Origin of the sequence: Ruegeria arenilitoris (assembly GCF_013032445.1) — a bacterium.
Taxonomy (GTDB): domain Bacteria; phylum Pseudomonadota; class Alphaproteobacteria; order Rhodobacterales; family Rhodobacteraceae; genus Ruegeria; species Ruegeria arenilitoris_F.
In genome coordinates this window covers 226556-282224 of record NZ_WQCA01000008.1, presented here as the reverse complement: position 1 = coordinate 282224, position 55669 = coordinate 226556, and the positions used below count along the sequence as shown (strand labels likewise).

At 60.2% G+C, this 55669-nt stretch carries 56 protein-coding genes (2 of these 56 cut by a window edge); 25 read left to right on the top strand and 31 right to left on the bottom strand.

Features of this window, described 5'->3' with window-relative positions:
* Nucleotides 1–264, top strand: partial view of a Crp/Fnr family transcriptional regulator gene (locus GOW98_RS14025; RefSeq protein ID WP_170333043.1) — the 3' end only. Its footprint begins 402 nt before the window's first position; only the last 264 of its 666 coding nucleotides appear in the window; its start codon lies beyond the left edge, outside the window; the stop codon is at nucleotides 262–264.
* On the opposite strand, the gene rpe is transcribed toward GOW98_RS14025, so the two are convergent.
* Entirely contained in the window at nucleotides 261–947 is a 687-nt protein-coding gene (rpe, locus tag GOW98_RS14020) for a ribulose-phosphate 3-epimerase (protein WP_170333041.1), read from the bottom strand. The two genes, GOW98_RS14025 and rpe, sit on opposite strands and share 4 nt — an antisense overlap.
* Before the next feature lie 163 nt (nucleotides 948–1110).
* Here rpe and phnC point away from each other — a divergent pair, with 163 nt between their 5' ends.
* The 5 genes from phnC (at nucleotide 1111) to GOW98_RS13995 (ending at nucleotide 5840) form a co-directional block, all read left to right on the top strand.
* A complete protein-coding gene (gene phnC / locus GOW98_RS14015) occupies nucleotides 1111–1932 on the top strand; it encodes a phosphonate ABC transporter ATP-binding protein (RefSeq protein WP_170333039.1) in 822 nt (273 codons plus the stop codon).
* Nucleotides 1933–1996: 64 nt separating this feature from the next.
* Complete coding sequence (phnD, locus tag GOW98_RS14010) at nucleotides 1997–2899, top strand: phosphonate ABC transporter substrate-binding protein (protein ID WP_170333037.1); 903 nt, start codon at nucleotides 1997–1999, stop codon at nucleotides 2897–2899.
* Between the two features lie 67 nt (nucleotides 2900–2966).
* Nucleotides 2967–3848 carry a phosphonate ABC transporter, permease protein PhnE gene (phnE, locus tag GOW98_RS14005; protein ID WP_170333035.1) on the top strand — a complete coding sequence of 294 codons (882 nt, stop codon included), beginning with the start codon at nucleotides 2967–2969 and terminating at the stop codon, nucleotides 3846–3848.
* Nucleotides 3845–5206, top strand: coding sequence for a phosphonate ABC transporter, permease protein PhnE (phnE, locus tag GOW98_RS14000; protein WP_170333033.1), 1362 nt, complete (start codon nucleotides 3845–3847; stop codon nucleotides 5204–5206). The genes phnE (GOW98_RS14005) and phnE (GOW98_RS14000) overlap by 4 nt, the downstream gene beginning before the upstream one ends.
* Nucleotides 5207–5225: 19 nt before the next feature.
* Complete coding sequence (locus GOW98_RS13995; RefSeq protein ID WP_170333032.1) at nucleotides 5226–5840, top strand: chloramphenicol acetyltransferase; 615 nt, start codon at nucleotides 5226–5228, stop codon at nucleotides 5838–5840.
* Nucleotides 5841–5953: 113 nt separating this feature from the next.
* On the opposite strand, the gene phnF is transcribed toward GOW98_RS13995, so the two are convergent.
* Nucleotides 5954–6664: a phosphonate metabolism transcriptional regulator PhnF gene (phnF, locus tag GOW98_RS13990; RefSeq protein ID WP_170333030.1), complete on the bottom strand. Its 711-nt coding sequence runs from the start codon at nucleotides 6662–6664 to the stop codon at nucleotides 5954–5956.
* 103 nt (nucleotides 6665–6767) lie between these two features.
* On the opposite strand from phnF, the gene phnG reads away from it, so the two are divergent.
* The 7 genes from phnG to phnN all read left to right on the top strand — a co-directional run bounded on the left by phnG (nucleotide 6768) and on the right by phnN (nucleotide 12017).
* Complete coding sequence (phnG, locus tag GOW98_RS13985; protein ID WP_170333027.1) at nucleotides 6768–7226, top strand: phosphonate C-P lyase system protein PhnG; 459 nt, start codon at nucleotides 6768–6770, stop codon at nucleotides 7224–7226.
* Entirely contained in the window at nucleotides 7226–7801 is a 576-nt protein-coding gene (gene phnH / locus GOW98_RS13980; protein WP_170333025.1) for a phosphonate C-P lyase system protein PhnH, read from the top strand. The genes phnG and phnH overlap by 1 nt, the downstream gene beginning before the upstream one ends.
* A 3-nt stretch (nucleotides 7802–7804) precedes the next feature.
* The gene (locus tag GOW98_RS13975) at nucleotides 7805–8896 is read left to right on the top strand and encodes a carbon-phosphorus lyase complex subunit PhnI (RefSeq protein WP_170333023.1); all 1092 of its coding nucleotides are present in this window, start codon (nucleotides 7805–7807) and stop codon (nucleotides 8894–8896) included.
* A 253-nt stretch (nucleotides 8897–9149) separates the two neighbouring features.
* On the top strand, nucleotides 9150–10010 hold the full coding sequence (locus tag GOW98_RS13970; RefSeq protein WP_170333021.1) for an alpha-D-ribose 1-methylphosphonate 5-phosphate C-P-lyase PhnJ: 861 nt from the start codon (nucleotides 9150–9152) through the stop codon (nucleotides 10008–10010).
* Nucleotides 10007–10777, top strand: coding sequence for a phosphonate C-P lyase system protein PhnK (phnK, locus tag GOW98_RS13965; protein ID WP_170333019.1), 771 nt, complete (start codon nucleotides 10007–10009; stop codon nucleotides 10775–10777). The genes GOW98_RS13970 and phnK overlap by 4 nt, the downstream gene beginning before the upstream one ends.
* 11 nt (nucleotides 10778–10788) lie before the next feature.
* A complete protein-coding gene (phnL, locus tag GOW98_RS13960; protein ID WP_170333017.1) occupies nucleotides 10789–11472 on the top strand; it encodes a phosphonate C-P lyase system protein PhnL in 684 nt (227 codons plus the stop codon).
* Nucleotides 11469–12017 (top strand): phosphonate metabolism protein/1,5-bisphosphokinase (PRPP-forming) PhnN, encoded by a 549-nt coding sequence (gene phnN, locus GOW98_RS13955; protein WP_170333015.1) that lies wholly within the window; start codon nucleotides 11469–11471, stop codon nucleotides 12015–12017. The genes phnL and phnN overlap by 4 nt, the downstream gene beginning before the upstream one ends.
* On the opposite strand, the gene GOW98_RS13950 is transcribed toward phnN, so the two are convergent.
* Entirely contained in the window at nucleotides 11999–12682 is a 684-nt protein-coding gene (locus GOW98_RS13950) for a DUF1045 domain-containing protein (RefSeq protein ID WP_170333013.1), read from the bottom strand. The two genes, phnN and GOW98_RS13950, sit on opposite strands and share 19 nt — an antisense overlap.
* Before the next feature lie 52 nt (nucleotides 12683–12734).
* Here GOW98_RS13950 and GOW98_RS13945 point away from each other — a divergent pair, with 52 nt between their 5' ends.
* Nucleotides 12735–13874: an alpha-D-ribose 1-methylphosphonate 5-triphosphate diphosphatase gene (locus tag GOW98_RS13945; RefSeq protein WP_170333011.1), complete on the top strand. Its 1140-nt coding sequence runs from the start codon at nucleotides 12735–12737 to the stop codon at nucleotides 13872–13874.
* On the opposite strand, the gene GOW98_RS13940 is transcribed toward GOW98_RS13945, so the two are convergent.
* The 7 genes from GOW98_RS13940 to GOW98_RS13910 are packed head-to-tail and all read right to left on the bottom strand — an operon-like array spanning nucleotide 13875 to nucleotide 20369.
* Nucleotides 13875–14351 (bottom strand): class I SAM-dependent methyltransferase, encoded by a 477-nt coding sequence (locus GOW98_RS13940; protein ID WP_170333009.1) that lies wholly within the window; start codon nucleotides 14349–14351, stop codon nucleotides 13875–13877.
* On the bottom strand, nucleotides 14348–15121 hold the full coding sequence (locus tag GOW98_RS13935) for a polysaccharide deacetylase family protein (protein WP_170333007.1): 774 nt from the start codon (nucleotides 15119–15121) through the stop codon (nucleotides 14348–14350). The genes GOW98_RS13940 and GOW98_RS13935 overlap by 4 nt, the downstream gene beginning before the upstream one ends.
* Nucleotides 15118–16257: a glycosyltransferase family protein gene (locus GOW98_RS13930; protein ID WP_170333005.1), complete on the bottom strand. Its 1140-nt coding sequence runs from the start codon at nucleotides 16255–16257 to the stop codon at nucleotides 15118–15120. The genes GOW98_RS13935 and GOW98_RS13930 overlap by 4 nt, the downstream gene beginning before the upstream one ends.
* Entirely contained in the window at nucleotides 16254–16838 is a 585-nt protein-coding gene (locus GOW98_RS13925; RefSeq protein WP_170333003.1) for a histidine phosphatase family protein, read from the bottom strand. Before GOW98_RS13925 ends, GOW98_RS13930 begins: the two co-directional genes overlap by 4 nt.
* Nucleotides 16835–17911 carry a glycosyltransferase family 4 protein gene (locus GOW98_RS13920; protein ID WP_170333001.1) on the bottom strand — a complete coding sequence of 359 codons (1077 nt, stop codon included), beginning with the start codon at nucleotides 17909–17911 and terminating at the stop codon, nucleotides 16835–16837. The genes GOW98_RS13925 and GOW98_RS13920 overlap by 4 nt, the downstream gene beginning before the upstream one ends.
* On the bottom strand, nucleotides 17911–19158 hold the full coding sequence (locus GOW98_RS13915) for a glycosyltransferase family 4 protein (RefSeq protein WP_170332999.1): 1248 nt from the start codon (nucleotides 19156–19158) through the stop codon (nucleotides 17911–17913). Before GOW98_RS13915 ends, GOW98_RS13920 begins: the two co-directional genes overlap by 1 nt.
* The gene (locus tag GOW98_RS13910; RefSeq protein ID WP_170332997.1) at nucleotides 19155–20369 is read right to left on the bottom strand and encodes a glycosyltransferase family protein; all 1215 of its coding nucleotides are present in this window, start codon (nucleotides 20367–20369) and stop codon (nucleotides 19155–19157) included. The genes GOW98_RS13915 and GOW98_RS13910 overlap by 4 nt, the downstream gene beginning before the upstream one ends.
* A 370-nt stretch (nucleotides 20370–20739) precedes the next feature.
* Here GOW98_RS13910 and GOW98_RS13905 point away from each other — a divergent pair, with 370 nt between their 5' ends.
* Entirely contained in the window at nucleotides 20740–23100 is a 2361-nt protein-coding gene (locus tag GOW98_RS13905; protein ID WP_170332995.1) for a mechanosensitive ion channel family protein, read from the top strand.
* A gap of 88 nt (nucleotides 23101–23188) precedes the next feature.
* Here the strand turns inward: GOW98_RS13905 and GOW98_RS13900 are convergent, their stop codons facing one another.
* The 5 genes from GOW98_RS13900 to GOW98_RS13880 are packed head-to-tail and all read right to left on the bottom strand — an operon-like array spanning nucleotide 23189 to nucleotide 30410.
* Nucleotides 23189–24544, bottom strand: a complete 1356-nt coding sequence (locus GOW98_RS13900) for a CoA transferase (RefSeq protein ID WP_170332993.1) — start codon at nucleotides 24542–24544, stop codon at nucleotides 23189–23191.
* Entirely contained in the window at nucleotides 24541–25695 is a 1155-nt protein-coding gene (locus GOW98_RS13895) for an ABC transporter permease (protein WP_170332990.1), read from the bottom strand. The genes GOW98_RS13900 and GOW98_RS13895 overlap by 4 nt, the downstream gene beginning before the upstream one ends.
* Nucleotides 25692–26720 carry an ABC transporter permease gene (locus GOW98_RS13890; protein ID WP_170332988.1) on the bottom strand — a complete coding sequence of 343 codons (1029 nt, stop codon included), beginning with the start codon at nucleotides 26718–26720 and terminating at the stop codon, nucleotides 25692–25694. Before GOW98_RS13890 ends, GOW98_RS13895 begins: the two co-directional genes overlap by 4 nt.
* A 14-nt stretch (nucleotides 26721–26734) precedes the next feature.
* Nucleotides 26735–28645: an ABC transporter substrate-binding protein gene (locus GOW98_RS13885; RefSeq protein ID WP_170332986.1), complete on the bottom strand. Its 1911-nt coding sequence runs from the start codon at nucleotides 28643–28645 to the stop codon at nucleotides 26735–26737.
* On the bottom strand, nucleotides 28638–30410 hold the full coding sequence (locus GOW98_RS13880; RefSeq protein ID WP_170332984.1) for an ABC transporter ATP-binding protein: 1773 nt from the start codon (nucleotides 30408–30410) through the stop codon (nucleotides 28638–28640). The genes GOW98_RS13885 and GOW98_RS13880 overlap by 8 nt, the downstream gene beginning before the upstream one ends.
* A gap of 233 nt (nucleotides 30411–30643) precedes the next feature.
* Here GOW98_RS13880 and GOW98_RS13875 point away from each other — a divergent pair, with 233 nt between their 5' ends.
* The 6 genes from GOW98_RS13875 to GOW98_RS13850 all read left to right on the top strand — a co-directional run bounded on the left by GOW98_RS13875 (nucleotide 30644) and on the right by GOW98_RS13850 (nucleotide 37824).
* Complete coding sequence (locus GOW98_RS13875; protein ID WP_367646847.1) at nucleotides 30644–31141, top strand: class I SAM-dependent methyltransferase; 498 nt, start codon at nucleotides 30644–30646, stop codon at nucleotides 31139–31141.
* Between the two features lie 10 nt (nucleotides 31142–31151).
* Entirely contained in the window at nucleotides 31152–31781 is a 630-nt protein-coding gene (locus tag GOW98_RS13870; RefSeq protein WP_170332982.1) for a glutathione S-transferase family protein, read from the top strand.
* Between the two features lie 111 nt (nucleotides 31782–31892).
* Nucleotides 31893–34295: a GcvT family protein gene (locus GOW98_RS13865; protein ID WP_170332980.1), complete on the top strand. Its 2403-nt coding sequence runs from the start codon at nucleotides 31893–31895 to the stop codon at nucleotides 34293–34295.
* A 2-nt stretch (nucleotides 34296–34297) separates the two neighbouring features.
* On the top strand, nucleotides 34298–35848 hold the full coding sequence (locus GOW98_RS13860) for a trimethylamine methyltransferase family protein (protein WP_170332978.1): 1551 nt from the start codon (nucleotides 34298–34300) through the stop codon (nucleotides 35846–35848).
* Nucleotides 35849–36523, top strand: coding sequence for a TetR/AcrR family transcriptional regulator (locus GOW98_RS13855; RefSeq protein WP_170332976.1), 675 nt, complete (start codon nucleotides 35849–35851; stop codon nucleotides 36521–36523).
* Nucleotides 36520–37824, top strand: coding sequence for an NAD(P)/FAD-dependent oxidoreductase (locus tag GOW98_RS13850; RefSeq protein ID WP_170332974.1), 1305 nt, complete (start codon nucleotides 36520–36522; stop codon nucleotides 37822–37824). Before GOW98_RS13855 ends, GOW98_RS13850 begins: the two co-directional genes overlap by 4 nt.
* 34 nt (nucleotides 37825–37858) lie before the next feature.
* On the opposite strand, the gene GOW98_RS13845 is transcribed toward GOW98_RS13850, so the two are convergent.
* Nucleotides 37859–38218, bottom strand: coding sequence for a DUF3307 domain-containing protein (locus tag GOW98_RS13845; RefSeq protein ID WP_437436860.1), 360 nt, complete (start codon nucleotides 38216–38218; stop codon nucleotides 37859–37861).
* A gap of 242 nt (nucleotides 38219–38460) precedes the next feature.
* On the opposite strand from GOW98_RS13845, the gene GOW98_RS13840 reads away from it, so the two are divergent.
* Nucleotides 38461–41457, top strand: coding sequence for a cyclic nucleotide-binding domain-containing protein (locus GOW98_RS13840; RefSeq protein WP_367646849.1), 2997 nt, complete (start codon nucleotides 38461–38463; stop codon nucleotides 41455–41457).
* On the opposite strand, the gene GOW98_RS13835 is transcribed toward GOW98_RS13840, so the two are convergent.
* The 9 genes from GOW98_RS13835 to GOW98_RS13795 all read right to left on the bottom strand — a co-directional run bounded on the left by GOW98_RS13835 (nucleotide 41454) and on the right by GOW98_RS13795 (nucleotide 49606).
* Nucleotides 41454–41741: an ArsR/SmtB family transcription factor gene (locus GOW98_RS13835; RefSeq protein ID WP_170333071.1), complete on the bottom strand. Its 288-nt coding sequence runs from the start codon at nucleotides 41739–41741 to the stop codon at nucleotides 41454–41456. The genes GOW98_RS13840 and GOW98_RS13835 overlap by 4 nt on opposite strands.
* Before the next feature lie 112 nt (nucleotides 41742–41853).
* Nucleotides 41854–43086 carry a mandelate racemase/muconate lactonizing enzyme family protein gene (locus tag GOW98_RS13830; RefSeq protein WP_170332970.1) on the bottom strand — a complete coding sequence of 411 codons (1233 nt, stop codon included), beginning with the start codon at nucleotides 43084–43086 and terminating at the stop codon, nucleotides 41854–41856.
* Nucleotides 43087–43092: 6 nt separating this feature from the next.
* Nucleotides 43093–44187: a Zn-dependent alcohol dehydrogenase gene (locus GOW98_RS13825; RefSeq protein WP_170332968.1), complete on the bottom strand. Its 1095-nt coding sequence runs from the start codon at nucleotides 44185–44187 to the stop codon at nucleotides 43093–43095.
* Between the two features lie 82 nt (nucleotides 44188–44269).
* Entirely contained in the window at nucleotides 44270–45469 is a 1200-nt protein-coding gene (locus tag GOW98_RS13820) for a TCR/Tet family MFS transporter (protein ID WP_170332966.1), read from the bottom strand.
* 71 nt (nucleotides 45470–45540) lie between these two features.
* Entirely contained in the window at nucleotides 45541–46263 is a 723-nt protein-coding gene (locus GOW98_RS13815; RefSeq protein WP_170332965.1) for an alpha/beta fold hydrolase, read from the bottom strand.
* Between the two features lie 2 nt (nucleotides 46264–46265).
* Nucleotides 46266–47063 carry a 3-oxoadipate enol-lactonase gene (pcaD, locus tag GOW98_RS13810; RefSeq protein ID WP_170332962.1) on the bottom strand — a complete coding sequence of 266 codons (798 nt, stop codon included), beginning with the start codon at nucleotides 47061–47063 and terminating at the stop codon, nucleotides 46266–46268.
* 58 nt (nucleotides 47064–47121) lie between these two features.
* A complete protein-coding gene (locus GOW98_RS13805) occupies nucleotides 47122–48096 on the bottom strand; it encodes a threonine ammonia-lyase (protein WP_170332960.1) in 975 nt (324 codons plus the stop codon).
* Nucleotides 48093–48920 carry an alpha/beta fold hydrolase gene (locus GOW98_RS13800; protein WP_170332958.1) on the bottom strand — a complete coding sequence of 276 codons (828 nt, stop codon included), beginning with the start codon at nucleotides 48918–48920 and terminating at the stop codon, nucleotides 48093–48095. The genes GOW98_RS13805 and GOW98_RS13800 overlap by 4 nt, the downstream gene beginning before the upstream one ends.
* On the bottom strand, nucleotides 48920–49606 hold the full coding sequence (locus GOW98_RS13795; protein WP_170332956.1) for a haloacid dehalogenase type II: 687 nt from the start codon (nucleotides 49604–49606) through the stop codon (nucleotides 48920–48922). The genes GOW98_RS13800 and GOW98_RS13795 overlap by 1 nt, the downstream gene beginning before the upstream one ends.
* A 127-nt stretch (nucleotides 49607–49733) precedes the next feature.
* Here GOW98_RS13795 and GOW98_RS13790 point away from each other — a divergent pair, with 127 nt between their 5' ends.
* Complete coding sequence (locus GOW98_RS13790) at nucleotides 49734–50162, top strand: FKBP-type peptidyl-prolyl cis-trans isomerase (RefSeq protein WP_170332954.1); 429 nt, start codon at nucleotides 49734–49736, stop codon at nucleotides 50160–50162.
* A 23-nt stretch (nucleotides 50163–50185) separates the two neighbouring features.
* On the opposite strand, the gene GOW98_RS13785 is transcribed toward GOW98_RS13790, so the two are convergent.
* The 4 genes from GOW98_RS13785 to fabA are packed head-to-tail and all read right to left on the bottom strand — an operon-like array spanning nucleotide 50186 to nucleotide 52998.
* Nucleotides 50186–50371: a hypothetical protein gene (locus GOW98_RS13785; RefSeq protein WP_170332952.1), complete on the bottom strand. Its 186-nt coding sequence runs from the start codon at nucleotides 50369–50371 to the stop codon at nucleotides 50186–50188.
* Nucleotides 50372–50430: 59 nt separating this feature from the next.
* Nucleotides 50431–51222 (bottom strand): enoyl-ACP reductase FabI, encoded by a 792-nt coding sequence (locus GOW98_RS13780; RefSeq protein ID WP_170332950.1) that lies wholly within the window; start codon nucleotides 51220–51222, stop codon nucleotides 50431–50433.
* 5 nt (nucleotides 51223–51227) lie between these two features.
* Nucleotides 51228–52457 carry a beta-ketoacyl-ACP synthase I gene (fabB, locus tag GOW98_RS13775; RefSeq protein ID WP_170332948.1) on the bottom strand — a complete coding sequence of 410 codons (1230 nt, stop codon included), beginning with the start codon at nucleotides 52455–52457 and terminating at the stop codon, nucleotides 51228–51230.
* A gap of 31 nt (nucleotides 52458–52488) precedes the next feature.
* Nucleotides 52489–52998 carry a bifunctional 3-hydroxydecanoyl-ACP dehydratase/trans-2-decenoyl-ACP isomerase gene (gene fabA, locus GOW98_RS13770; protein WP_170326986.1) on the bottom strand — a complete coding sequence of 170 codons (510 nt, stop codon included), beginning with the start codon at nucleotides 52996–52998 and terminating at the stop codon, nucleotides 52489–52491.
* Between the two features lie 188 nt (nucleotides 52999–53186).
* Here fabA and irrA point away from each other — a divergent pair, with 188 nt between their 5' ends.
* The gene (irrA, locus tag GOW98_RS13765) at nucleotides 53187–53603 is read left to right on the top strand and encodes an iron response transcriptional regulator IrrA (protein WP_170332946.1); all 417 of its coding nucleotides are present in this window, start codon (nucleotides 53187–53189) and stop codon (nucleotides 53601–53603) included.
* A gap of 2 nt (nucleotides 53604–53605) precedes the next feature.
* On the opposite strand, the gene GOW98_RS13760 is transcribed toward irrA, so the two are convergent.
* Entirely contained in the window at nucleotides 53606–54496 is an 891-nt protein-coding gene (locus GOW98_RS13760; protein ID WP_170332944.1) for a LysR family transcriptional regulator, read from the bottom strand.
* 87 nt (nucleotides 54497–54583) lie between these two features.
* Between GOW98_RS13760 and GOW98_RS13755 the strand changes: the two genes are divergently transcribed.
* Nucleotides 54584–55381: a phytanoyl-CoA dioxygenase family protein gene (locus GOW98_RS13755; protein ID WP_170332942.1), complete on the top strand. Its 798-nt coding sequence runs from the start codon at nucleotides 54584–54586 to the stop codon at nucleotides 55379–55381.
* A gap of 2 nt (nucleotides 55382–55383) precedes the next feature.
* Here GOW98_RS13755 and GOW98_RS13750 read toward each other — a convergent pair whose 3' ends face one another.
* Nucleotides 55384–55669 carry the 3' portion of a hypothetical protein gene (locus GOW98_RS13750; protein ID WP_170332939.1) on the bottom strand. Its footprint extends 578 nt past the window's final position, so only the last 286 of its 864 coding nucleotides appear in the window; the start codon falls outside the window, past its right edge; the stop codon is at nucleotides 55384–55386.

The window sequence follows — 55669 nt, the reverse complement described above, 5'->3', positions numbered from 1 at the left end:
GTCGGCGTCGAAATGAATGGCAATCGCGTGGATACGCTGGGCGAGGGGCGTTTCCTCGGCGGCACGGCTTTTCTGAGCAAAGATCAGGATTTTAAGGCGCCGGTGACCGTGACGGCGCTTGGGCCGTCACGTATCATAGACTGGGAGATGCCCGAGCTGAGCGCTGAACTTCGGAAACAACCAGATCTGGCGATTTCCATTGAAGCCAGCCTCGGGCTTGAAATCTCGCGATTTCTGCAAGCAGCACGCGTGCAGATGGTTTAGATTGCGCTTTCTGCCGCAGCGCGAACCGCGCGGATGTTTTCGCCGTAGACTTCGGGATTGGACACCGACCCGCCTTTGAAAACCGCGGACCCTGCGACCAGAACGTCGGCACCGGCCGCAGCAACCAACGGCGCGGTCGTGGGATCAACGCCGCCGTCGATCTCGATATGCACCGGGCGGTCGCCGATCATTTGGCGCAGCTTGCGGACCTTGCCTGTCATGTCGATGAACTTCTGACCGCCGAAACCGGGGTTGACGGTCATGACACAGATCAGATCGGTCAGGTCCAGCAGGTGCTCAATTGCTTCGGCCGGGGTGCCGGGGTTCAGCGCGACACCGGCTTTCATGCCAGCGGCGCGGATGGCTTGCAGGGTGCGGTGTGTGTGCGGCCCGGCCTCGACATGCGCGGTCAGGATATCGGCGCCTGCATCGGCATAGGCCTGAATGTAGGGATCGACAGGCGTGATCATCAGATGCACGTCCATCACCGTTTTCACATGCGGGCGGAACGCTTTGACGGCGGGCGGGCCGAAGGTCAGGTTCGGGACGAAATGGCCGTCCATTACATCGACATGGACCCAATCGGCGCCCTGGGCCTCGATGGCCTGAATCTCTTGCCCGAAATTGGCGAAATCGGCGGACAGGATCGACGGGGCGATCTTGATGGTGCGGTCAAAGCTCATGGCGGCCTCGTGTCAGCTGAAGAGTCGGCCCGCGTATACCTGCGGTCAGCTGCAAAGTGTAGCCCCTGCGAAACTGGCGGGCGTTACAAAACTTTCACTCCACTGACACAATGCCGTTGAGCAGCATCTGTACCTGACCGCCAACACGAATTGGGGGTGGCACGTGCTGCGGATTGAGAAACTGACCAAACGCTTCGGCGACAATGTGGCCGTGGACGCGGCGACGCTGGATGTGGACAAGCCTTGCATGATTGGCATCATCGGCCGGTCGGGTGCGGGTAAATCCACCCTGTTGCGGATGATCAACCGCCTGACGGATTCAAGCGACGGCCAAATCTTGTTCGAAGGCCGTGACGTGACTCAGTTGAAGGGCCGCGACAAGCGCGCCTGGCAGGCCGAGTGCGCGATGATTTTCCAGCAGTTCAATCTGGTGCCGCGTCTGGATGTGGTCTCGAACGTGCTGCACGGCACATTGAACCGCCACTCGACTCTGGCGACCATGTTCAACCTGTTCCCGATGGACGAGATTCACCGCGCCATCGACATTCTGGACCGTCTGGGCATTGCCGAGCATGCCCCCAAGCGGGCCGAAGCCCTGTCGGGCGGTCAGCAGCAGCGGGTCGCCATCGCGCGCGCCCTGATGCAGGACCCCAGAATCATTCTGGCGGACGAACCCATCGCCTCGCTGGACCCGATGAACGCGCAGGTGGTGATGCAGGCGCTGCGCCGCATCCATGAAGAGGATGGCCGCACCGTCATCGCCAACCTGCACACACTGGACACCGCGCGCCGTTATTGTGACCGCGTTGTTGGTATGCGCGACGGGCGCATCGTTTTTGACGGGTTGCCCGAACAACTGACCGCCGGCGTTGCCCGCGAAATCTATGGTGCCGATGCCAGCTTCTCGGAAGAGGCGACCTCGACCGAGATCGAAACGCTGGACGCCACACAGAAAGCCCTGATGGAAGCAGAAGCCACCATCTGAGCCGACCACCCCTTTCATCGACCGGCCCGATGAAAGGCCGGCACATCAACCTGGAGAAAGACAGATGAAAAACCTGATTGCTGCGCTGGCGGCGACCACTGCACTGGCCGCACCTGCCATGGCCCAAGAAATCAGCGAATTCCGCATCGGCATTCTGGGCGGTGAGAACGCTCAGGACCGTTTGAACAACAACGAATGTCTGCGTGTTTACACCGAAGAACTGCTGGGCGTTGAAACCAAACTGTTCGCACCTGCCGACTATAACGGTGTGATCCAAGGCCTGCTGGGCGGCACCATCGACGTGGCCTGGCTGGGTGCGTCGGGTTACGCGAAAACCTATCTGTCTGACCCCGAAGCCGTTGAACCGGTTCTGGTCAAGGTGAACACCGACGGCGGCTACGGCTATTACTCGGTTGGTTTTGCCCGCAAGGACAGCGGCATCACCTCGCTGGAAGACATGAAGGGCAAGACCTTTGGTTTCGGTGACCCGAACTCGACCTCGGGTTACCTGATCCCTTCGATCGAAATCCCTGCCGCTACCGGCTCGACCATGGAATCGGGCGACTACTTCGGTGAAGTGAAGTTCACCGGCGGTCACGAGCAGACCATCGTTGCAGTCAACAACGGCGACGTTGACGGTGGCGTGACCTGGGCCGACGGTCTGGGTGAATGGGAAGACGGCTACCAGTCGGGTGCCCTGCGCCGCGCCGTGGATGCCGGTCTGGTCGACATGAACGACATGGTCGAAATCTGGAAATCCAAACCGATCCCTGAAGGCCCGGTTGTGGTCCGAAAGGCACTGCCTGACGACGTAAAGGCCAAAGTGACCAAGCTGTGGGACACTCTGAGCGAGAAAGACCAGGATTGCTTCTACGGCGTGGCCGCGGGCGAAGCCAAGAGCTTTGATCCGATCACCCATGACGCCTACGAAGTCATCATCGAAGCACGCAAGCTGAAGTCCAACTAAGCCTGCATATCCAATGATCGGGGTCCGGTGAAAAACCGGGCCCCGTTTTTCCACTCAGGAGCATTCCATGACAGACCTGACTGCTGGGTCCCCGACCGTCGATCAGATCCGCGACGAATACACCGCGATGGCGCGACGCAAACGGGTCTATGGTGGTATCCTCCTGATCCTGTTCGTGGCCTTGATGGCTGCGGGTTTTCGTACGGCTGACGATCGCAACGCGGGCAGCTTCATCGACGGCTGGCACCGGATTCTGGACTATCCGGCCGAGGTTCTTTCGGAGGCTTGGGAAAAGATCGCCGAGATGCCCGCCAATCTGGTCGAGTTCTTCCCGGCGCTGGTCGAGACGTTGAACATCGCTGCGGCATCGACCCTGATTGGCACCATCGTGGGCACGTTTCTGGCGCTTATGGCGACGCGGGGCATGGCCTATTGGCCGTCGCTGATCCCGCTGTTCCGGCGAATCTCGGACATCTTCCGGGCCATCCCCGAGATTGTAATCGCGCTGGTTTTGATCTTTGTTCTGGGCGGCGGCCCGGTGCCCGCGATGATCGCCATCGCCGTTCACACGGCGGGCGCGCTGGGTAAACTGTTCTCCGAAGTGAACGAAAACGCCTCGCTCAAACCGGTCGAGGGGCTGCAATCGGTCGGCGCCAATTGGTCACAGCGCATGTATCTGGGCGTGATCCCGCAGGTTGGGCCGAATTACGTCAGCTATGCCCTCCTGCGGTTCGAGATCAACATCCGCGCCTCGGCCATCCTGGGTTTCGTCGGCGCAGGTGGTCTGGGGTACGAGCTGCGAAACGCGATGTCCTGGGGGCAGGGGCGCTATGATGAGGCGGCGGCCATTTTCATCCTTCTTTTCGTCACAATCGTCGTAGTGGATCAAATTTCCGGATATCTGCGCGACCGTCTGGCCCACGGGGCAGAAAAAGGAGCCACGGCATGAGCACCTTTGCAACCAACCTGACCGTTGATGAGCTCAAGGCCGAGGCGGATCGCATTTTCAGTCGCAAAAGGCTGGTGAATTTCGGCCTGCCTGCGCTGGTTCTGGCCTATCTGGTCTATGTGTTCATTGCTTTCGACGTGTCGGGGCTGGCCGCGCAGGCGAACTGGCAAAACGGCAAGACGCTGGTGGCGGACAGCTACAGCTACAAAACCCATATCGAGAGAGACAACCGCTCGGGCGAAGTGTCTGCCGCTATCGAGGGCGAGCGCAAGGGTACCTACCCCGAAGGTCAGGCCCCGGACTGGGTGACGTTGGGCGAGACCACGGTGATTGATCTGGAAGACGGCCATGTCGTGCGCTTTGGTCCCGAAACGGTGGAATATGACATTCCCGGCTATGGCATCGTCCGGGCAACGCCGACCCGTTCTGCCGGGGTGCAAGCGGAATTGCCTGCAGGCGACGTGCCAGAGTGGATCAGCGTGTCCAAGAACCGCTTGACGGTTACCACGGATGCGGGCCGCTTGACTGTTACCCGCAACCGGTCTGAGGTTTTCAGGTATTTTACCGGCTGGGAACTGTTCTGGTTCACGCTCGACAGCCCGTACTACGGCAAGTCTTTCCCTGAGTTAGCTGGGCGGGCCATGAACGGTGAGGCTGGTGCGATCCTGAACGATTTCTGGGCCAACAAGATGTGGCGGCATCAGGACGTGGCCTGGGCGATCTTTGAAACCATCCTGATGGCGTTTCTGGGCACTTTGGGAGCCGCCATGTTCGCCCTGCCGCTGGCCTTTCTGGCGACGCGCAACTTTAACCCTGTGAAAACCGTGCGCTTTGCCACTCGCCGCGTGTTCGATTTCGTTCGTGGCGTGGATGCGTTGATCTGGACTGTGGTTCTGGCCCGTGCCTTTGGGCCCGGACCGCTGACCGGTGCGCTGGCCATTCTGGTGACTGACACCGGAACCTTCGGCAAGATCTTCTCGGAAGCGCTGGAGAACGTGGACAACAAGCAGATCGAGGGCGTGCAGTCCACCGGGGCTAATGCTCCGCAACGCTATCGGTTTGGTGTGATCCCGCAGGTGACGCCGGTGCTGCTGAGCCAGTTGCTCTATTTCCTCGAATCAAACACTCGCAGCGCCACTGTTATCGGTGCGATCACTGGCGGCGGTATCGGATTGCTGCTGACGCAGGCGATTATCACCCAGAAGGATTGGGAAGAGGTGGCCTATTACATCGTCCTGATCATCCTGATGGTCATGCTGATGGACTGGTTCTCGGGCTGGCTGCGGCGGCGTCTGATCCAAGGTGAGACGGACAAAAAGCGCAAGCCGCGCGTCGCGAAAGCACAACCGCAGCCGTAAAGACCAAGGACGAAAGACAATGCCACGCCTGCGCCCATACGAACCGTTCATTCATCCCGATTGCCAGATCACGAACAGCAGTTTTGGGGAATATGTCGAAATCGGCGCGGGTAGTCGCGTCGCGAACTCGGTCTGGGGGGATTACTCCTATTGCGACCGGACCTGCGATATCGCCAATGCCGAGATCGGTAAATTCGCCAATATCGCCAGCTTCACGCGGATCGGAGCAACGGACCACCCGATGGAAAAGGCGTCTCAGCACCATTTCCTGTACCGGTCTGCTGACTACTGGGACGATGCCGAAGATGATCAGGACTGGTTCGCCTATCGTGCCAGTCGCAAAGCCGTGATCGGCCATGACACATGGATCGGCCACGCGGCGATCATCAAGCCGGAGGTGACGATTGGTCATGGTGCGGTGGTTGCCTCGGGCGCTGTGGTAACAAAGGATGTCGATCCTTACACTATTGTCGGCGGTGTGAAAGCCAAACCAATCCGCCGCCGGTTTCCCGAAGATATTACTGAGCGGATGTTGGCTTTGGCCTGGTGGGACTGGGACAACACACGCCTGCGCGCCGCATTGTCGGACTTCCGATCGCTTGGCGCCGAAGCCTTTCTCGAAAAACACGAATAAGTCTGCCGAACCAGCGAATGGAAATGCTCCCGCACCCGCAGGAGCATCGGCTGCGCCCAACGGGATGAAGCCTCCGCAAGGAGGTCGAAGATGGGCGGGAGGTCCTTGCCGCCTTAGTCGTCGTTCAATGTCAGCGTCACCCGCTCCCCGGCAAAAACGGTGCGCCCGTACTCGACCGGCGCACCAGACAGGTCAGCGTTCACCCCGGCTGAAAACAGCACCGGCGCACCTTCGGGCAATTGCAGGTGCAGAGCCTGGGTTGCAGTTGCAGCCCGCGCAGTCAGGCGGGTGGAAACGCGGGTGTAATCCGCGACGCCGCAGCGTTGCAGCGCTTTGGTCACGGATTGCGTGTCTTGCAGAGCTGCCAGAATGTCAGGCAGGCGGTCTGCCGGAAAGACGCTCTGAAACAGACCGATGGGTTGACCATCGGCCAGTGACAACCCGTCATAGACATGCACCTTGTCGCCCCGGGCCAGGTCCAGCGCCTCGGCCTCGGCATCGTCCGCCACACGTGTTGTCAGCGAGAGGATCGTCTTACCCGGTATCTTGCCGCTGGCCGAGATGCTTTTGTGGTATCTGACCCGTTTTCCAATCGGATAATCGGTCGGGCGTGCGGCCACAAACACACCCGCGCCGCGTCTTGGATGCACCAACCCTTGTTCTGCCATATCTGCCAGCGCGCGCCGTACTGTGTGCCGGTTAACCCCGTGTTGTGCGGCTAGTTGCGCCTCGGTCGGCAGGCGGTCTCCGGTGTTATAACGCACCTCGGCGATGTCCGAGGTCAGGCTAAGCGCGATGCTTTTCCAGACCGGTGTTTTGCTCATGTCACCAAACTTTCACAGTGTTGCGGATTGCGGGACTCACTTCCGGGGTGTAATATTTGTCTAGTTGTATAGTTCACATAGACAACCCGGCCAAGAGGTTTCGATGGCGGATCAACAGAACATAGCTATCGCCGAGCGCAAGGAATGGATGGGCCTGCTGGCCCGTGCCCCGAAGGGGGCGTTGATGGAGTTGTGGGGCGAAGTTGGCGCCCCCCCGAGCTTTGACTGGCTCCGTAGCCCTGAGGTTGGCGGCGTCATGGTGCGCGGGCGGACAGGCGGTACCGGCGCGCCGTTCAATCTTGGTGAAATGACCGTCACGCGGTGTTCGCTGGTGCTGACGGACGGAACGGTCGGGCATGGCTATGTGCAGGGCCGGTCAAAGCGCAAGGCTGAGGCCGCAGCGCTGATCGACGCGATGATGCAGACCGACGCAGCCGGGGACATTCGCGCCCGGGTGATCTTACCGCTCAGCCAGCAGATGCAGGCCGCCAGTACAGACCGGGCCGCGAAAGCGGCGGCAACGAAGGTCGAGTTCTTTACGCTGGTACGGGGAGAGGATTGATGAACGCGCAAACTCAGTTCTCGGGCGGGTTCAAAAACGCGCCGATCGATGCAGCCTATGCCTTCCGTGCTGCAATGACAGTCATGGCGCGGCCGGGTGTCATCCGCTTGATCTCGGGCACCCAGCCACCTGCGCCCTTGTCTGTCGCAGCGGGCACTTTGCTGCTGACTTTGTGTGATCCGGATACGCGCGTGCATCTGGCGGGCGGTTTGAACACGGATGCCGTGCGCCAGTGGCTGACCTTCCACACGGGCGCGCCGATTGCGGTGGCGTCGGAGGCGGACTTTGCCGTTGGAACATGGCAGGCCCTTGGGACGCTGACCCAATATCGCATCGGAACACCAGAGTATCCTGACCGCTCGGCCACTCTGATTGTCGAATGCGACGACCTGCAGCAAGCGGGAGCGGCACTAACTGGCCCGGGAATTAAAGACACGGCGCATCTTTCCCTGCCGGACGTGCCTGCGCTTCAGGCGAACGCGGCGCTTTACCCTCTGGGCTGCGATTTTTTCTTCACATGCGATGACAGGCTTGCGGCCCTGCCGCGCAGCACGCTGATCAATGCGGAGGGTTAGACAATGTACGTAGCCGTCAAAGGTGGTGAAAGGGCCATCGAAAACGCTCATGCCTGGTTGGCTGAGGAACGCCGCGGGTCGCCTGACATTGCCGAGTTGAGCATCGACCAAATCCGCGAACAGCTGTCGCTTGCGGTGAACCGGGTGATGGCAGAGGGCTCGTTATACGACCCGGACTTGGCAGCGCTGGCGATCAAACAGGCGCGTGGTGATCTGATCGAGGCGATCTTTCTGATGCGCGCCTACCGTACGACTTTGCCCCGGTTTGGCTATTCCAACCCGGTGGAAACCGGAGAGATGACCTGTGACCGCCGCATCTCAGCCACGTTCAAGGATGCGCCGGGCGGGCAGGTGCTGGGGCCGACATTCGACTACACACACCGCCTGCTGGACTTCAAACTGGCCGCCGAGGGCGAGGTTCCGGCAGCCCCCGAAGCACAGCCGCGCATGGAGCCAACGCCGCATATCACCGAGTTCCTCAAGGGCGAGGACATCATTCAGGACGAACCTTTCAGCGATGCCACCCCCGGCGACCTGACCCGCGAACCGATGGAATTCCCGGCCAATCGCCCCCTGCGTCTGCAATCGCTGACCCGGGGAGATGAGGGGTTCGTGCTGGGCATGGCCTATTCGACCCAGCGCGGTTATGCCCGCAACCACGCCTTTGTCGGCGAATTGCGCATCGGCAAGGTCGCGGTCGAGATGGAAATCCCCGAACTGGGCTTTGCCATCGAGATCGGCGAGGTTGAAGTGACCGAATGCGAGACGGTCAACCAGTTCAAGGGCTCAAAGACTGAACCGCCTCAGTTCACGCGAGGCTATGGGCTGGTCTTTGGTCAATCGGAACGCAAATCCATCGCCATGGCCTTGGTCGACCGCGCATTGCGTTGGGAGGAACTGGGCGAGGACAATCTGGGCGCCCCCGCGCAGGACGAAGAATTTGTCCTGAGCCATGCAGACAACATTCAGGCCACCGGGTTCCTCGAACATATCAAGCTACCGCATTACGTCGATTTCCAGTCCGAATTGGAACTGGTCCGCAAGCTGCGCCGCGAAGCGGAGGAACGGACCGCATTGAAAGAGGCTGCAGAATGACGCTAATGCGCCCCTTTGTTTCTGTAGGCGGAATTTTGCCCACTCGGCTCTTGGATTGGCCTTTCTCGGGAAACAAAATTGTCTTGCGAAGGCTCAATCGCACTCCAATGGCCTGTTGTATCGCGACGCATGGCGCTCTGTCGCCGTCGCGAGTGAACCCGTCGCCACACGATATAGATCATAAGAGATATTACGAAAAAACAACTCAGGAATATGCCCACACCAACACCAGTAAAAACAAAGTGATACCAAAATGAATGAATATAATTTCGCATATTTGGATGAGCAAACCAAGCGAATGATCCGCAGGGCCATCCTGAAGGGGTTGGCCGTACCCGGGTATCAGGTACCGTTCGCCAGTCGCGAAATGCCGATGCCCTATGGGTGGGGCACTGGTGGTGTGCAGGTCTCGGCCGCGACTTTGACGCCGGACGACACTCTCAAAGTGATCGATCAGGGCGCAGATGACACCACCAACGCCGTTTCAATTCGTAAGTTTTTTGAGAACACCGCAGGCGTTGAAACAACCGAGGAAACCGAAAACGCCACAGTCATCCAGACCCGCCACCGCATCCCCGAAGCGAAGCTGACCGAGGATCAGATCCTTGTTTATCAGGTGCCGATCCCCGAACCTTTGCGGTTTCTGGAACCACGCGAGACCGAGACGCGCAAGATGCACAGCCTTGAGGAATACGGCCTGATGCATGTGAAGCTGTACGAAGACATCAGCCAGCACGGCGCGATTTCGACCTCATATGCCTATCCGGTGAAAGTGTCCGGGCGGTACGTGATGGATCCGTCTCCGATCCCGAAATTCGACAACCCCAAGCTTGAGATGGACGCGATCCAGTTGTTCGGGGCCGGGCGGGAACAGCGTATTTACGCGGTGCCGCCGCATACTCAGGTCGTCAGCCTCGATTTCGAAGATTACCCGTTCGAAGCCACCAAGGCCGACCACCCCTGCGACCTGTGCGGTGCCGAGGACAGCTATCTGGACGAGGTGATCATGGATGACGCGGGCAACCGGATGTTTGTCTGTTCGGACACCGATTTCTGCCGGTCTCGCCGCGCGCAGGGCCACGAAGGACGCTTGAGCAAGGAGGGCGCAATATGACTCCGTTGTTGCAGGTCAATGGCATCGAAAAGCGATATGGTGCGCGGATTGGTTGTACCGATGTCAGCTTTGATCTCTACCCCGGCGAGGTGATGGGCATCGTCGGCGAAAGTGGTTCCGGCAAATCGACCTTGCTGAACTGTCTTGCCGGGCATCTGGAGCCCGACGCGGGGCAGGTGGTCTTTGACACCCGTACCGGCGGCCCGGTGGATACGGTGACGATGTCAGAACCGGAACGGCGGATGCTGGGTCGCACTGACTGGGCCTTTGTCCATCAGCACGCCCGCGACGGGTTGCGCATGTCGGTGAGTGCCGGCGGTAATATCGGTGAGCGGTTGATGGCCGTTGGTGATCGTCACTATGGCCAGATCCGCGACCGGGCAATTGACTGGCTGGGCCGGGTCGAGATAGACGGCGCCCGCGTGGACGACCGCCCGACCGCGTTTTCAGGCGGGATGCAACAACGCCTGCAGATCGCGCGTAATCTGGTCACGGGGCCTCGGCTGGTGTTCATGGACGAACCGACAGGCGGGCTGGACGTCTCGGTTCAGGCGCGGCTGTTGGATTTGCTGCGCGGGCTTGTGCGTGAGATGGGGCTGAGCGCCATCATCGTCACGCATGATCTGGCCGTGGTGCGGCTGTTGGCGGACCGGTTGATGGTGATGAAGGACGGTCACGTGGTCGAATCCGGGTTGACCGATCAAGTGCTGGACGATCCGCAACACGCCTATACGCAGTTGCTTGTGTCCAGCGTACTGCAGGTTTGAGAGTGAAGGCGATGATTGAGCTTAAGGATGTCAGCAAGAGCTTTACTCTGCACAATCAAGGCAGCGCGGTGATCCCGGTGATGCAGGGAGCCTCGCTGACGGTTGCGCCGGGCGAATGTGTCGCGCTGACCGGGGCATCGGGGGCGGGCAAATCGACCTTGATGCGGGTGATCTACGGCAACTATCTGGCGGCATCCGGGCAGGTTCTGGTCGGTGGCTTGGATGTGGTGCAGGCCGAACCGCGCGAGATTCTGGCGCTGCGCCGCGAGACGCTGGGTTACGTCAGCCAGTTCCTGCGCGTGGTGCCCCGGGTGCCGACGCTGGATGTGGTGGCGGAGCCTCTGTTGGCCATCGGATGTGATCGGCAGGTGGCGCTGGACAAGGCAGCGGCTTTGTTGGCGCGGCTGAATATACCTGAACGTCTGTGGTCGCTAAGCCCAACGACCTTTTCGGGCGGTGAGCAACAGCGGGTCAACATAGCCCGAGGCTTTGCGCATGACTATCCGGCGATGTTGCTGGATGAACCGACAGCCTCGCTGGATGTGCAAAACCGGGAAACGGTGCTGTCACTGATCGAAGAGGCCAAAGTGCGCGGCGCTGCTATCGTTGGTATTTTCCATGACGTCGGCGCTCGCGACCAGGTTTGCGACCGCGAGATCAACGTCTCAGACTTCACCCCCGGTGTAGCCGCATGAGCCTTGCGCCGGTCATAGCGGTCGTTGGACCCTCGGGCGTTGGTAAGGACAGCGTGATGGAGGCGCTGGAGGCCCGCGCGCCGGGCATTGTCAGGGCCCGTCGGGTGATCACCCGCCCGGAAGGCGAAGAGGGCGAGGATTTCGACCGTGTGTCGGCTGAGGGTTTTCAGCAGATGGTGGCCGAAGGTGCCTTTGCGCTGCACTGGCCCGCGCATGGCTTGTATTACGGGGTGCCCAAGGGAATTGAAGACCTGCGGCACCAGTCGGAGGCGGTTCTGGTGAACCTGTCCCGCTCGGTCCTTCTGCAGGCTCAAGAGGTGTTTGGCGATTTGGTCATAATCTCTCTGACCGCCCACCCGGACGTTCTGACGCAGCGCCTTTCCGCCCGGGCCCGCGAGTGCGGGCAGGAACAGGCGCGGCGGCTGGCGCGGGCAACGAAACCTTTGCCAGAGGGGTTGGCGCGGGTCATCAAGATTGACAATTCAGGGCCGTTGGAGGCGACAATTGCCGCCATCCTGTCACAGCTTCAACCGGAAAGGGCGTAGCGATGGATCAGGTGAAAACGCCCGTCTTCTGCCTCGCCCACAAGGACCAGATCGGTGATTTCGAACGGGGAGGGCAGCAGGGGCCCAAGCCTCGTTTGCAGGGCGTCCTGAACTGTCGCCAGCGTCGGTTTGCTCAGCCTACCGCTGAGCGTGATGTGAAAGCGGAAGGCCTCCATCACGTAGGGGTAACCCCATTGCACCAGGTTGACGTCCTGCTCGGGCGACAGACCAGCACGGCGGCGGCGCTCAAGTTCAGCCTCGGACGCGGGCGCCCGGAAACTGTCCAGATCACGCACGCAGGCGGCGGCAAGCGTATTCAGCGCGGCTTCATCGCCCAAAGGGCGCAGGGCCAGAAATCGGCCGAGGCGGGCAATCTCCAACCCGTCCAGCGTGACCGGAGGCTGCATCTGTGCGAGCCGCGCACAGGCATCAACCAACGCCTCCACCGACTGATCGTCGCGCAGGCGAAAGGGCGGTTTCATCGTCGCGTGCAGCCCGTATTTGCGTGGCACTTGCGTGACTGCCGCCACGTCCACGCCATCGACTACCGGATGCGCGACATCATTGCCTGTTTCCACATCCCAGCCCAGCCAACTGGTGGCGAATTTCGCCCATTCAGCCCTGGCCGGTGGCGCAAAGTAGATCGCGTATCGCGTGAATGTCACATTGGCCTCCTATGCGTGGCCTTCCCAATAGCTCAGACCGTGTGAAGTTCAGATGACAGAAGAAATGATCCTTGCCAATGCCACGCTTGTCCTGCCGGATGAGACCGTTACGGGCAGCGTGCGGATTGTGGGTGAATCCATTGCCGAAATCGCCACGGGCGCAGCAGTTCCGGCAGGCGCGGTGGATTGCGGCGGCGACTACGTCAGCCCCGGTCTGGTTGAACTGCACACAGACAATCTTGAGCGTCATATTCAGCCGCGCCCCAAGGTCGATTGGCCCCACGCGGCGGCGATTCTGGCCCATGACGCCGAACTGGCCAGCACCGGGATCACGACGGTTTTCGATGCGATGCGCATTGGCTCGATCCCCAGCGGCAACCGATACAAAAAATACGCCCGCGATCTGTCGCGTGAGCTATGGGAGCTGCGTGAACAGGATGCGCTGAAGATCAGCCACTTCCTGCATTTGCGGGCCGAGGTCTGTTCGGAAACTCTGGTCGCTGAATTGGATGAGTTCGGCCCCGAAGACCGAGTGGGGCTGGTATCATTGATGGACCATACGCCCGGACAGAGGCAGTTCCGAGACATGTCGCAGCTTGAGGCCTACATGAAGGGCAAGCACGGTATGACCGATGACGATTTTCTGCAGCATGTCGCGCAACTCAAGGCGCTGCGTGACCGGTATGGCGACCAGCATGAGGTTGAAACGGTCAAGGCCGCCCAACGTTTCGGTGCGATGCTGGCCAGCCATGATGATACCACGCAGGAACAGGTGGCGGTGTCCGCTGGTCACGGCATTCGGTTGGCTGAATTTCCCACCACTGTTGAAGCTGCCCGTGCCTGTCACGACCACGGCATCAAGGTGATGATGGGTGCGCCCAACGTGATCCGCGGCGGGTCGCATTCCGGCAACGTCGCCGCGCAGGAGCTGGCCGATCTGGGACACCTCGACATTCTGTCATCGGACTACGTCCCAGCGGCGCTGCTGCTCTCGGCGGCGCGTTTGGGTGAAAGTTGGGGGGATATGGCGCGCGGTTTGAGGACAGTGACCCAGACTCCGGCGCGCGTTGTTGGGCTGGAAGATCGCGGAGAATTGCGCCAAGGCGCGCGCGCGGACGTCATCCGCTTCCGCTTGCGCGAAGGCGCGCCCGCGTTGAACGGCGTCTGGTCGCGCGGCCGGCGCGTGGCCTGATCAGGCGCGGTAGAACAGATAACGATCCGGCGCGATGGTGTCCGGGCCGCTAATTTGTTCGAATCCCACCAGAGGTTGACCGGAGATCAACAACCCACCGGGTCGCATCACCTGCGCGATCATGAGACTGAGGCGTGCGGCTTCGGTCACGTCTTCCGCTTTAATACCCCGGCCAAAATCATAATGCGCCAGCACGATCCTAGCCCCGCCTGCGGCCAGCTTCTCAAGCATAGGTTCTGCTTCGCCCTGCAAAAAATCCTCTGCCGGGGGCGTGCTGGACGGGTGGCATTGCAGCACCCTGTCCATCACCCAAATGCGCCGCTCAGGCAGGATCTCACGCAGGTGATCATAGGTGCGGCCATTACCCAGCCCCATGTCCAGCACGTCACCCTCCATCTCGCTGATCTGAGCGACCGCCCAGTTCAGCCCGTCGCGTTGCGCAGTCAAACGGCGCAGCATGGAATCCAGTCGGCTCATTCGGGGTCTCCGGTTGATGTGTTGGCTGGTAAGGCCCAGGCAATACCGGGGCCGCTCAGAAGCCTGCGCAGCAGGGCTTCGGTAAAAGTCCAGATGTCGGCATCGTGGACCAGGTGATGGGTCAATACGCCGAAGGGCTCGGTATTATCCGTCCGCCCTTCGCGGCGATCCCGCAAGAGACCCGCCGTTTGGGTGACCAGATTATCCGGGCTAACCAGCCCCCGTGTTCCGCGCCAATCAATGGGGTCAAGATGGGTGTTGATCTGCTCTAGCCCGGGCGTAGGCATTCGCGTCTTGCGTGGCGTAGCTGTTGAGACAGCGCGGTAACCCAGTTCTGGCAGTTCACGCACCACCTCGGGCGCAACGCGGTTCCAAGGCGGTACGAAGATCGGGCACAGCTTGTCCCCGAACAGCGCGTGCAATCGTTCGAACCCTGCGCGCGCGTCGTCTAGAATATTCGGTATTGGCCTGTGCAACCGGAATTCGGACTTCTTTTCCTCTGGCGGGGCGTGGTTTTGATGCGCCCAACCGTGCACAACCGGGATCAGCATCGCGAGTTCCGCGACATATTCCACCAATCCGGAATCTGCATGGCGAGGGATGATCGCAAGGTGGACGGGCAGGTCGAGAGACTGGGAAAGCTCTGACAACGTCCCAAGCTGCGGTGTTACCGATACCGCGTCATCGTCCCGCCACCACAGGGGCAGTGTCAGACCCCGCGCCTGCCAGATGTCCAGTTCGGTTTCCAAAGGGCGCCAGTCGAAGATCATGCCTGCCCCCTCAAGGAACATGCGATTTCAACCGATTTGACGGCGCCATCAAAGCCGTCGGTGGAAACCGGGCGGGGGCCTTCTGACATAACAGTGGAGATGGCCTGCGCCAAAGCCGCTCCGTCAAGTTTCTTGGTGGGCAAAACCTCGATGGCAAGAAGTTCCGAGAGACTCTCGCCCCGCAGGCTCTGCTCAACCTCCTTACCATCGTCGAACGGCACAAACACGGCGGGTGTTCCCGATTGCAGAACGTCCAGAGCGGTATTGTAACCGCACATGCTGACTGAGGCGGCGGCAAGAGGCAGCATCTGCCGGAAATCGGGGCGTACGGGTTCAAGAGTAACCGGGGCATAACCGACCAGATTTTGCAATTGTTCTATGCGTGCGTGTGCGTCCTGTCCCCCCACCAACAGGCGCCAGCGCCTGTTGGGCATCTTTTGGGCGGCCTCGATGGCCGCGCGAAAGATTGGCTGGCCCACCGACCCACCGCCTGCGCTGACCAGAATTTCGTCTTTCCCTAACGCGTCGGGGTGCGGTGCAGGGGCTTCGGGGGCGACAAAGCCGGTATAGAATATCCGCTCACGCAGGCGGTCGGTTACGGGCCAGCTGACGTCCAGCGGAACAACGGTGGGATTGGAATGCACAAGGATGCCGTCGTAAAAATCGCACACGATCTCTTCTGCGCGTTCCGCTTTTGCCGGTTTCGAAGGCGGCGCGAGGATGTCCCTGATCGACCCCAGAACAATCGGACGACGTGGCAGAGCGTGAACCGCTTCCAGCGCTGCAATAAACTCGGATGCCAATGATCGGCGACCAAAGGGGAACAGCTCGGTGATCAGAACGTCTGGTTCGAAACTCTGGACGGCCTCAACCAGTGCGGTTTCGCGGACCGCCAGATAGGTTGCGTCTGCCACGTCACCCTTTTGGGTCAAAAGTCGGGTGAAATCGGTGCCATCAGAACGGAGCGGCGGCAGCCCCAGCAGAGTCATGCCCGTGCTATCCAGTTGTGGCGCTGGCATCCCACCCGTGACGACAAAGGTCTCGTGTCCGGCGCGCAAAAAGGCCCGGCCCAATGTCAGGGCGCGGCTCAGATGCCCGGTGCCCAACAGGTGCGTGACAACGACCATGACCTTCATGAGGAGGCCTCGGGTCTTATCAGGCGGATCGGTTCGGGCAGGGGCGTCATATTTGACATATCAACGATATACAGGCGGTTGCGCTTGATTTTAAAGGGGGCGGGGCCGTTGAAATCCCACCCCCAGGCACGGGCGAGGATGACCCGCATGATGCCGATATGGCAGACAGCGACTGTGTCGCTCGACAGGTTTGCCAGCCACGGCTGAAGTCGGACCCAAACCTCGGCTGGGGTCTCTCCGTTTGGGGGGCGGTATTCCCAGCCCCAGTCCTCGATATGGCGGTACCCGCTGACGGGATCTGCGATCAGATCGACCCCACACAAACCTTCCCAATCGCCCCAATTCATCTCAGTCAGCGCGTCCGAGGTATGCGGCTCGCGCCCGGCCACCAGACGGGCGGTTTCACTGGCCCGCTTCAACGGACTGGACCAGAGGGTTGCGCTGTCCCACGATGCAGGCAGGCGCGTGGCAGCCAGTTCTGCCCGGGCGTTATCGTCTAGTGGAATGTCGCTGCGCCCCTGAATGCGGCCCGCGCGGTTCCAGTGTGTGTGTCCGTGTCGCAGCAGGGCCAGACGGGTCATCGAGCGGTCTCCAGTAGCGGGCGGGCGACCTGCCAGAACCGTTCGGTGGCGGCAGGCATTAGGTGGCGTTCAGCCATCCGGTCGCGGCCCTCAGACCCCAGTGATAGGCGGAGGTTCCGGTCGCCCAACAAAGTGCGAAGCCGTGCGGCCAGCCCTTCTGGTCCTTCCTCGACGGTAGGGTAGTCGGACGGGGTTAACACATCCCGTACACCGGGCCGATCCTGCGCGACGACGGGTACGCCACTGGCCTGTGCCTCAAGATAGATCATGCCATAAGCCTCGTTCACGCCCGGCCAGACCAGAACCGAAGCCTTTGCATAGAGTTCCCGCAGGGCATCTCGGTCGCACTGTCCCAGAAAGCGGACCCTTGATCCGAAAGGGGTCATCATGGCCTCGACTTCTGACCGGGCAGGGCCGTCACCCGCGATGTTCAGGGTCCAGTCGCCCGGTAAGATTGCAAGAGACTGAGCAAGAAGGGTATAGGACGCCAGTTTGTCGCCGTGCCGCGTCATGCCCACCGTCAGCATCGGCCCGTCGCAGGTTGAGGCGGGCGGAAGGTTTGACAAGGGCAGAAAAGGGGGCAGTTCAACAAGGCGCTGTTCCCCGAATCGTTCCCGTTCCAGTGTGATCAGATCATTGGCGGTGTGGTAGAAAATCAACTGCGCCGCGTCGCAGGCGTCATGCGCGGCTGCGGCGAACTTAGCCCAAGGGCCGTTCAGGCGGCTGCTTGCGCGGGTACTCTCCAATTGGACGTAAGGAATGTTCCGGGCCGCGCAAACGCGTGGGCCCAGCAGATCTGGTGCCTTGTAGTAGTTGTGATAGGTCACCCAAAGCGCAGTGTCCGCAGGCAGGTCGCTAATCAAGCGCTTTACCTCGGTGTCGGCTTCGGCGCGCAAGGCAGCCTGTGCCTGCGTGTCCCCAACCTTGTCATAGACGCGCAACCGAGAGGCCAATTCGACCGTATCGTCTTGTGCCCCAATCGCCTGCATCAAATTGCGGGCCATCTCTCGGTCCCCCGACGGCACCGGGCTGTCGGGCGCTTTCATGGGCGCGTAAAAGGCGATCCTTGCCATCAGACCGTATCCGCACCCAGTGCGCGCAGTCGTTCGGACAGGCGGGCGATGCCAGGGTCCATGCGGAACTCGTCGATCAGGCGGTCATAGGCGGAATTGGCCATCGACTCGGTGTGCTCGGGCGCTGTGGCCATGTCAGTGATGGCCGAGGCCAGCGCGGCGGGGTCGTCGTCAGAGAGCATCCCATGCTTTCCGGATTCAATGAACTCGGGAATGGCTGACACCGGCGTCGACAGGATAGGCAAAAGTTGAGACGCGGCCTCCATCAGTACGTTGGGCAATCCGTCACGGTCGCCATCCGCCGCTATTCGACTGGGCAACACGAACAGGTCGGACACGCGCATCGCCGCAATCACTTCGGGCTGGTCGCAAGCGCCTTTCCATGTGATCCGATGCGAAACGCCTGCAGCCTCGGCTCGGGCGCGCAGGGTGTCGCCGAGCGTACCGCCGCCGATATGGGTCCAGCGCCAGTCCAGCGCGTCCGGCAGCATCGCAAAAGCGTCGATCAGCCGGTCAAAGCCCTTTTTCTCGACCAGACGACCGACGGACAACATCTGAAAGGGTGCATCCGGGCTGCGCTGGGTACGGACCGGCGGAGCAGGGAAGCGGGCGAGGTCCAACCCGTGATAGATCAGATCAACCCGCGCCGGATCATCGGCCAGACTGCGCAGGTGGTCTGCCCCGATGGCGGTACAGGTCGCGCCAAAGGCCGCGCCATGGGTCCGCGCCTGCAGTTTCTCGGTCTTTTCCCAGTCGGGTGACGTCCAGATGTCCTTGGCATGGGCCGAAAAGCTCCACGGCAGGTCGCGCATGATGGCGGCATAGCGCGCGACCGAGGAGGGGGTGTGCATGAAATGCGCGTACATCACCCGTGTTGCCTCGGGCAGTTCAGCGGCCAGAACGCAAGCCTGACCAAAGCGGCGGATTCGGTTATGGGTCGGATCACGGCGCAGATCCGCGCGCCAGATCCGATAGGCTTCGGCATATCCGGGCAGCGTCTGTGCTAACCGGCGTGAGGCCCAGACACGCTGAGGCTCTTCGTAAAGGTATTCCGGCAGGTAACGCACCTGACCCCGGAAACGGTCGTGCAGCGGGTGCCGTTTCACGTCGGTCGGGTGGCGCAGGGACCAGATGTCAAAGCTGTGCCCGGCCTCCTGCAAGGCGACCAGTTCTTGCGCGATGAACGTCTCGGAGAGGCGCGGCCAACCCTTGACCAGCACCGCCAGTTTCGGCTGAGGCGTTGTCATCCGGTGGCCCGTTCCTGTTCCTGGCTCAGCAGGGCATCAACCCGGTCAGTGACGTAGTCCAGCCCGTCCAACAAACCACCTTGGATGGCCTGCGATGGCAGAGGCAGGCGCGGAAGGCTGCGGATCGCCTGTATCATCGAATCCGGTGTCAGCCCGTCGCGGTTTTCGTCCAACATCCGGACAAGACCCAGACCTTCGGCACGTGAGGCACGGATCCATTGTTCCAGCCGCGGCGTCGTGCGGGGCACGATAACGGCGCGTTTGTCAAAGGACAGAACCTCGCAGAACGTATTGTAGCCGCCCATGCAGACCACCCCGGCGGCCCCGGCAAAAAGCGTTTCGATTTGGGATTCAAAGCCAACGGCGGTCACCCGCCCGTTCAGCGCGGCAACGCGGGTTTCGAAATCCTCGCGCAGTTCACCAGACAGGAAGGGGCCGTAGACCAACACGGCACGCGGCGACAGTGTCGGGTCTTTTTCGTAGGCCGATAGGACGAGGTTCACCATCGCCTTGCCGTCTCCGCCACCACCCGGTGTGATCAGAATGTAGGGCTGTTCGGGCGGCTCACCGACCGGGCCGAGATCGCGGCGCAGGTAGCCCGTCCAGTGAATGCGCGACTGCGCTGCGTGGCTGAGTGGCAGGCCCTGCGTCGGGTCATAGATCGAACGCAGCCCATAGACCCAGATTTCGTCATAGAAACGTTCAGTCGCGGCCAGAGCCTCTTTCCGCTCCCACTCAGCTGCCAGAACCTCGGGCTCGTCCAGTACGTCGCGCAGGCCCAGCACCAGTTTGGTGCGTTGCGAATGCAGCAGGCTTTCCAGCGTCGGCAACAACTCGCCCCGAAAGCCGGTGGGCTCCTTGTCGACGACCAGCATATCGGGGTCGAACTGCTGCACGGCGGTCTGGATCAGGCCCGCGCGCAGCTCGGTCACCTCTTCGATGCCCATGCCGATTGTCCGGGCCGCATAAGACCCGTCGGCGCGTTTGGTCACGCCAGGCAGGCGCACATGGTCAACCCGACGCGGAAAGGTGAAACGGCCAGCTACCGGGGACCCGGTCAAGATCAGGGCAGAGGCCTCGGGGTTGGCCTGCGTGATAGCCGCAGCCAAAGCGCGCGACCTGCGCAAATGCCCCAATCCGAACGTATCATGGCTGTAGAACAGAATGCGCGGCGCCCGGCCGGTGGTGTCGTTTTGTATTCTTAGGCTCATGCTTTCGCCTGCCGTGTTTCTCGGTGCAAATCCGCGCGTTTACACCCGTTACCGTATATTCTTTGCCGTCGCTTGCCAAAGGGGGAGACGAAATTGTGCAAATTCGACAAGCATTGTGAATTGGCAACATTCCCGGTCCTTGCGACCAAAGAACTTTCCACCGTTTGAGCTTGTACTTGATCCCACAATTTCACCCAACTTTCAGGGTTGGTCATATTCAGTTTTTTCAAGGTTGCAAACACCCAAGTCGCCAGCATTGCACAGGGAACACGAATTGACACGATCTCGGGAAGAGAAAGGCTGAATATTTGAATATACTCAGGTGCTTCGGTATTCTGTGGCGCATCATGCGGATTGGACGAATAACTCGATGAAACTCAAACTTTTAGCTGGAATGGCCCTGGTGATCTGGGCGTTTACAGCGGCCTTTGTCACTGGAGCGGCAGCGCAGACGTCCTTGATCCCTGGGTACAGTTCGGATTCCGAGGCGGATACAAGCGCCGAGGGCGATCTGGCCGCAGCGATACGCACCGCGACCGAGGCCGGCGCCAGCGTGATTGTTATCGACAGCGCGGGGCAGATTGTGTCCTCGGGTGGTGCCAGCGCCGCAGCGGATGAACCCCATGATCCGATGGCCGAAGGCTCTCAGCTGATGAAAGCGCAGGAGAGGTTTTCGAAATTCCGTGAGTCAATGAATTCGCGACTGGAGGCTTTGCCCTATTCGATCTTCGAAGTGCAGTACATCCTGCGCCAGACCAGCCCTGATGGCCGCATCCAGACCTATGTCGAGGTTCTGTTCTGGAATGTCCTGTTCTTGCTGCTGGGGCGCTGGCTGTCCACCGAGATTTACGGCAAGCGCATGGCCAAAAAGCTGGTTGTGGCACGATCCAAGGAGAACCCGCAGGGCTACCGCGAGAAAATGCCGTTTCTGGTGTTCCGGTTCTTCATGGGGATCGGAGGCACGGTCTTTGCTATGCTCATGGCCCTGATCGTGGGATACCTTTTCTTTGGCGAGGCTGAGGACATCTCGATCCAGTTCACGGTCACGGCGATATTCACGGCGTTTTTCCTGTCGCGCACGGTCTCCGATCTGTGGCGCATGGTGCTGTCGCCCTACCTGAGCCAATACCGCCTGCCGCCCTTTTCCGACCGGGATGCAAAAAGGCTGTATTTCTGGGCCTCGGCGCTGGCGACCTATGACATTTCGGTGGTGCTGTTTGCGACTTGGGTGGCGGATTTCGGGTTGAACTACAACGTTTACGCCATGGTTTATGGCGGGCTGACCATGTTTGGGGCGTTGGGCAACGTGCTGATGATCCTGTTCAATGCCCGCGCCATTTCCAACGCCATCCGTGGAGGGCGGGCAGCGGATGCGGTCTCGTGGATAGTGCGGTTTATTTCCTTTGCCTGGGCGCCCGTTCTGATCGTCTACATCGTCTTCAGCTGGTTCAAGCTGGCGGTCGATCTGGTGCTGGAGAATGAGAACTCGCTGCCGATCGTGGCCAGCAGCTATGCGATTTTCATGTCGGTGGTCGTGGCCTACGGGGCCATGAATTACTTGCTTGAGCGTTACTTCGACCGCAATCGCCAGATGGAGGAGATGAACACTGATGACGCTTTGGGCGATGTTGAGGAACCGGTGGAAACCGTAGAGGCCGAAGTGCGCAAGCACAGCATGCTGACCTATGAGGACTTGGCCCGTCGCGTGGCTGGCATTCTGGCCTTTGTGGTCGGGCTCTATGCACTGGTCGTGATCTGGAACCCCGACGCCAGTTGGAGCGAGGACCTGCCGATTGACCGGGCTTTGGACGTGATGGTTATCCTGTTTATCGGGTACATCCTGTTCCACTTTTTCCGCATCTGGATCGACACGAAAATAGCAGAAGAGATCGACGATGGTGGTGAAGAGGCGGAACTGGGCGACGAAGGCGGTGAAGGTGGGCAAAGCCGTCTGGCTACGTTGCTGCCGCTGTTTCGCGGGGCGATCCTGGCCGTCGTCGTTGTCACCATCGTTCTGATCGTTCTGATGGAGTTGGGCATCAATGTCAGCCCACTGTTCGCAGGTGCGGGCGTAGTGGGTCTGGCCGTTGGCTTCGGTTCGCAAACTCTGGTCCGCGATATCTTTTCGGGCGCGTTCTTCCTGTTGGATGATGCGTTCCGCAAAGGGGAATATATCGATATCGGGGATGTGAAGGGGACGGTCGAGAAAATCTCGGTCCGGTCTTTCCAGTTGCGCCACCATCTTGGCGCTCTGAACACGATCCCGTTTGGCGAGATTAAGGTGCTAACCAACTATTCCCGCGACTGGGTGATCATGAAGCTGCCACTGCGCGTGACTTATGACACGGATGTCGAGAAGGTGCGGAAGCTGATCAAGAAGCTGGGGCAGGAATTGCTGAGCGACCCGGTGATCGGCGAAAACTTTATCCAGCCGCTGAAATCGCAGGGCGTGATCGAGATGCAGGATTCGGCGATGATCATCCGGGTCAAGTTCATGACCAAGCCGGGCGATCAGTGGCTGGTGCGTAAGAAGGTCTATCAGGAAATCCGCGAACTGTTTGCCCGCGAAGGTATCAAGTTCGCGCACCGGGAAGTCACGGTGCGGTTGGCTGAAGGGAAGGACCCGGAAGACTTGTCTCCTAAGCAGCGTGAAGCGGTAACCGGTGCTGTGCAGGCTGCGATTGACGAGGATTATTTGGACGATATCGGCCCCGGCGGGGATGACCGCTAGATGCGGCTCCCGCCCCTTTGAATTGCGTCTCTGACGAGACGCCACCCAAAGCGTTGGGCCAAGCCGCGCGTGCCGCGCGGCGGGTGTGTCAGGTGGACAACGACGGCCATACCGGATGGGAGGTGCCCAGCTTCCCCGCGGGCAAGGACCAGGACATCTGCGCGGCACCAACGGCCAATGCGGGTTTCAGGCGGTGGCCTGTTCCCCAACCTGACTCTTCGGGCAGTTGCTCGTAGTCTGCGGGTGATGGGCCGGTAATATCACCGTCGGGTTCGGATTTCGCCAGTGCAGTCAGTAGTTCTGCCGTACGGGCCAGCGAAAGTTGGGCCAGCATGATCGAGTTGCCGGAGGCGGCCTCGGCCAGTGCGGACAAAACGGCTGCGGCCATCAGATAGCCCGTCGCGTGATCCAGCGCCTGGACTGGCAGTGGTGTCGGTTTGTCAGCCTTGGCCCAAGCGCGCCCGGTATCCGCGATCCCGGCGCTCATCTGCACGAGGCTGTCAAATCCGCGCCGCGCAGACCACGGACCCTGCCAGCCATAGGCGTTCAGGGTGACTTCGACCCGGTTCGGGGCCAGCTCATCGCGTTTGACCTTGCTCAGGCCAAGCGCATCCAGTGCTCCGGGCCGGTAGCCGTGGACGAAGACATCCGCCTGCGCAAGAAGGTCCTGCAGTTTCGTCTGGCCGTCGGGCGATTTCAGGTCCAGATAGGCGCAGTGTTTGCCAAGAGATATATCCGGGATGACACCGGGCTCGTCCCATCCAGGCGGGTCGATGCGCAGGACCTCGGCACCGAAACCCGCCAGCGTTCGGGTGGAGATCGGGCCCGCCAGCACGCGCGTTAGATCCAGAACGCGTAGGCCCGCCAAAGGGCGGCTGGCCGTGGCCTGAGGGCGGTCGCGCAGCGTGATGTGCCTTGGGTTTTGCCAGCCGACCAGCGGATCGCGTGACACAGCACGCCCCTGCGGATGTTCCAGCCACTCGGTACGGCTGCGCATGGCGGCGGCAACGCCGCCCTCAGCCACAATCGCGGTTTCCAGATCAGAGATCGACCACTCTTTAAGCGCTTGTGCCACGGCGTCACGATTGCCCGGAACCGCGAGAACCTGCAACGCCGCCGCCTTGTGGCGCGGCAAGTTGGTGTGCAGCCTGATCCAGCCGTCCGAGGCTTGATAATCTCCGGCTACAGCATCCCAGAGGCTAGGCATCTCCCACCCGTCTGGCTTGAACGAAAACCCGTACCACAGCGAGGCTAGACGGTGATCGACGGAAACCTCGGGCGCTTCGGGGGCAAGGTTCAATGCCGTCACGAGACGCGCCAGTTCCTGACCCACCGCGGCAAAACTAGCAGTGGCCAGTTCCGACACCGCAAACGCGCTGGGCCGCGCGCCTTTTCCGGTTGTCTTATAGCTGTCAGTGGCGGGGAGGGCGGAGAACAGGCTCATTGCTGATAGGGGTCCAGACTGTCCCGCAAACCGTCACCGAGGAAGTTGAAGGCCAGCACCACAACGATGATCGGCAGCATCGGGATCGCCGTCCACGGGTAGATTTCGATCGAGGCGAGGTTCTGCGCATCGTTCAGCATCACACCCCAACTGACGGCTGGTGCCCGCAGGCCTAGACCGAGGAAGCTGAGCGCCGTTTCCCCAAGGATCATCGCGGGGATCGACAACGTAGCCGACGCGATCAGGTGAGACATGAAGTTGGGTAGCAGATGCTTTCGGATCACCCGGCCTGAACTTGCACCCATCATTTCGGCCGCGCGTACGTATTCCTCTTCGCGCAGCGACAGGAATTTGGCTCGTACGGAGCGGGCAAGGCCGGGCCAGTCGAGAATGCCGAGGATGATCGAGATGATGAAGAACACCGCGACAGGGCTCCAGTTCGATGGCACCGCTGCGGACAAGGCCAGCCACAGGGGCAGTTCCGGCAGTGAACGCAGAACCTCGATCACGCGGTTGATGACCCAGTCGATCCTGCCGCCGAAATACCCGGCCATGGAGCCGAAGAAGATGCCCAGAACGAAGGACACGGTGATGCCGATCAGGCCCACAGTCAGAGACAGCTGTGCGCCGTAGAGGATGCGGCTGAATACGTCCCGGCCCAGGCGATCCGAACCCCACAGGAACAGCGTCGCCCCTTCTGGTGCACAGAATAGATGGGTATCCGACCTGATCAGGCCGGCGAGCTTGTATTCGGCGCCTTCACAGAAGAACTTGATCGGGCGCGGGTCCTCAAGGTCGGGGACGAATTTCCACTGAAAGGTCTCAAGGTCGGCTTCGGCTACGATTGGATAGACGTGGGGGCCGATGAATTCGCCCTCGTGGAACCAACTGATGCTTTGTGGCGGGGCATAGAGGTGCTCTCCGTTACGTTCATTCGGCCCATAGGGCGCGATGAACCCGGCAAAGGGCAGCATCAGGTAACACAACAGCAGGAAGATGCCCGAGATCAGGCCCAGCTTGTGGGTTCTGAACTTGCGCCAGACCAGCACCCAGTTCGGCGCGTCCAGATCGGCACGCTCAAGCTGTTGGAGGGAGACATTCGGGTCATAGGGGGCATCGTCGACATAGCGGTCATCAGGGCGTTGTGTCATGCTTCACGCCCCTCGTACCGGATGCGCGGGTCCAGCATGACCAGCAGAATGTCCGAGATCATGGTTCCGATCAGGGTCAGCAGTGCCACGAACATCAGGATGAAGGCGGACAGGAACTGATCCTGCGTTTTTAGCGCCGTCAGCAGGGTGGGGCCGATGGTCTGCAAGCCCAGCACGACCGAGACCAGAACCGAGCCGGAGACCATCGAGGGCAGCAGGTTGCCAATGTCGGCCACAAATGGGTTGAACGCCACGCGCAGCGGGTATTTCGTCAGCATCCGCGACGGGGCCATGCCCTTGGCGATAGCAGTTTCCACGTAAGGTTTGCCCAGTTCGTCCAGCATATTGGCGCGCAGACGTTGCATCATGGCCGAAGCGCCGGATGTACCGATCACGAAAGTTGGGACGATCAGGTGGACAAGGATGGACTTGAACTTGTCCCAGCTCATCGGCAGGCCTTCGTAGACCGGGTCCATCAGTCCACCAATGGGTAGGTTGAAATAGCGGTGACCATAGTAGAACAGGATCAGCGCCAGCAGAAAGTTCGGCGTAGCCAGTCCCAGATACCCAACAAAGGCCGAGGTATAATCGATCCACGTCCGCGACCGTGCCGCAGCGATGACGCCCAACGGCAGCGCCACGGCGTAGACAAACAGGATCGCGGCTAGATTGACCACTACGGTCAGCCATAGGGTGTCGCCCACGATCTCGGCCACCGGGCGGTCGAATTCGAAGGACCAGCCATAGTTGCCCTGCAGCAGGCCCTCAAAGCCATGCGGACCCGGCCAGAAACCCATCCAGATCAGGTATTGCTCCCAGATGGGCCTATCCAACGCGTATTCCGTGCGCAGGAATTCGGCCTTGGCCACACCCGCCGATTGGCCAGACGCCTGCAACTCCGCAATCTGGTTGCTGAGGTAATCGCCGGGCGGCAGGTTGATGATCACGAAGATCAGAACCGACACCACCAGCAGCGTCAGCAGCATCGTGAAAAAGCGATAGACTGCGTAGCGCAGCATGACCATTTAGCTGCTCCTGATCAGTCGGCGAAGAAGAATTCGTCCGGCCTGTGAATGCCGAAATGCGCGCCGGGTTCCCATGCCCACATGGCTTGTTCAGGTACGTTGCGGAGGCGATTGGAAACCACGACTGGCTGCGGCGCGCCGTTCAGGATACCGATGGCGTACAACTGGTCGGCATGGATGTTCAGCATCTCGGTCCAGATTGCCTTACGCTCATCATCGGACGTAGCGACCTCCCAATCATGGGCCAGCTGCATCAGGCGTTCGGCCTCAGGCATGTCAGGCGCTTCGCCGACATCGCCGCTTGTTTGAAAATACTGGCCCCATTTCGGCCAGGCGAGAAAGACCTGATCGGTTGGCGCCAGATAAGCAGGCGAGGTATGAGCCTGCGGGATGCCGTCGTCCCAACCGAACCAGACCGAGGCCATGGTGTTGCCCGCAAAGACGCGGTTGCGCAGAATATCCCGGTCCAGTGGGCGCATGACAAGATCGACACCGATCTCGCGCCAGGTGTCGGTGACGATCTGCAGGGCGTTCTCGACCTCTTGCCGTTCACCGGCGGTTTCGACGATCAGTTCCATCGGGCGACCATCGGACAGCAGGCGAATGCCGTTTTTGTTGCGCTCGGTCAGACCGGCCTCGTCCAGCAGAGCGTTGGCCTGTTCGACGTCGAACTGTGCCCAGGCCTGCGCGTTATCCTCACTGTAGAACGGAGACGCAGGCAAAACCGACATTGCACCGGGTTGCGCCAGCTTGAAATACAGTGCCTGATTGATTGTCTTGCGATCAATGGCCAGCGACAATGCGCGACGTACACGCACATCGCGCAGAACCTCGCGCCAGCCGTCATCGGCAAAATTCAGGTTCGGATAGATTGCAATTTGCGAGGCCACACCGGTCTTCCACAGGCGGGTCTTGTAGTTCCCGACCTCTTCGCCCTTTTTCAGGATCGAGGCGTCCCTGAACGCCAGCCCACGGCCCTGCAGATCGGTTTCACCGGCGTTGGCCTTGGCGGCGACCAGACCGGGGGCGACGATCTCCATCTCGACCACGTCGATATAAGGCAGTTGCACGCCCTTGCTGTCGATGCGGTGATAATATGGGTTGCGTACAAAATTGTGCCGGATCTTCTTGCCCGAGCTTGCGTTCAGCCAAGGCTGCAGGGTCGGCAGTTCGTGGTTGTCGTATTTGTACAGGTTATCCAGCTTGTTATGCAGTGCCGCCCAGCTTTTGACGCGGGCATCGCTGACCAGAAAAGCAAGCTCTTCAGTATCCGCATATTGCTCGTGGTACTTCTTCAGAAACGCAGAGGGTCGGTAGATGAAGGGCGGGCGTGCCTGAGCCAGAGATTGCAGGAAATCGGGATTCGGGTCTTCCCACTCAAAAACAACGGTCGTCTCGTCGGGAAAGGACACGGTGGGCAGCTTGCCTTCGACGATCAGGAAATCCGGCGGGCCGGAGGGGCTGAGAAGTTCGTTATTCGCCACGTCTTCCCACCAATAGCGGAAATCCTCGGAGGTGAAGGGTGACCCGTCCGACCACTTGTGCCCTTCGCGCAGATGCAGCGTGAACTTGCGATTGCCTTCGCTTTCAAAGGACTCCAGCAGATCGGGCACCAGTTCGTAGTTCTCGTTGAACCCCACCAGCCGGGCGTAGCCATAAACCACCATCTGGCGGATGTCCTTGGACCGGGTGACCATGGTCCGCAGTGTACCGCCAGGAGTTCCGAATTCGCGTCCCTTGGCGGCCAGATCGACCACCAGCGGCTCGTCCGGAAGGCGGTCCTGAACGGGGGGCAGGTTCCCGGCGTTCACTTCGGTGGACCAGAATTCTCCTTCAACAGGGGTGGGGGTGTCCGCCGTGGCGGGCAGCATCCATGCGGCAGCCAGCGTGGCGGCCAGAAACAGGGGGCGAGTGGTCTTAAACATGGCATCTTACCTTATGGCCGGGCTCCATCTCTACCAGTGAAGGTATCACGGAGTCGGTAAATCGGAAGGCGTCATCCCAACTGTCTGGCGAACCTGCGCCCAAAGCAACCAGTTTCAGGTCGATGGGGCGGTTGATGTCAGGTTCTGGCTGAGCGGCAATCAGCGCCTTGGTGTAGGGGTGGCGGGGATTGTAGAAAAGCGTCTCGGGCGGGGCCTGTTCGACCACCAGCCCCCGGCGCATCACGGCGACCTCGTCGGCGATGCGCGCCACGACGGCAAGGTCGTGCGAGATGAAGAAATAGGACAGGTTCAGGCTGTCCTGCAGGTTTTCCAGCAGCGTCAGGATTTGTTCTTGAACCGAGACATCCAACGCCGAGGTCGGCTCGTCGCAGACGATCAGCTGCGGGTCCAGCATCATGGCGCGTGCAATCGACAGGCGCTGACGTTGACCGCCGGAAAAGGCGTGCGGATAGCGTTTCAGCATGTCGGAGTTCAAACCGACCCGTTGCAACATCTCGGCTGCCTTATCCCGCTGTTCCGAGGTCGAGCCGATATTGTGAATTTCCAGCGGTTCGGTCATCGCGTCCTGGATGCGCATTCTGGGGCTGAGCGAGCTGTAGGGGTCCTGAAACACCATCTGCGCTTTGCGTTGAAAGGCAGTGCGCTGGGCGCGGGTCATGTGGTGTACGGTGATCGGATCGGCGTCCGGTGACGTTCGGAACAAGACCTCTCCGCCACGATCAGGCGGCTCGGCGCCCAACGCGATGCGGGCTGCGGTGGTCTTGCCCGAGCCGCTTTCGCCAACAATCGCCAGCGTCTTGCCGCGCGCCAGATTCAGATCAACGCCGCGGCAGGCATGGATCAGCTTATCGCCCTGCCATCCCTTGCTGGAGCGCATGGTGTAAGTTTTCGACACGCCTTTCATCTGCAGGATCAGGTCTTCGTCGGGCATAGGGATGCCAACGGATTCCTCGTCCGGAATTTCGGGCGCGGCGTTGAACAGCTGCTGCGTATAGGGGTGCGCGGGTGCGGTCAGGATGGGGGCGGCGGCACCGGCCTCCATCACGCGGCCCTTATGCATGACGACGACCTGCTCGGCCATATTGGCGACCACACCCAGATCGTGTGTGACGAGGATCAGGGCCATCCCGGTCTCGCGCTGAAGCTCTTTGATCAGGCCCAGCACCTGCGCCTGTGTCGTTACGTCAAGTGCAGTGGTCGGCTCATCCGCGATCAGCAGTTCCGGCTTGGAGACCATCGCCATCGCAATCATGGCGCGCTGACGCATGCCACCGGACAATTCAAACGGGTAAGAATCATAAGCGCGCTGGGGATCGGGAAAGCCCACGCGTTCGAACTGGGTCAGCACCTCTTTGCGGGCCTGCGCCTCGGACGCGCCGCGATGCAGCCACAGAACTTCGCTGACCTGATTGCCGATCTTGTGCAAGGGCGAGAGGGACCGCATCGGCTCCTGAAAGATCATCGAAATCCGGTTGCCGCGAATACCGCGCATCTGCTTTTCGCTGATCCGGGTCAGATCCTCTGTGCCCTTGGAATCGTTCAGCGTAATCGTACCGCTGCGTATCTGGGCAGTGCGCGGCAAAATCCGCAATGCCGCCCGGCACGAGATCGTTTTGCCTGATCCAGATTCACCGACCAAAGCCAGCGTCTGCCCGGCCTCGACATCGAAATTGACGCCTTTGACAACGGGCTCACCCTTGCCAAATCCGATGCTCAGATCGCGGACGGACAACAACGCCGTCATTCAGGTGTTCCACCCGTTGGGCCGTAGCTCGGCATGCGCTTGATCAACTCCCCGTGTTTTTTGTCGCAGTTTCGCGCGGTTGGTGCTGGCTAGTCAAACCCGTTCTTGGGGTGAAATGTCGCGGAATTGTGAAACTGACGCCAATTTGCCTACACAAAGTCTTGAGGATTTGTCATCAAACGTCCTGTCGGCGCCATCTGACAAGTCGACTGGTATCAAGGAGAGATTTCCCCGTGTCCGACGATCAAAGCCGCCTGGATCTGTTTATTGACCGCATGGTGTCGCAGCGCGCCTGTCTGGATTTCGCCATTGCCGAGACACGTGGCCTAGAAGGGCCGGTGTTCGAACTGGGGCTGGGCAATGGGCGCACCTATCATCACATGGTGCAATACGTGAAAAACCGCCGGGTCTATGTGTTCGAACGTGCGGTGGCGTCTCACCCGGATTCGACACCCCCCGAAGATCGCGTAATATTGGGGGACGTGCGCGAGACATTACCCGCCGCGCTGGAGCGTTTTGGCGCGACCGCCAGCCTGATCCACGCCGATCTTGGCGGACATAACCGGGAAAAGAACGATGCGTTCGCCCGGTTCGTCTCACCCCTGATCGAGCCGCTGCTGGCGACCGGCGGGCTGATGGTGTCCAGCGATCGGATGTATTTTGATAAGCTAACCGAACTGCCTTTGCCGCCAGACGCCGTCGAGGGACGGTGTTTCATCTATCGCAGATAAGGGGAAAGCGATGCTGTTCTATGATTGCTCGACCGCACCGAACCCGCGTCGCGCTCGCATGTTCATCGCCGAAAAAGGGCTGGAAATCGAAACTCGCGAAGTATCAATCGCCAAGGGCGAACAACTGAGCGATGCGTTCAAAGCAGTCAATCCTAACGCGACCCTTCCGGTTCTGGTCACCGATGAAGACACGGTGCTGTCCGAGAATCTTGGCATCGCGGCGTATCTTGAGGCGCAATTTCCCGAGCCTCCACTGATGGGGCGCACCGCTGACGAGAAGGGGTTGGTTCTGATGTGGAACAGCATTGTCGAGCAACAGGGCGGTCTGCCGATTGCCGAGGTGCTGCGCAATACCCACCCGGCCTTTGCCAACCGGGCGATTCCGGGCCCCGAGAATCACGCCCAGATTCCCGAACTGGCGCAACGGGGTGAGACGCGGGTCGGGTATTTCTTCGATCTGCTGGAAACACGGTTGACGGACAGCCCTTATCTGGCCGGGGCGGAATTCACTTTGGCCGATATCACCGCCTTTGTCTTTGTCGACTTTGCCCGCGTGATCAAGCGGCGGATTCCACAGGAAAACCGGGCCACGCTGGCGTGGTTTGAACAAGTCGCTGCCCGGCCCAGCGCTCAACTTTAAAACGGCGATTTGTGTGTGCAGATGTCTTGCGATCCGAACTGTACAGAAATGTCTAGACAGAAATGAACAGTGCGTCTAGCGTCCACTGCAAGCCATGCAGGGGAGAGCAAGATGAAATCTCAGTATCGCGTTGTGGTCATCGGGGGCGGCGTCGTCGGCGCCTCGGTTCTGTATCACCTGGCAAAGTTTGGTTGGTCGGATGTGGTGATGCTGGAGCGGCGCCGGCTGGCGTCGGGCTCGTCATGGCACGCGGCCGGAGGGGTCCACGCGCTGAACGCCGACCCGAACATGGCGGCGTTGCAGTCTTATACCATCGACCTGCTGAGTGAGATCGAAAAGGAATCCGGCCAGAATATCGGCCTGCACATGACCGGAGGCCTGACGCTGGCTGGCACGCCCGAACGGTGGGAATGGCTACAGGCAAACTATCGCATCTTCCAGTCCATTGGCATCGATGATTGCGAGTTGCTCTCCCCGGAAGAGGCGCAAAGACGGTGCCCGATCATGTCTACCGAGGGCGTTCTGGGCGCGATGTGGGCGGATCGTGAGGGCTATATCGACACGACCGGCACTGTGCAGGCCTATGCCACAGCAGCTAAGAAACGCGGCGCCGAGTACTATGAAGAAACCAAGGTCGAGGAACTGATCCAGACTGCCGATGGCTGGCAGGTGGTGACCGACCGAGGCACGATCACGTGCGAGCATGTGGTCAACGCGGCGGGTCTCTGGGCCAAGCAGGTGGGCCGCATGGCCGGGGTGGAATTGCCGGTGTCGCCTTTGAAGCATCACTATTTGATCACCGACACGGTGCCTGAAGTGGCCGAGGCCGATTTTGAGATGCCGATGACCGTGGATCTCGAAGGTTTCACCTATATGCGGCAGGACCAGAAGGGCGTTCTGGTCGGCATCTACGAAGTTGACCACGAACACTGGGCCATGGACGGCGCGCCGTGGAACTATGGCGAGGAACTGTTTCAGGAACAGCTCGACCGGATCGAGAATGAGCTGACGCTGGGCTTTGAACGCTATCCGTCAATCCAAAACGTCGGCATCAAAACATGGGTGAACGGCGCGTTTACGTTTTCGCCGGACGGGAACCCCTTGGTCGGCCCGGTTCCGGGCAAACCCGGCTATTGGTCGGCTTGTGCAGTGATGGCGGGCTTCCTGCAGGGCGGCGGTGTCGGCAAGACGCTGGCTGAATGGATGATCCACGGTGAGCCAGAGGCGGATGCCTGGCCAATGGACGTGGCGCGCTATGGCGATTTCGCCCAGAACAAACGCTACATCCGCGAGACGACGGGCCAGTTTTATTCCCGTCGCTTCGTGATGACTTATCCGAACGAGCAACTGCCTGCAGGTCGTCCGCTAAAAATGGCGCCAGCGCATGATGCGATGACCGAAGCCGGGTGCAAATGGGGTGTCAGTTGGGACCTTGAGGTGCCGCTGTACTTCGCACCCAAAGGGTTCGAGGAAACGCCGACGCTCAAGCGTTCGAACGCGCATGAAATAGTGGCCGATGAATGCAAGGTGATCCGCGAAGGTGTTGGCCTTTTGGATATTTCAGGCTTTTCGCGGTTCGAGGTCACCGGGCCGAACGCCGAGGTCTGGCTGGATAAGGTCATGGCATCGAAACTGCCTGCACCGGGTCGCGCCAAGCTGGCCCCGATGCTGGGCGAGAACGGGCGGCTCAAGGGTGATCTGACCGTGCTTAACTGGGGCGACGGCACCTGGTGGATCATGGGCAGCTACTATCTGCGTGCCTGGCATATGCGCTGGTTCGACGATCACATGATCGACGGCGTAACTATCCGCGATCTGGGTGAGGAATACTGCGGCTTTGCCGTGGTCGGACCGAAGTCGCAGGCGGTGGTCGAGAAGCTGGCGGAACAGGATATCTCGGGCCTGAAATTCATGGGCTGCGGTGATTTCGACATTGGTCTGGTGCGCGCCCGCGTCGCGCGCATGTCAGTAACCGGTGAGAAGGGGTATGAGATCAACTGCCGCTATGGCGATCACATCAAGCTGCGGCGCATGCTGCTTGAGGCCGGAGCGGATGAGGGTATCCGCGAATGTGGCTTCAACGCGATGCTCTCAACGCGGCTTGAAAAGAGTTTTGGCATCTGGTCGGCGGAATTCACGCAGCTTTACACGCCGGGCATGACCGGAATGGACCGTTGGATCGACTGGGACAAGGACTTTGTTGGCAAGGACGCTGCCATGGCTGAACGAGATGGCAACGGCCCCGCACAGGTTCAGGTGACGCTAGAGGTGGACGCTCTGGACGCCGACGCCAGCGGGTACGAGCCGATCTGGTCGGGCCAAGACCGCGTGGGTTTTGTGACCTCGGGCGGTTACGGCCACTATACCGGCAAGTCGCTGGCGATGGCTCTGGTTAACCGCGATAAGGCTGAACCAGGCACCGAACTGATTGTGCACGTGGTCGGTGTCGAACGCCCCGCGCGGGTAATCTCGCCGTCGCCCTACGACCCGCAAGGCAAGGCGATGAGGGGCTGAGGATGATCTCGCAAACATCCGAACGCGGGCGACGACGGCGAGGACGCGGGGTTGAGGCTGCTCCTCCACCCAAGCGCGACGTGAACTATCGTCAGCTCAGGAACCCGTTCCCTCAGATGGAAGTGTTCCCGACCGATCAGATCGCCGACATGCACGAAACGTCCCTGCGCATGCTGGAAGAACTGGGCGTTAAGGTCCTGTTGCCCGAAGCCCGCCGGATTTTTGCTGTGGGCGGTGCGCGCGTGGACGAAGACACCGAAATGGTTTTCATCGGGCGCGATATGGTCGAGGCCGCTGTTGCTTCGGCCCCGAAATCGATCGCCTGCCAGGCCGGTGCACGCCATCGCAACTTTACGCTGGAACTCGGCAGTCTTGTGTTTCAGCCGGGTGCAGGGGCGCCAAATGCCACCGATCTAGAACGGGGCCGCCGCCCCGCGACCGGGCAGGACTATTTGGACTTCCTGAAGCTCACGCATCATTTCGACGTGTTCCAGATGATCTCACCTCAGGTCGAGCCGCAAGACGTGCCGACCCATCTGCGCCACTACTTCACCACTCAGGCGCAGATGGAGTTGACGGACAAGTTCCCGTTCTTCTTCTCGCGCGGCACGCCGCAGGTAATGGATTGCTTTGAGATGCTGTCCACCGCGCGGGGCCTGTCGGATGACGAGTTTCGCGGCAATGCGCATTGCTACACGATCATCAATACCAACAGTCCACGGACATTGGATATCCCGATGGCGCAGGGCCTGATCGACTTTGCCCGTCATGGTCAGATGTCGATCATCACGCCCTTTACCCTGATGGGGGCAATGGCGCCGATCACCGTGGCGGGCGCGATTACGCTGTCCCACGCCGAGGCGTTGGCCGCGCTGACACTGACCCAACTGACCAAACCCGGTGCGCCTGTGTGCTATGGCACGTTCACCAGCAATGTGGACATGAAGTCAGGCGCGCCGGCATTTGGCACGCCCTCGCATTTTCAGGCGTCGCTGGCGGCGGGGCAGTTGGCGCGGCATCTGGGGCTGCCGTGGCGATCCGCTGCCGGGTCGGCATCGAACATCAACGACGTACAGGCAGCCAATGAGAACCAGTTCGGTCTTTGGGGCTGTCTGATGGCTGGGGCGACGGTGATCATCCACTCAGCTGGTTGGCTCGAAGGTGGGCTGACCGTATCCTTCGAAAAGCTGGTCTGCGATGCTGAGGTACTGAACATGGTCGCCGAACTGTGCCACGGGGCGCAGGCCGGAACCGCCGAGATCGGCTTCGACACCGCCCTGCGTGAAGTTGAACCCAGCGGTCACTTCTTCGCCACGAGCCAGACGATGGAGCGGTACAATACCGAATTCTATCAACCCCACGTCCACGACTATGCCAATTTCGGCACTTGGACCGAGCGCGGCTCGGTTGATGCAAATCACCGTGCAACCGGTGTATGGAAGGGTATTCTCAACGACTTCAAACCACCCACCGGTGACAGTGACCGACTGGGCGCCTTGCAGGATTTCATCACGCGCCGTACTGCCGAAGGCGGCGCACCGCCGGAGAGTTGAATGAATACTAAACCGATCCTGCACAGGGACGACCCCAAGGCTGAACCTCTGGTCGGCAACATCAAGGTCACGCGTGACGACTGGCTGAATGTGGCGATGGATGTGCTGATCTCGGACGGGGTGGACCAGATCAAGGTTCTGAGCCTGGCCGAGCGGATGGCGGTGTCGCGGTCCTCGTTCTATTGGTACTTCAAGTCGCGGCAAGAATTACTGGACGCTTTGCTGGCCCGCTGGCAGGCCACAAATACGGCGGGACTGGTTGCACAAGCTGAGGCCCCGGCGGAGACCATCACGGCGGCGGTCTGCAACGTGCATCGCTGCGTGGTGAACACGGATCTGTTTGATACGGCACTGGACTTTGCCGTGCGGGACTGGGCGCGCAAATCGGGCAAGGTACGCCGCGCTTTGGATCAATCGGACGCCCGGCGGCTCGAGGCCTTGCACGCCATGTTTGCCCGCTACGGGTATCCTGAGGTCGAGGCCGAAACCCGTGCCCGAGTGCTGTATTACATGCAGATCGGATACGATCTGGCGCAACTGAACGAGCCGATAGAAACACGGATTTCGATGGTGCCGCACTACCTGTACGCGTTCACCGGCGTCGAACCGAAACCTGAAGAAGTTGAGGAATTCAGCGCATATTCCCTGCGCTGCTGGAAAGGAGACCTGTCATGAGCCAACCAGACGCAATCATCATCGGCACTGGTGTCATCGGAGCCGCCATCGCGTTCGAGATGGCAAAAGCCGGGTGGAAAACACTGTCGTTGGATCGAAATTCTCAGGTGGGCCATGGGTCGACCGCAGGGTCCTGTGCGATCATTCGGATGCATTACTCGACCTTCGATGGCACCGCGTTTGCGTGGGAGGGGTATCACTATTGGCGCGACTGGGCCGCGTATCTGGGTCTGCCCGAAGATGCCAATCTGGCGCAGTTCCGCGAGACGGGATGTCTGGTGATGAAAACAGACGCCAATGGGATGTTGGAAAAGCACATTAAGAACAGTGCTGATCTGGATTGTCCGTTCGAGGAATGGTCGTCCGAGCAAATTACCGAGCGCCTGCCGGTCTATTCTCTGGAGAGTTTCGCTCCGCCGCGCCGCATGGATGACCCGGAATTCGGCCAACCGAACGGGCGCAAGATGCAAGGCGCGGTGTATTGGCCGCAAGCGGGTTATGTCACCGACCCGGCCTTGTCGGCCCAGAACCTTATGGATGCTGCCAAGCAGCACGGAGCCGAGGTGCGCACCGGCGCTGAAGTGATGGAGATTCTGACCGACGGCGGGCGCGTGACCGGCGTCAAACTAGCTTCGGGCGAGGAGCTTCGCGCCAAGGTGGTGGTGAATGTGGCCGGACCGGGTTCGGCGATCATCAACAAGATGGCGGGCGTGCTGGACGACATGACCATCGAAACCCGCCCCCTGCGGCAAGAAGTTGTACACGTCCCCGCGCCCGAAGGGTTCGATTTCGAAAACGACGGCACCATCGTGTCGGACAGCGACATCGCATGCTATTGCCGCCCCGAGCATGGCAACCACATCCTGGTCGGCTCGGAAGATCCGGAATGCGATCCGCATCAGTGGTGCGAGGATGACGTGCACTACAATCATGACTTCACCGACCAGTGGACCACACAGGCGATGCGTTATGCGCAACGTGTGCCCAGTCTTGGTATTCCGTCCAAGACACGCGGAGTGGTCGATCTGTATGACGCCTCGACCGACTGGATTCCGATCTATGACAAGTCCAGCCTGCCGGGATTCTACATGGCCTGCGGTACCAGTGGAAACCAATACAAGAACGCGCCGATCGCGGGCAAGATGATGGCCGCTCTGATCGACTATTGCGAAGGCGGGGCGGATCACGATGCGCAGCCGCTGCAGTTCGAACTGCCCTATATCAAGCGCATGATCGATGTCGGCTTCTATTCCCGCAAACGTCCGATCAATGAAGAAAGCAGTTTTTCGGTATTGGGCTAGCCGGTCCAGAAATTCGCCGTAGGCGCAGTGCCGGTCAGGCGGCGAATTTCACCCAAGCCCAGACCATCGCGATATAAGTCAGGTTGTGCATCAACTGATCCAGCCCAGTGGCACGCCAGAAAGCCGCCTGTGCCGGAGACAGTTTTTTCTTGTCCGAATAATTGGCCTTGGCAAAGTCGATATTGAAATGGACGATCCATTCCAGCGCGGAAATGATCAGAATAAATGACCACGGCGCCCCGAAAAGCAGGAAGACGATTATTGACCCGACAACATGCACAGCTGCATGCTGTGCGCGGCCCCAGTGAAAGTATTCACCGCGCCCGGACAACATTTTTGGAGTCTGAAGAAAATAGTCCGCAAACATATGTTTGATCTGCAATAAGCAGAGCATCAATAGCACTGCGCCTATGCTGGCAGTCAAATTGTTCCTCCCGATATCGTCCTGAAGCGAAGCTTACGGGCTAAACCGTTGCGGCGCAAATGAACTTGTTCACACATGGCGGATAATTTCTAACTGGAAACCATTTGCGTCACAGGTCACGATTGCTGTAAATTCAGAGTGTTGGATTTGCGGCACTTTCTTCAGGATCGGATCAGTTATCCACAACAGGGGCAGGTTCCATAGAACGTTCGATTTTCCGGTTTATTTGGAAGTACTCAAAACGCGATCAACTGATCCTGTTGGCCGTGACGTCCACGCTATTTCCATTGTTGTATTTAACGCTGGAACTACCCAAGCGCATCATCAACGATGCGATCGGTGCGGCCAGTCCTGTGGTCGACTTTCTGGGATATGAGCTACCGCAAACGACATTCCTGATCATCCTTTGCTGTGCCTTTCTGGTGGCGGTGCTGGCGCATGGCCTGATGAAGATGCGCATCAACACCATGAAAGGCGTGCTGAGCGAACGGATGTTGCGCCGGTTCCGTTACCAACTGATCAACCGCGCCCTGCGCTTTCCGCAACCCTATTTCGAACGGGTTAGCCAGGGCGAGATGGTGTCGATGATCACCGCCGAAAGCGAGCCGATGGGCGGTTTGATGGGGGATGCGATCAGCCAGCCGGTGCTGCAAGCCGGTCAGATGATCACGATCCTGTCTTTCCTGTTCCTGCAAAGCGTCTGGTTCGGCCTTGCCGCCGTGGCGTTGATCCCGCTGCAGGCGTGGCTGATCCCCAAGCTGCAGCGGCAGATCAACCTACTGAACAAGAAACGCATTCAGGAAGTCCGCATTCTGGCCGCTCAGATCGGCGAGAACGCCGCCGGGGCTTCGACCCTGCGGGGTAATGGCGGTTGGCGCTATCGACGTGCGATGATCTCAGAACAGTTGGGGCGTTTGTTCGGTATCCGGTTCGAGATCTACCAGAAAAAGTTTTTTATGAAGTTCATCAACAACTTCATCTCGCAGTTGACGCCTTTCATGTTCTACCTGGTTGGTGGTCTTCTGGTTCTGCAGGGCTCGGTCTCGCTGGGGGCGCTGGTGGCGGCCTTGGCCGCGTACAAGGATCTGAGCTCGCCGTGGAAGGAACTGCTGACCTATTACAACCAGACGCAGGACATGTCGCTGCGCTGGGATGTGGTGATCGAACGCTTTGCGCCGCCGGGGATGCCGGATGAAAAGCTGTTCGAGGGCGAGCCCGAAACCTGCCCGCGTCTGAATGGCGATATCTTGCTGGATCGGGTTTCGGTCCGGGATATGGACGGCAATCAGGTGCTGGATGATCTGAACCTCACATTTGCCGGCGGGCAAACCATCGGCATCGCTGCCCCCAGCGAAGAGGATCGACGCGCTGTGGCCGAGCTGCTGACGCGGGAAATCCTGCCCAGTTCGGGTCGGGTTGAGGTGGGCGACGAAAATCTGGCGACCCTGCACCAAAGCGTCGTCGCCGCGCGCATCGGCTATGCCTCGTCACGTCCGGTCATGTTTCAGGGCACGCTGGGCGACAATGTCATGATGCCGATGCGACAAAGGCCACTAACAACCCAAACCGACGACCCCGACTTTGCCGAGACGCAGCGCGCAGGCAACAGCCCCGATCCATATCAAGCAGACTGGCTCGATCCATCGCTGGCCGGTTTGGATAGCCCCGAGGCGTTACGGGACTGGTGGCTGCATTTGATTGATGGAATGGGGTCGGGGGCCGCTTTGTTCCAACGTGGATCGGATCAGGTATTCGTCGCCGCCGAACATCCGGAACTTGCGCAGAAACTGGTTGAGCTGCGCCCTGTTGTGCAACAGGCAGTGCAAAAGGCCGGTCTGGATCAACAGGCGTTGGTCTTTGACTGGTGCACGTATAATTCGGCGTTACCTGTCGCGGAAAATCTGCTGTTCGCGACGCCACGGGTTCCGGTTACGCAGGAGCTGTTGGCCCGCCAGACCGTTTTCCTTGGGCAGCTGCGTGAGTTGGGGCTGGACAAAACGCTGGTCAGTCTGACCCGCGACGTGATTGAGATGCTGCGCCAGATCTTTGGTCTGGACGGAACAGACCATCCGTTGTTCCGCAAGCTTGGTCTGGAAGCCAAAACTTACGAGACCGCACTTGAGCTTGTCGAGAAGACCCGGAACGAGGGCGTGTCGGGGCTGGATGACGAAAAGCTGGCGAACCTTCTGGCGGTGCCGTTTGTGATCTCGGCTGAACAGATCGGGCCCGCCTTCACGGATGAGCTTAAGAACCGCATTCTGGAACTGCGTCATAGCCACTCGGAAAAGCTGTTAGAGGGCTTGCAGGATGTCTTTTTGCCACTGCATAAAGACGCTTTCGCGCCCGGTTTGACGGTGATGGAGAATGCTCTGTTCGGCAAGGTCAGCCAAATTGGCGGCGGTCGTTCGGACGAGGCGCGCAAGTTGATTGTCGATGTTCTGGACGCAAACGGTGCGCGTCCGCTGGTGGTTGAGCTGATTTACGACGTGCCGGTCGCAATCGGTGGTCAGAACCTGCCTGCCGTCTTTGCCGAACCGTTGGCCTTTACACGTGCGACGATCAAGAAGCCTGATATTCTGATCCTGGAAAATGCGCTTGCCAGCTATGACATGAGAACTCAGGTCGCGGTCTACAAAAACCTGCGCGAGTTGTTGCCGGATACGACCGTGATCTATCTGAATGACCATTTTGAAAACCCGGACAAGTTCGACAGTTTTGTTGAAATCCGGCAAGGTCGTGTGGTTTCAGATAAAGGGGATACCACGGTGGAAGAGGACAGCGCCGCCTCGGCCGACCTGGCGCGCAAGCTGCGCGCGTTGGAGCAGACACCGCTGTTTTCCGGTCTCGACCGCAGACAGTTGCGTCTGCTGGCCTTTGGTGCGCGCTGGTATGATGCCCAGCCGGGCGAGGTCGTGTTCCTGAAGGACGACCAGCCCACCGACGGCGCCTATGTGGTGTTGGAAGGGAAGGCAGGGCTGTACCTGCCGCAGAAGGAAGGACCCGACCAACTGATCACCAAGGTCGGACCGGGCGCGCTGGTTGGGGAACTGGGGCTGATCCGCAAGGAACCCCGCGCGCTCAGCATGGTTGCCGAGACCGAGCTGTCCTGTCTGCGGATCGGTGAGGAGGAATTCCTGGCTGTGGTTGAAAACGACGCTGCGACCGCCTTCAAGCTGTTGCAGGTGATCGCGGGCTATGTCTCGAACTAACTGTCCGGCTTGCAGAACAGATCATACAGCAGCCCGATGACCTGCGCGGTATTGCCATCCTGCAGCGAGTAATAGATGGTTTTTCCTTCTCTGCGGGTCGAGACCAACCGTTCTTGACGTAGTCGCGCCAACATTTGGCTGACAGCTGCCTGACGGGTTTGAAGCAGGTCCTCAAGCTCGCTCACAGATTTCTCGCCTTCACCCAGATGGCACAGGATCATCAGCCGCCCCTCATGCGCCAGCACTTTCAGAAAGGCCGCAGCCTGGGCGGCGCTTTCTTTCATATCGGCAGGACTATCTGCCTGAGCGCTTTTGGTGTCTTCTGGCTTGGTGGTCACGAGTGGCCTGTTTCGCAACTTGGGGTAGGGCCAATATGACCCAAACCGGGTTTGATTGTCACCCCTCGGTCGCTGGCGCGCCGCCCTGAAAGGCGTTGCCGTTGACATAGTCGCAGGGCACTTCCTGCATTTGCAGGTGCAACCCGTCGCCGGTGTAAGGATGCGCGCGGGCCAGATCTTCGTCCACGTCGATCCCCAAACCGGGCGCGGTCGGGGCGTGTACAAAGCCCTCGTCCACACGAAGCGTGCCTTTGATCAGGGCGTCATGGAACGGGGTTTCGATGGTCTCCAGCAGCAGCAGATTCGGGATCGACGCGGCGAGATGGATGTTGGCGGCCCATTCGACCGGCCCGGCATAAAGGTGGGGGGCCATCTGGGCGTTGAACACCTCGGCCATGGCGGCGACCTTTTTCATCTCCCAAATGCCACCGGCGCGACCCAATGCAGGTTGTAGGATCTCGGCGGCCCCAGCACGCAGGACGGCACCGAATTCGGCCTTGGTGGTCATGCGTTCGCCGGTGGCTACAGGGATGCGGACGTTTCGGGCAACGCGGGCCATGTCCTCGATCATGTCTGGCGGGGTGGGCTCTTCGAACCATAGCGGAGAATACGGCTCCAGCGCTTGGCCCAGCCGGATCGCGCCCGCCGTGTTGAACTGGCCATGTGTGCCGAACAGCAGATCGGCCTTGTCACCCACGGTCTCTCGGATCGCTTTGCAGAAGGCGACCGACATCGAAATATCGGACATCGCCGGCATATGCCCGCCGCGAATGGTGTAAGGGCCGGCGGGATCGAATTTCACCGCCGTGAACCCGCGCCGCACCATCTCGGCCGCGCATTCCCCGGCCTGTTCGGGCGAGGTCCAGAAATCGGTCAGGCTATGCTGGGGTAGGGGGTAGAGGTAGGTATAGGCCCGGATAAGCTTGTTCATCAGCCCGCCCAGCAGGGCATAGACCGGGCGGTCGCGATCCTTGCCCAGAATGTCCCAGCACGCGATCTCAAGCCCCGAGAATGCGCCCATCACGGTCAGGTCCGGGCGCTGGGTGAAACCGCTGGAATAGGCGCGGCGGAACATCAGCTCAATGTTTTCCGGATTTTCACCCAGCATGTGCCTTTCGAAGACGTCGCGAATGACATGCTGCATCGCATCGGGGCCAACCGAGGACGCATAACATTCGCCCCAACCGGTGATCCCGGTATCAGTGGTGACTTTCACCAGTATCCAATAGCGCCCACCCCAGCCCGGCGCGGGCGGGGCGGTGACGATGATGTCGAGGTCCTGCAGTTTCATCCGCCGTTACCCCCTCTCGAACAGGATCACGTTGCGCTTGGCCGATCCGGTTTTGGTGTCCTCAATTGCCTCGTTGATCTGGTCCAGAGACCAACGGCCCGAGATCAGTTCATCCAGCTTCAACCGCCCCTGTTCATAGAGGTCGATCATCCACGGAATATCGCGCTGAATAACCACATCGCCCATCTTCGAGCCGACAAGCCCCTGACCCAGCGCCGCCAGAACAACGGGTTCATAGCTGGACATATCGCCTGAATGCGGCATGCCGATCATGATCGCCTTGCCACCACGGCCCAAATAACGCGGGGCCTGATCATATGCCGGGATCGCGCCAACGGTGATCAGGACCGCATCGGCGCCGCGCCCGCCCAGAGCTTTGTAGGCGGCTTTCCACGGTTGCTTTTGGCTGGCCAGAACGCCGTGGGTGGCGCCGAATTCCCTGGCGATTTCCAGTTTATCTTCGGTCATGTCGACTGCCACAATCCGCCGCGCGCCAGCGAGGCGTGCGCCCTGAATGGCATTCAGCCCGACGCCACCTGCACCGATGACAACCACGTCCTGACCGGGGCGGAGCTTGGCTGCATTCACCGCCGCACCAACCCCGGTGATCACCCCACAAGACAGCAGGCTGGCGACATCCTTGGGCATGGTTTCGGGGATTTTCACGATTTGTCGGTGGCTGACGACGACTTTCTCGGCAAATGCTCCGCAGGCCATTGCCTGATCCAGTGGCCCCCCGTCCGACGTGCGCAGCGGTCCGTTGACCGAGTCATAGGGCGTCTCGCAGATCGTCGGCTGACCACCTGCGCAGGATGGGCAGGACCCGCAGGCGCGAATCAGGGTTACCACGACCGCATCGCCCACCTGAAACCCTCCTGCCGCGTCTCCGGTTGCGGTGATCACGCCTGCGGCTTCGTGCCCGTAGACGGCAGGCAAGTGCCCGCCCCAGGCCCCGGTGGCGTAAGTGATGTCGGAATGGCAGATCGCCACCGCATCCAGCGTCACCTCGACCTCTTCGGTGCCGGGGGGCGCGATCTGGATGTCTTCGATGACCAGAGGCGCGTTGAACGCCCGGCAGACGGCGGCTTTGATAGTTTGCATTCTTGTACCTCACTCCCTTTGGTCCACGGTGGCGCGAGAAACTTTGTGTCGCAAGACGGAAACCGTCATTCAGAGGTCGTTGTTACGCCGCGATAGGGCGCGACCGCAAAAAGAGTGCAAACCCGAAGACCATCAACAGCATCGCCAGTACAAACGGTGCCCCGGGCAGATACAGTGCTGCATCGGGTTTCACGAACTGCGCGAACACACTTGTCATCACCAGTGGAGAGATCACCATCGACAACGCGTGTAAGGAGGTCAGCACCCCCTGCAGTTCACCCTGCTGCGAGTCCGGCGTGGCACGAGACGTCAGGGCCTGCAGAGCCGGAGTGACGACCGCGCCCAGCGCGGTGACTGGGATCAGCATCAGGGCAATGAAACCGTTGGTCAGGAAGGCCAGCAGCAGGAAGCTGGCGATCTCGAACCCCATGCCGAAGATGATCGTGACCCGCTCACCCAGATACCGCGTTGCGGGGCGGATCAGGCCGCCCTGGACGGCTGCCATACCGATGCCGTAGACACCCAGCGACAGGCCGATCATCTGTGGCGACCAGCCGAAACGCTCGGTCGTGAAATAGGCCCAGATCGCGGGGTAGACGTAGATCGACACCGAATACAGGAAATAGACCCACAGCATCGGGCGAATACCGGGCAGTGAGGCGATGGCCCGCAGCGAATTCACCGGATTGGCCCGGCGCAGGCTGAAGGCCCGGCGGGTTTTGTCGGTCACCGTTTCCGGCATCACCAGCAGGCCTGCTAGAAACGCCAGCGCGGATAGGGCGGCGGCGGCCCAGAAAGGCGCGCGGGTGCCGTATTCGCTCAGCAGCCCTCCGATTACCGGGCCCAATACGAACCCAACCCCGAAGGCGGCGCCCAGAAGGCCGAAATTCGCGGCCTTTTCATGCGGTTTCGACACATCGGCCATGAACGCGGCGGCCGTGGCATGGGTGGCGGCGGTGATGCCGCCGATGATGCGCCCCGCCAGCAACAGCCAGATGCTGCCTGCAACGGCCATCACCACGTAGTCCAGCGACATCACGAACAGCGACACCAACAGAACCGCGCGCCGCCCGTAGGCGTCGGAGAGGTTGCCCAGAATCGGACCGAATACGAACTGCATCGCCGCAAAGGCAGTACTCAGAACGCCGCCCCAGATTGCGGCATCGGCTAGGGTACCCCCCTGAACCTCGACAATCAGGTCGGGCATGATTGGCAAAACCAGACCGATGCCCATTGCGTCGATCATGACCGTACCGAGAACGAAGAGAAAAGGCAGACGCATGGCACCCAGTCGCAAGTTTTAACCGGACCCTAGCACGCTTGGTTCACGTGTGAAGCACCCGTTACGCTTGGTTAGGCCGCCGGCAATTTTTGTTCCAGATCGTCCAGAATTTCCGCCAGATGGCGGGGGTGCGAGAAGAACGGAGAATGAGAGCTGTTGATCGTTGCGCGCAACTCTTCGGGCGCGATGTGGCTCATTTCTTCTTCGTACTCTGTCGGAATTGTGTGGTCGTCTGTGGCGCGAATATAGGCCTTGGGGACGCGTGCGAAATTGCCGTACAAAGGAAGAGGGGTTTCCTGCGGGGCAACGGCCTGCCGACAAAGACGCGCGAAGGCATAAGGCACGATTTCCGGTGCGCAATCGTGGTAGAAAAGGTCGCGCACCTTCTCTGGCCTTACTGCGTAAGACAAACCGTCGGTGGATTTTTCGACAGCGTCGACGATCAGTTGACGCGGGGCCCTCCTGCGCATCTCGACCATAGACAGGCCGTCCTGTGGAACATAGGCGCACAGATAGATCAGCGCCCGCATGGCTTTGGGGTTGGCCTCGGCGGCCGCGCTGATCGGATAACCCCCCCAGGAATGGCCGACGATAATCGTCTGCGGGGTTGAGGCCGACAGAACCGCATCCCGGCAGCCGTCCAGCGTGACATCGGCAATCGGCGTCGGGTCCGCGCCGTGGCTCGGCATATCGATGGCGCGTGCCGAATGGCCCAAGGCCTCAAGCGCGGGGATCAGATCGCGCCAACACCAGGCTCCGTGACAGGACCCATGTACCAACAGGAAATCTGCCATTGTCACGCTCCTTCTAAATGTCCGGTTTCGGTCAGGAAACCCCGTAGCAGAGCCGCGTATTCCGCCGGTTGTTCGACGCAGGGCAGGTGACCGGCCCGGCGCATCAGTTCGAATTTCGAGCCGGGGATCAGGTCGACCGTTTCGCGCACCAAATCGGGTGGGGTCGAGCCATCCTCGCTGCCTGCAATTCCCAGCGTGGGCAGGCGCAGGCCGCTGGTGGGGGTGTAGAAATCCGTGCCTGAGATCGCGGCGCAACAGCCCAGATACCCGTCCACGGGCTGTCGCACCATCATGTTGCGCCAGAACAGATGATCGGGCGAGGCACGGTAATTCTTCGAAAACCACCGCTCCATCGTCGCATCGGCCAGTGCTTCGATACCGCCTTGATGCACTGCGTCCATCCGATCCTGCCAGATCGAAGGGATGCCAATCTTGGCGGCCGTGTTCGACAGAACCAGCGCACGGACCTGATCCATCCGCTTCACCGCCAGACCCTGTGCGATCAGCCCGCCGATGGACAGGCCGACAAAAACGCAATCCCGCACGTTCAGATGCTCCAGCAGCGCCTCGGCATCGCGCACCAGCGCACCCATGGAATAGGGAGCCGGGGGCTGCGACGACAACCCATGCCCGCGTTTGTCATAGCGGATGATCCGCAGGCCCGCAGGCAGGTGAGGCAACACAGCGTCCCATAGACGCAGATCGGTGCCCAGTGAGTTGGCAAAAACAATTGGCGCACCATCCGGATCACCATCGACCCGATAGTGCAACTGCACCTCGCCAAGATCCAAGATCTGCATGACTCAATCCCCGTCGCCATACGTTAAGACATCACAGTGACCCAATCATTGATTCATGTCAGGTCAGGAATTCCAGTGCTTTTCCAAATACTTCGGGGTCTGCATTGCCCCCCGATGCCACAACGATCACCGCTTCGCCTTCGATCTCGTCACGACGAAACAGGGCCGAGGCCAGTGACACCGCACCGCCCGGTTCCAACACTAGTTTCAGTCGCAGGAAGGCCTGCGCCATGGCCCGCATCGCTTCTTCTTCGGTGACCGACAGGCCCGGCCCGCACAGGCGGCTCAGGATCGGAAAGGTGATCTGCCCCGGCTGCGGCGTCAGGATCGCGTCACAGATATTTCCCGAAGCAGCATTGTTGTTCTGTATCCGGCCCGTTGCCAGAGAGCGTTTAACATCGTCGAACCCTTCGGGCTCGCACGGGCGGGCGCGCAGGCCGGGCGCATGAGCTTCCAGGGCCAGCGCAATCCCCGAGGTCAGCCCGCCACCCCCGCAGCAGACCAGTACATCGGCCTGCTCGACGCCCATCTCGGCGGCTTGCCGGGCAAGCTCCAACCCGGTGGTGCCTTGGCCAGCAATCACCTGCGGTTCGTCGTAGGGGCGGATCAGGGTCAGGCCACGTTCGGCCGCCAGCGCCTCGCCAATCTCTTCGCGGCTTTCATTGGCACGGTCGTACAGAACCACTTCACCGCCCAGGGCGCGGGTGTTGTTGATCTTCAACTGCGGCGCATCCGAAGGCATAACAATTACCGACGAAATTCCGTGTTGCGTGGCGGCATAAGCCACGCCCTGTGCATGGTTGCCCGAGGAAAAGGCGATTACCCCACGCTGCCGATCCGCCTCGTCCAAAACCGAGATCGCCGACCACGCGCCACGAAACTTGAAGCTGCCGGTATGTTGCAGGCATTCGGGTTTCACCAGCACCCGGCGCCCCGCCAGTTCATCCAGAAATGGCGAAGTCAGAAGGGGCGTTTCCCGAACGTGGCCCTTCAACCGCTCGGCGGCGGCTTCGATCATTTGCAAAGTGCTCATGCGGCGTCCAATACCTTGCGAATAAGGTCCAGCGACTGCGGTTCATCCAGAAACGGAACATGCCCGCGATCCGGAACCTCAACTGAGATAAGACCGGGATGGCGTTTGTGCATTTCGCTCAGCGTTTCTTTGCCGAGAACGTCCGAGTTCGCGCCCCGTATGACGCCGGTCGGGATGTCGCGCAGCGCTTCAAAGAACATCCACATATCCGGGATGGCCCCGGCAGCGGCCTGATCCAGCAAGGCCTTGCGCAAGGCGGGATCATAGCGCAGAGCCAAACCGTCCTCGGTCTGTTCATACTGAACCTCGGCCTGCGCGCGCCACCTGCTAAGCGGGACGCCGGGGAATTGCGGCTCCATCACTTGCTGCAGGGTAGCTGCTGCCTCGTCATATGTCTTCGCCGCCGGCGGTCGCCCGACATAATCCATGATCTTGGCCATACCCGAGGTCTCAATGACCGGCCCCACATCTGTCAGGACTACGGCGGACAGGCGTTCGGGGTGGCTGGCGGCCAGTGCCATCGCAATCAGACCGCCGCGTGATGTGCCCAGAACGGCCACGCGATCCAGCCCCAAATGATCCAGCAATTCGATTGCGTCATGGGATTCACGCAGAACGTTGTAGTTCATGAAGTCCGGGTCGTAGTCCGAGTGCCCGCGGCCCCGGTAATCCATCGTGATCATCCGCAGGTCAGAGATATGCGGCGTGAGGAACGAGAAATCCCGGCTGTTACGGGTCAATCCGGCAAGGCACAGCACCGGGGTTCCGGACCCGGTATCGGAGTAGTAGAGGCGCCTGTCGTCGGAAGTCGTGAAAAATGCCATTAAAGTCCAGCCAGTTGAGGGATTCTTGTCAGGTCGGACAGTACATGCGTTGGTTCCCATGGCAAGCGGTCCATTGGCTCTTTTGCCCTGTTCACCCACGCGGTTTCAAAGCCATAACCACTGGCCCCTGCAGCATCCCAGCCGTTTGAGCTGACAAACAGAACTTCATCACGGGCGCAGCCAAATCTCTGTTGAACCAGATCATAGACGCTGGAATGGGGTTTGAAGACACCCACGGTTTCAACCGACAGAACATCGTCCAAAACATCACCAATCCCAGCCGACTGCACCGCACCATCCAGCATTGGCAGCGACCCGTTCGACAGAATCGCGGTGTTCAGCCCTCCGGCCTTCAGATCAACCAGCATCTGGGGAACCTCGGGGTAGGCCTGCAACTCCCAATACAGATCCAGCAGTCGCTGGCGCATAACCGGGTCGCCGTCCAGCCCGGTGGCCTCAAGTGCCCAGTCCAGCCCGTCTTGGGTCACATCCCAGAAATCGGCATGGGCGTCGGTGATTGCGCGCAGCCAAGTGTATTGCAGCTGCTTCAGCCGCCAGTGATTGGCCAGTTCGGGCCATTTCTGCTGCAGCTTCTCGAAACCAGGCTCGGCTGCCGCCTGCCGCGCGGCGGCGGCGACGTCGAACAGCGTGCCATAGGCGTCGAATACGCATGTGGTTATTGGCATCAGTACCCCTCCCTTAATCGCGCGCAGGTTGGCACAAGAGTTGCAGGCGCAAAAGGGGGGAGGGTTTACAATGCCGTGTCACTCCCTAGGTTTGGTCGCTTAAACCCTTAACGGCCGGAGGCCACCTATGACCGAGATCAAACAAGGCGACACGGTTCGCATCCACTACACAGGGACGCTGTTGGACGGCAATGTGTTCGACAGCTCCGAAGGGCGCGATCCGTTGGAATTTGTGGTCGGGTCAGGCCAGATCATCCCCGGGCTGGATACGGCCATGCCGGGTCTGACCGTGGGTGAGAAAAAGCGGGTTGAGATCGCCTGCGTGGATGCCTATGGCCCGATCAACCCCGCCGCGCGTCAGCAAATTCCGCGTGAAGGCTTCCCGGATGACGTTCCGCTGGACCCCGGCACCCAGTTGCAGATGCAGACACCAGACGGGCAGGCCGTGCCGGTGACGGTGGTCGATTCCGACGAGGCAACTGTTACGCTTGACGCAAACCACCCTCTGGCCGGTCAGGACCTGATTTTCGATATTGAGGTCGTCTCGGTCAACTGACCACGTTGGGCCAGTGAGTTGGATCAGCCTGAAATCAGGCTGGTCCAGGATGCGAAGTCTGCGCGTACATCTGCTTGCGTATAGAACACAAACAGCATTAGCAGCATGGTTAGGGTCAACAAGGCGATCCGCCCACGTTGTCCCAGAAAACCTTGCTTGCGACGGGAGGTCCGAGAGGTGTTTGCGATGATGTGTTCTGCTTTGCTCATGCCGCTATCCGTGCCCGCGAAAGATGGTTAAATCTTGGCGCGGGCAGGGAAAGATCGGGTCACATGTGATCTGGCTGCGGCATACCCAGAACGTGGAAGCCACCGTCGACTTTGATGATCTCGCCCGAGGTGCAGGCACCGGCTTCGGATGCAAGATAAACGGCGGTGCCACCAACGGCCTCAAGAGTTGCGTTCGAACGCATTGGCGCGTTCTGATCGCAGAACTTGTAAGTCTTGCGTGCGCCACCAATGGCCGCGCCCGCCAGCGTCTTCATCGGGCCGGGTGAGATGGCGTTGACGCGAATGCCTTCGGGGCCAAGGTCGTTGGCCAGATAGCGCGTTGCCGACTCCAGCGCTGCTTTTGCTACGCCCATTACGTTGTAGTTCGGCACAACCCGATTCGAGCCCTGATAGGTCAGAGTCAGCAGCGAGCCGCCATTGTCTTTCATCAGCGGATAGGCGCGGCGTGCAACCTCGATAAAGGAATAGGCCGACACGTCCATCGAGTGTTTGAAGTTCGCCCGAGTGGTGTTCAGGAACCGGCCGGTCAGTTCTGACTTGTCCGAATAGGCAATCGCATGGACCACGAAATCAATCGTCGGCCAGCGTTCGCCCAATTCGCTAAACGCGTGGTCCAGCGACTCGTCGTCGGTGACATCCGCATCCACCATGAAATCGCTGCCAAGGCTCTGGGCCAGGGGTTCCAGCCGTTTGCCGAAAGCTTCACCTTGATAGGTGAATGCCAGTTCCGCGCCGGCCTCGTGCATGGCTTTGGCAATGCCCCAAGCAATCGAGCGGTCGTTGGCCACGCCCATTATCAGGCCGCGTTTGCCCTTGAGAAGATCCGACATCATTTTCACCCGTTATATTTTGACAGAACCATGGACCCGTTAGTGCCGCCAAAGCCGAAGCTATTGGTCATGACACTGTCCAGACCAGCGTTTTCAACTACTTGAGTTGCAATTTCACCGGGCAGGATGCCTTCGGCAAGCGTGTCGACGTTGATCGACGGAGTAATAAAGTCATTGTCCAGCATGAGCAGACAGAATATGGCTTCTAGCGCGCCAGCAGCGCCCTGCGCGTGGCCGGTCATCGACTTGGTCGATGAAATCGGCGGCACGTTGCCTTCGCCAAAGATGCGGCGGACGGCTTCGACCTCGCCCACATCGCCAACCGGGGTCGAGGTGCCGTGAGCGTTGATATAATCGACTTTGCGGCCTTCGGGCAGGGTGCCCAGCGCCAGACGCATCGCGCGCTCGCCGCCTTCGCCCGAGGGGGCCACCATGTCGTGACCGTCCGAAGTGGCGGCATAGCCGGTGACTTCGGCGTAAATCTTGGCGCCGCGCGCCAGCGCGTGGTCCAGATCCTCAAGCACGACGATGCCGCCACCGCCCGAAATTACGAAGCCGTCGCGATCCTGATCGAACGCCCGCGAGGCTTTCTCGGGTGCGTCATTGTATTTCGAAGACATCGCACCCATCGCGTCGAACAGGCAAGACAGGGTCCAATCCAATTCCTCGCCGCCGCCAGCAAACATAACGTCCTGCTTGCCCAGCATGATCTGTTCTGCCGCGTTGCCGATGCAATGCAACGATGTCGAGCAAGCCGAGGTGATCGAGTAGTTGATGCCTTTGATCTTGAACGCGGTTGCAAGGTTCGCGGAAATCGTCGAGCACATGCATTTGGGCACCGCAAACGGACCAATCCGCTTAGTCGCACCGGTTTTCAGCACGGTCTGATGTGCGGTCAGCATCGCACTGGTCGAAGGGCCACCGGACCCGGCAACCAGACCGGTGCGCGGGTTCACCACCTGCTCTTCAGTCAAGCCGGCATCGGCGATCGCCTGGCTCATCGCGATATGGGCATAGGCCGCACCGGGGCCCATGAAGCGCAGGGTGCGCTTGTCCACATGCTCGGACACGTCAATCTTCAGCGATCCGGCGATCTGGCTGCGAAAGCCGTGTTCAACCATCTGCTCATTGGCCTCAATGCCGGACTTGCCGGCCTTCAGCGAGGCCAGAACCTCTTCGGCATTGTTCCCGATGGAGGAAACAACCCCCAGACCGGTGACAACTACTCGACGCATGTGCGTGCTCCTTATTTCAGGCCGGTCCGGCTTAGGCTTCGGACAGAACGACTTTCATGTCTTTGACGTCGTAAATCATTTCGCCGTCCGCTTCGACGATACCATCCGCCACACCCATGGTCAGGCGGCGGGTCTGGATCGCCTTTTTGAAATCGATTTTATAGGTCAACATCTTGCGGTCCGGGCGTACCATGCCAGTCAGCTTGACCTCACCCACGCCCACGGCCATGCCGCGGCCCTGCCAGCCGCGCCAGCCCAGATTGAACCCGGTCAACTGCCACAGACCATCCAGCCCAAGACAGCCCGGCATGATCGGGTTGCCGGGGAAATGGCAGTCAAAGAACCACAAGTCCGGGGTGATATCGAACTCGGCCAGAACGTGACCTTTTCCATGCGCGCCGCCATCAGCCGAGATATCGGTGATCCGGTCCATCATCAGCATTGGCGGAGCAGGCAACTGCGCATTGCCGGGGCCGAATAATTCGCCTCGGGCGCATTTCAGCAGATCGTCCTTGTCAAAGCTGCTCGGGAATTGGGCCATTCTGCCGCCTCTCCTGCCAGGGGTCCGTTTCTATAATCTGGCCTCACCTAGCACCCGTATGCAAGGTCCTGCAAGAGCGGTCGCCCACATCATGTTGTGTTCAGGGCAATCTTTGCGAATGAATTTCATTTGAAATTACCTGACATGAGCACTTATATATAAGTCAGCAACAAACGGGTATCGGATTCATGACACCTCAAAGCCAGAGCAGAGCCACAAATTGGTTGGTCGATGCGGGATTGCGCCCGACGCGTCAGCGTATGGCTTTGGCCGAGCTGCTGGTTGGCGACGGCCGTCATCGCCATGTCACGGCGGAAAGCTTGTTTGAATCGGCTAAGAAGAACGGCGATGCCGTTTCTCTTGCAACAGTCTACAACACGCTGCGTGCGTTTTGCGAAGCCGGTGTTTTGCAGGAAATCACGGTGGACGGTTCAAAAAGCTATTTCGATACCAATACCCATGATCACCCCCATTTCTACTGGGAAGATGAAACCCGCCTGAGCGACGCGCCTTCAGATCAGCTGGTGATTCAGCGCCTGCCCGAGGCCCCCGACGGGGTCGAGATCGCCTCGGTCGACGTCGTGATCCGTCTGCGGAAGAAATAACCTCACGTCACCAGTCCTGTCAGTGCCCGCTCGGCGAGCGACGTATGCGCATCGGTGGGGCCTGTGCCATGTCGGGCCAGTACCACGGGTTCGGCTGCAAACGGGTCTGAAATCGGCAGGCTTAGCAGGGGCATCCCGTCATAGCTGACCTCGGCAGGTGGGTTGGCATAGCTGATCGCAACGCCCTCATTGTGGGCCGCGAGGCTGCGTTGAATTTCCAGCGAGGCCGCGCGGTGGGCCACTTTCGGGCTTTCTCCGATCTGCCGAAACAGCCCTAACACGTGTTGTGCGGATAGGCCTTCTTCGGACAGGATCAACGGATGGGTGGCTAGGTCGCGCATGGAAACCTGGCTATTCGAGGCCAAAGGGTGATCCGGCGAAAAAAGCGCGCGCGGAGAGCTGGTGTACAGCGTGTGCCGGGTGAACGTCGCGTCCATGCTCAGCCCGTAGGTCAGCGCGAGGTCGATCCGCCCGTCGATCAGGCCGGAAATCAACCCTTCGAAACTGTCCACCCTGTAGGATACCACCACATCCGGCATCTCGGCGCGCAATTGCCGCAGCGCACGGGCCAGCAGAAACGGAGCCAGATCGACGAAACACCCCAGCCGTAACCGGGCCTTGCCCGTGCCGGTATCGGTGGCGTTTTCCAGCCGGGCGGCGCTGGCCAGCAAGGCCTCGGCTTCTTCGATGAAACTGCGGCCCTGTGGGGTAAGAGCCATTGCCGCACCGCGCCTGCGGGCAAACAGGGGATAGCCCAGTTGTTCTTCGACCCGGGTTAGTGCGTTGGACAGTGCTGGTTGCGAAACGTTCAGGTGCTGCGCGGCGGCGGACAGGCTGCCATGCCGTCCGATGGCGCAGACATATTCATATTGGCGCAGTGAAATATATAACATGAAGTTAAGTGTATCTTTGAAAGATATGACTTGAACAGAGGGCATCCCCATGTGCAGATCACAGCACCCAAAGGCACGGAGACAGACATGACGCACCCTCTGGTCACGCAAGAGATGATCGACACCTACCAACAGGACGGTGTTGTCCTGATCAAAGGGCTGTTTGCCGATCACGTCGAGGCTCTGCGCGACGGCGTCGCCGCGAACATGGCCGACCCCGGGCCTTATGCGTCGGACAACAAGAAACAGGGCGAGACCGGCCTGTTTTTTGACGATTACTGCAACTGGTCGCGGATTGATCAGTTTCGTGAGGCGATCGAAACCTCTCCGGCGGCTGAGGTTGCGGCGGATCTGATGAAATCGCAGACCGTGCAGATGTTCCACGACCACGTTTTGGTCAAGGAGCCGGGCACCTCAATGGCGACGCCATGGCATCAGGACGGGCCGTACTACTTTGTCGAAGGGCAGCAAACCATCAGCTTCTGGTCCCCACTAGACCAGGTGAAACAGGCAACGCTGCGTTGTGTGGCGGGCTCGCACCGGTGGGAGAAAGAGGTTTTGCCGACCCGCTGGGTCTCGGAAGAGGGGTTTTTCCCCGACGAAGGCCAGTACATCCCCGTCCCGGACCCTGATGCCGAAGGGATGAAGGTCGTGGAATTCGAGATGGAGCCGGGTGACGCGGTGGCCTTCAACTACCGAACGCTGCACGGTGCGCGTGGCAACCAATCCGACAGCCGCCGCCGGGCGTTTTCGCTGCGTCTGGTTGGAGATGATGCGCGCTATGTGGAACGTCCGGGCCGGACCTCACCGCCGTTTCCGGGCCATGAAATGACCCCCGGCCAGCGCCTGCGCGAGGATTGGTTCCCGATTCTGCTGCAGCGCTAGGCTCAGAACCACTGGCCCGATTCGATCAGCCCCAGATCGAGTAATTGACCGGACGTCCACTGGAACGGCACCGAGTTGTGCCAGCAAAAGCTGGGGATGTCGAAGGTAGACCCGGCATTGCTTTTCAACGCCTTTGCGGCGCGGAATGAGCAGACGGCGGCCGTCATATTGTGGTGCCATGGGCAGGAATAGGTGTTGTATTCCGGCTCGTTGAAGGTGTGATCGAGACGCAGCTCCAGACCCTTGCGGGATTTGAAAAGGGCGATCCGGTCAATGCCGCGGCGCTCG

Coding starts and splice junctions, on each gene's coding strand:
- rpe (WP_170333041.1), bottom strand. CDS start 947: ATGAGCTTTGACCGCACCATCAAGATCGCCCCGTCGATCCTGTCCGCC.
- phnD (WP_170333037.1), top strand. CDS start 1,997: ATGAAAAACCTGATTGCTGCGCTGGCGGCGACCACTGCACTGGCCGCA.
- phnE (WP_170333035.1), top strand. CDS start 2,967: ATGACAGACCTGACTGCTGGGTCCCCGACCGTCGATCAGATCCGCGAC.
- phnE (WP_170333033.1), top strand. CDS start 3,845: ATGAGCACCTTTGCAACCAACCTGACCGTTGATGAGCTCAAGGCCGAG.
- GOW98_RS13995 (WP_170333032.1), top strand. CDS start 5,226: ATGCCACGCCTGCGCCCATACGAACCGTTCATTCATCCCGATTGCCAG.
- phnF (WP_170333030.1), bottom strand. CDS start 6,664: ATGAGCAAAACACCGGTCTGGAAAAGCATCGCGCTTAGCCTGACCTCG.
- phnG (WP_170333027.1), top strand. CDS start 6,768: ATGGCGGATCAACAGAACATAGCTATCGCCGAGCGCAAGGAATGGATG.
- phnH (WP_170333025.1), top strand. CDS start 7,226: ATGAACGCGCAAACTCAGTTCTCGGGCGGGTTCAAAAACGCGCCGATC.
- GOW98_RS13975 (WP_170333023.1), top strand. CDS start 7,805: ATGTACGTAGCCGTCAAAGGTGGTGAAAGGGCCATCGAAAACGCTCAT.
- GOW98_RS13970 (WP_170333021.1), top strand. CDS start 9,150: ATGAATGAATATAATTTCGCATATTTGGATGAGCAAACCAAGCGAATG.
- phnK (WP_170333019.1), top strand. CDS start 10,007: ATGACTCCGTTGTTGCAGGTCAATGGCATCGAAAAGCGATATGGTGCG.
- phnL (WP_170333017.1), top strand. CDS start 10,789: ATGATTGAGCTTAAGGATGTCAGCAAGAGCTTTACTCTGCACAATCAA.
- phnN (WP_170333015.1), top strand. CDS start 11,469: ATGAGCCTTGCGCCGGTCATAGCGGTCGTTGGACCCTCGGGCGTTGGT.
- GOW98_RS13945 (WP_170333011.1), top strand. CDS start 12,735: ATGACAGAAGAAATGATCCTTGCCAATGCCACGCTTGTCCTGCCGGAT.
- GOW98_RS13940 (WP_170333009.1), bottom strand. CDS start 14,351: ATGAGCCGACTGGATTCCATGCTGCGCCGTTTGACTGCGCAACGCGAC.
- GOW98_RS13935 (WP_170333007.1), bottom strand. CDS start 15,121: ATGATCTTCGACTGGCGCCCTTTGGAAACCGAACTGGACATCTGGCAG.
- GOW98_RS13930 (WP_170333005.1), bottom strand. CDS start 16,257: ATGAAGGTCATGGTCGTTGTCACGCACCTGTTGGGCACCGGGCATCTG.
- GOW98_RS13925 (WP_170333003.1), bottom strand. CDS start 16,838: ATGACCCGTCTGGCCCTGCTGCGACACGGACACACACACTGGAACCGC.
- GOW98_RS13920 (WP_170333001.1), bottom strand. CDS start 17,911: ATGGCAAGGATCGCCTTTTACGCGCCCATGAAAGCGCCCGACAGCCCG.
- GOW98_RS13915 (WP_170332999.1), bottom strand. CDS start 19,158: ATGACAACGCCTCAGCCGAAACTGGCGGTGCTGGTCAAGGGTTGGCCG.
- GOW98_RS13910 (WP_170332997.1), bottom strand. CDS start 20,369: ATGAGCCTAAGAATACAAAACGACACCACCGGCCGGGCGCCGCGCATT.
- GOW98_RS13905 (WP_170332995.1), top strand. CDS start 20,740: ATGAAACTCAAACTTTTAGCTGGAATGGCCCTGGTGATCTGGGCGTTT.
- GOW98_RS13900 (WP_170332993.1), bottom strand. CDS start 24,544: ATGAGCCTGTTCTCCGCCCTCCCCGCCACTGACAGCTATAAGACAACC.
- GOW98_RS13895 (WP_170332990.1), bottom strand. CDS start 25,695: ATGACACAACGCCCTGATGACCGCTATGTCGACGATGCCCCCTATGAC.
- GOW98_RS13890 (WP_170332988.1), bottom strand. CDS start 26,720: ATGGTCATGCTGCGCTACGCAGTCTATCGCTTTTTCACGATGCTGCTG.
- GOW98_RS13885 (WP_170332986.1), bottom strand. CDS start 28,645: ATGTTTAAGACCACTCGCCCCCTGTTTCTGGCCGCCACGCTGGCTGCC.
- GOW98_RS13880 (WP_170332984.1), bottom strand. CDS start 30,410: ATGACGGCGTTGTTGTCCGTCCGCGATCTGAGCATCGGATTTGGCAAG.
- GOW98_RS13870 (WP_170332982.1), top strand. CDS start 31,152: ATGCTGTTCTATGATTGCTCGACCGCACCGAACCCGCGTCGCGCTCGC.
- GOW98_RS13865 (WP_170332980.1), top strand. CDS start 31,893: ATGAAATCTCAGTATCGCGTTGTGGTCATCGGGGGCGGCGTCGTCGGC.
- GOW98_RS13860 (WP_170332978.1), top strand. CDS start 34,298: ATGATCTCGCAAACATCCGAACGCGGGCGACGACGGCGAGGACGCGGG.
- GOW98_RS13855 (WP_170332976.1), top strand. CDS start 35,849: ATGAATACTAAACCGATCCTGCACAGGGACGACCCCAAGGCTGAACCT.
- GOW98_RS13850 (WP_170332974.1), top strand. CDS start 36,520: ATGAGCCAACCAGACGCAATCATCATCGGCACTGGTGTCATCGGAGCC.
- GOW98_RS13845 (WP_437436860.1), bottom strand. CDS start 38,218: ATGCTCTGCTTATTGCAGATCAAACATATGTTTGCGGACTATTTTCTT.
- GOW98_RS13835 (WP_170333071.1), bottom strand. CDS start 41,741: ATGAAAGAAAGCGCCGCCCAGGCTGCGGCCTTTCTGAAAGTGCTGGCG.
- GOW98_RS13830 (WP_170332970.1), bottom strand. CDS start 43,086: ATGAAACTGCAGGACCTCGACATCATCGTCACCGCCCCGCCCGCGCCG.
- GOW98_RS13825 (WP_170332968.1), bottom strand. CDS start 44,187: ATGCAAACTATCAAAGCCGCCGTCTGCCGGGCGTTCAACGCGCCTCTG.
- GOW98_RS13820 (WP_170332966.1), bottom strand. CDS start 45,469: ATGCGTCTGCCTTTTCTCTTCGTTCTCGGTACGGTCATGATCGACGCA.
- GOW98_RS13815 (WP_170332965.1), bottom strand. CDS start 46,263: ATGGCAGATTTCCTGTTGGTACATGGGTCCTGTCACGGAGCCTGGTGT.
- pcaD (WP_170332962.1), bottom strand. CDS start 47,063: ATGCAGATCTTGGATCTTGGCGAGGTGCAGTTGCACTATCGGGTCGAT.
- GOW98_RS13805 (WP_170332960.1), bottom strand. CDS start 48,096: ATGAGCACTTTGCAAATGATCGAAGCCGCCGCCGAGCGGTTGAAGGGC.
- GOW98_RS13800 (WP_170332958.1), bottom strand. CDS start 48,920: ATGGCATTTTTCACGACTTCCGACGACAGGCGCCTCTACTACTCCGAT.
- GOW98_RS13795 (WP_170332956.1), bottom strand. CDS start 49,606: ATGCCAATAACCACATGCGTATTCGACGCCTATGGCACGCTGTTCGAC.
- GOW98_RS13790 (WP_170332954.1), top strand. CDS start 49,734: ATGACCGAGATCAAACAAGGCGACACGGTTCGCATCCACTACACAGGG.
- GOW98_RS13785 (WP_170332952.1), bottom strand. CDS start 50,371: ATGAGCAAAGCAGAACACATCATCGCAAACACCTCTCGGACCTCCCGT.
- GOW98_RS13780 (WP_170332950.1), bottom strand. CDS start 51,222: ATGTCGGATCTTCTCAAGGGCAAACGCGGCCTGATAATGGGCGTGGCC.
- fabB (WP_170332948.1), bottom strand. CDS start 52,457: ATGCGTCGAGTAGTTGTCACCGGTCTGGGGGTTGTTTCCTCCATCGGG.
- fabA (WP_170326986.1), bottom strand. CDS start 52,998: ATGGCCCAATTCCCGAGCAGCTTTGACAAGGACGATCTGCTGAAATGC.
- irrA (WP_170332946.1), top strand. CDS start 53,187: ATGACACCTCAAAGCCAGAGCAGAGCCACAAATTGGTTGGTCGATGCG.
- GOW98_RS13760 (WP_170332944.1), bottom strand. CDS start 54,496: ATGTTATATATTTCACTGCGCCAATATGAATATGTCTGCGCCATCGGA.
- GOW98_RS13755 (WP_170332942.1), top strand. CDS start 54,584: ATGACGCACCCTCTGGTCACGCAAGAGATGATCGACACCTACCAACAG.